We start from the raw sequence: 57671 nt of genomic DNA on the forward strand, positions 1-57671 counted from the left end.
GTACCGCAGGGCATACGGGAACAGGATAAACATAGCTTGTGGACACTGTGTAAGACATTGCAGTACCGTAAGGTATTTGTCAATGCAGTAGTGGAAGAAACAAGAATCCCCCTGCTTTAGCTGGTTGCTCATAAAAAAGTGAATCCGACCTATGGCTGCAATCAAAGGTCGGATTCTTTTTTTATGTTAGGGCTGGAATATCCATGGCTCCCTCTGACGCGGGAGGCTTGGATGCGGTGCAAAATCGCACATTACCGCACTACACCGAATGGTGTATAGAAGTGCGCCCTTACTGTTTGACAAATTGGAATTGATTTTCCTTTTTATTTCTTAGTATCAATCCAAATGAAAACTCTCTCGTCAGTTCTTTCAGTAACAACACCTCCGTTTGCTATTGCCACAGCTTGAGATGCTATGTTATCTAAAAGAATGGTTACTAACACTTTATCTATTCCCATTTCTTTCGCTTCATTAAGCAATAATCTCAGCAGTTCTTTTCCATATCCTTTTCCACGAAACGCTGGTGCAATTCCGTACCCGATATTTCCTCCTGCTTTTCTCAGTGCCTCAGTCAAAAAATGTCTGGCAGAACCAAATCCAACCGGAATACCATCAGCATATAGCCAAAAAGTTGTAGAAGGCACTTTCCAACCATCTACAATCCCTTCTTGCTCAGAATCCCTCTGTTTTACAATCAGCCATTCTTTATACTCATCAAATGTTAATCCGTTGGCTTTGTTAATTAATCCATTTTCTTCAGCAGGGATCTCTTGCAGCATTGTGTAAATATCTAAGCCATTATCAACTGACAATCTTTTTAATTCCAACATTATTTTCAATTCTCCTTAATCAAATAAACTCAAGTTTATCAGTCTGTTTAATCATATCATATGGCTTCAATGTACGGCAAGAACAATCCCGGCAGACATTACTGCCGGGACTGATGCTGTTTTATGGACATCTACATTTAGCTGTGGGGAGTGTCAAAAAATGATATGGGTGTCAAAACACTCGTTTTATAGTAACTCATTAACTAACGTACCTTGAAAATTTCATATAAGACAACAAATATTTCATATTAGTAGTGTTTTCCATTAACATACATTCAGATTCTTTGTTGCTTTTTTAGCTGTTTGCTGAAAGTAAGGCGCACTGATCCAGACTGTCCAGATATGCTGACAGTTTCTTAAAATTCAATGCCGCAAGTTTAATTCCGAACCGAAGCTTTGTGGCTAAAAGTCCTCTGACCGGCATTGCCCTGTCTGCTTGATATAGCTGCAGCTTTTCGGGGCATTTCCGGCAGGACAGCTGATAACCCTGGTCCCTTCTTCTGTGAATAAGAAATTATTCATTCTTAGCAAAAGACATGGGATCACCTCACAAATAATCTGAGATCATTATACCATTTCCTGACATAAATTTATTGTTTTATATGAAATTTTCAAGGTTCGCACGGGTGTACCTTTTTTTACAAAAATGATTAGTCAATATTTCTAAATTTAAAGGTTAATTCTTCTATATCTTCCAATATACTATCCATGATATCTTCTAGATAAGTAAAAACGCGCGTGAAAATCTAAAATAATTTTGGAGAGTTATTGCAATGAGAGACAAATAATAGAGGTATTGTAAAATCTCAAATGTTTGGCCTTATAGTAGGACTTTCTAAGAATATAGGGAGGAATAACATGAAAAGGAAGAAAATTTTAGCTCTGCTTATGGTAGCAGCACTCTGCGTTGGAACAGTGGCAGGATGTGGCTCCAAGGATACGGAAAGCAGTAAGAATGAAAACAGCGAGAGCAGTACTGGGGACAGTAAGGATGATTTGTCACCTATAACTTTCAAGTACTACAATGCAGACGGAAAAAATGGTAACTGGGAAAATCCTGTTGCTCAGGCGATTACTGAAGCCACAGGTGTGACTTTGGATATTTCCTATCCGGTATCCAGTACAGGCGATCCTGACGAGGATATATCTTTGATGATTGCTGAGGACAAATATCCAGATATGATTTATGCTAAGCAAAGTGTAAACAGTCTGTATGAGGCAGGTGCACTTATTGATATGACAGATCTGATCGAGGAATATGGTCCAAATATTAAAAAAATGTACGGCGATGAGTTTGAAAAGCTGAAATGGGGTTCTGGAGATGAAGGAATATATCAGCTTTCTTATGCTGGTGTAGGATACCAGATTTTGGCAACCGGAGGAAACTGCCAGATACAGTACGCAGCTCTTAAGGAAAATAATTATGAATATCCTAAGACTCTGGAGGAGTATGAAGCCCTGATCAAGCAGTACCTGGCAGCACATCCTAAAACCGATGATGGTCTGGATACCATTGGTATTTCCATGAGTGCTGCTGACTGGCACTGGCTCATTACACTCAGTAATCCCGCTGGATTTATTGCTGATGGTGCACCGGATAACGGTTCCTGGCTTGTTGATGATAACTATAACTGCATTTACAAGCATGTGAGTGATAAAGAAAAAGAATATTTCAGATGGCTGAGTCGTATGTATGATGAGGGAATTCTGGATCCAAACTTTGCAACACAGACAGATGACGATTACATTGCAAAGCTTGCCAGCGGACGTGTTGTAGCTATTACTGATGCACTTTGGCATTATGGACAGGCGGAAGCAACATTGAAAGCAGAAGGAAAACTGGATAAAACATATTGTCCGCTTCCTGTGACAATTGATGCTGAGACGAAGGCACCCACACTGATGTATCAGGGTCTTCAGGTTGGATACGGACTGGCAATCACAAAGGACTGTGAGGATCCGGTTCGTGCAATTAAATTCCTTGATTATCTCTGCTCCGATGAGGGTGCAGTACTTTACAAATGGGGTGTTGAAGGAGAAAACTATTTTGTAGATGAGAATGGAATGAGATATCGTACGGAAGAAGAGATTGCAAAAGCAAGTTCTGATCCGGATTACGGAAAAAATACTGGTATTGGCAATTATACGGGATTTCCGATTTATGGAGACGGTGCAGTGGATGAAAATGGTAATCCTTACACACCTGTTACGAGAGAATCTGTAATTGCAGAGTATAACGAGGAGCAGAAGGCAGCTTGTGAAGCATGGAATGTAGAGATGCTGACCGATATCTTCCCGCAGCCAGATGAATTCGAAACACCGCCGTATTCCCCACTTTGGGCATATGCGACACCGCAGGAGATTACGAACAATGTGGAAATTCTGAATGAGATTGCATGGCCGGGACTGATTAAGTGCGTAACAGAAAGTGTAGATAATTTTGATGCAAACTGGGATAAGCTGATTGCGGATTATGAGGCTAATGGATTGGAAGAAACAGAACAGATGATGACAGATTTCCTGGCAGAAAAAATTTCATAAACAAAAATATGGAAACTGATAAAGGGACCTGATTCGTAAGGAGTCAGGTTCTTTTCATAAATGGATAAGAGGGGAATAGAAATGAAAGGCAGGGAAAAAATATGAAAAGTAATACGATATATCCGCCGATGTCCGAACGTGAGATCAGCGGTGCTGCAATATCGAGAGAAGCGGCGACGCAGGGAATGGTACTTTTAAAAAACATAAATGGGGTTCTTCCGTTAAAGGGCAGGGGAAAGATTGCCTTGTTTGGAAACGGAGCTGCCAGAACAATCCGCGGCGGAACGGGATCGGGAGATCCTTTTAACGGCGGTCTTTCCGGCGGTGGTGATCAGGATGTGGATCAGTCTCTGCGTTATCATATTAATATTCTGAATGCTATGGAAACAGAAGGTTTTGAGATTGTGAACCGGGAACAGCAGATGGCGTGGGCCAGATGCTATGATCTGGCCAAAAGAGAGATGAAGGACCAGGTCATGAGTGTTTTTGCGTTTCCGGAGGAACCGCTGACAACAGAAAAACTGGAAGAATATGCAAAAGAAACAGAAACTGCTATTTGTGTCATTTCGAGAAATTCCGGTGAGGGAAATGATCGTTTCATGAAAAAAGAAGTATCCATTGGGGATAAAAAGTATGAAATTGGAGATTACAGGCTTTCTGCAGTGGAGATGGATAATCTTAAAAAGCTGCGGTCAGCTTTTTCCTCATTGATACTGGTGCTGAATGTTCCGGGCTCCATATCGGTGCAGGATCTGGAGGCAGCTTGTGCGGATGCTATTCTTCTCATGGGGCAGGCAGGACAGGAGGGAGGAGCCGCCGTTACCGATATTCTCACAGGTAAGGCAACACCGTCAGGAAAACTGACCGCAACCTGGGCAAAAAAATATGAAGATTATCCTACGGCAGGCAATTTCCTTCAGGATTTTAATAAAGCAGTATATACGGAAGGAATTTATGTAGGTTATCGTTACTTTGATACATTTAATGTTGATCCGGGTTATCCTTTTGGTTATGGACTCTCCTATACGACATTTGCACTGGGAAATCTGGAGGCATCGCTGGATGAGGATACACTGGTTCTTGGCGTAACAGTAGAAAATACAGGAGCGTTTGCCGGACGTGAAGTTGTGCAGGTATATGTTTCTGCACCGGTATCGGAGATGGATATGCCGGAACAGGAGCTGAAAGGTTTCCAAAAAACGATGTTACTGGCACCGGGCGAAAAGGAAGATGTCAAAATCCGCATACCGCTGCGTAATCTTGCATCTTATAGTGAAAATGCAGGAGGTTATATTCTGTCAAAAGGAGATTATGGAGTGCGTATCGGTACTTCTTCCAGAGATACAAAACCGGTGTGCAAGATTCGGCTGGAACAAACTGCTTTGACAGAACAGGTATTGGTGGAGCTTCCGTTAACGGAAACTTTGGAGGAAAAGAAGGGGTTAACTGACCGAAAGGATGAAACTATATGGAAGGATGTACCGGTTCTTCTGGCTGTGCAGATACCGGAAACGCTGGATTCGCGTTCAGCCTATAGCGATGAAAAGGTGGTTACATATGCGACAGATACCAGCTATCAGCCGGTTATGCCTTACGAAACAGTACGGTACGTGGAAAAGAAAGAATGGAAGCTGAATGATGTGGCTTCGGGCAGAGTGTCAATGGAAGAATTTGCCGCACAGCTTGATGCTGCGCAATTGGCGGATCTTTGCTGTGGTACAGGCTGGGGTGTGCAGGATGAGAACAATCCTGTGATTGGAGCCAGTTCGGAATCTGTACCTGGAGCGGCAGGGGAAACAACACACGCACTGGAAAGTTATGGTGTTTCTTCTATTGTATTGGCAGACGGTCCGGGCGGTGTGCGTATCACACAGCAGTTTGAGGCAACCGATCTGGAATCGGGGGAAAAGAGGCAGGTATACCATTACTGTACGGCATGGCCGGTGGGTACGCTTCTTGCTCAGTCTTTTGATCCGGAAATTTTGGAACAGGTAGGATGCGGAATGGCAGCAGATATGCAGGCAATGCGGATTGATTTGCTTCTGGGACCAGGAATGAATATTCAGCGTGATCCTATGTGCGGACGAAATTTTGAATATTTTTCTGAAGATCCTCTCATATCTGGAAAGATGGCGTCAGCAATGGTACGCGGCCTTCAGAGCCTGCCAGGAGGAGGTGGATGCATTAAGCATTATGCAGCTAATAATCAGGAGACGAATCGAAATGCTGTGGATTCTGTGATTGGTCAGCGGGCACTGAGGGAAATTTATCTGGAACCCTATAAAATTGCTATTCAGGAATCTCAGCCGTTGTCTATCATGAGTTCCTACAATCTGATCAACGGTGTTCCTACAGCAGATAGTTATGACTTATGTACGGATCTTGCCCGCGGAGAATGGGGATTTGAAGGTCTGATCATGACTGATTGGAACGGAGGCAGCAGTACACCCTGGAAATCCATGCATGCCGGAAATGATTTGATTATGCCGGGAGGAAAAGGAAGGGCCATGAATATTCTTCAGGCTGTGAGAACAGTTATGCCGGAGTTTGATGAACGTGGGCAGGTAATTATGGTGCAGGAAGTACCATTTGCACCGGTTTTTGCAGCCCGCTGGAATTCCTTTACGGTTGATCCGGAAGGACCGGATACAGTCATGGCACCTCTGGGTGAAGGACATACTGCCGAGATGAAGGATGGAGAGATTTTGGTTGATGGGGAAAAAGTCTACATGCAGGCAAATGATATGAAAACATTTTTCAATGATCCGGCAAGCTTTGTGCCAAAGATATGCCCGGCCAATGAGGAAGTTGCTTTTATTTTAGATGATGGCAGAGCAATCGGGTACAAAGGACATTTAGATAAGAAACCTCGTCTGTGTCTCGGAGATGTGCAAAGATGTGCAGTCCATAATCTTCGGATCATTCTGAAATGTATGGGATTATAGTAGATGGGTATCAACAATTATTGTATAATGAGGTGAAAAAGTTTAGAAAATGAGAGGATGACTGAAGTCGGAAAAGAGATTGGATATGAAAATACGGAAAACTTTTTTCGTGCGTTTAAAAAGCATTATCATATGACTCCCTCTCAGTATCGGGCTGCAATACAGGAAGAGACCAATATGCAAACTGTATGTGGAGATAGAGATGTAATAAAACGGTAACAAAAAAATGACAAAATGGTAATGAAATAAGATATACATAAAATTACTAAAGAAAGGTGGAATACAAAATGGGAGATTGTTTTTACTGTAGTAAGGCAGAACCGGTAGTTCAGACTAAGGCGGGTAAGATACGGGGATTTAAGATGAATTCTACATACACTTTCCATGGCATCAAGTATGCTGATGCTGATCGCTTTCAAATGCCCAGAGAGGTAAAACCATGGAAAGGTATTAAAAATGCTCTGGCCTACGGTTATGTGTGTCCTATGCTGATGCAGGATCATCCGTTGATGGAGGTTATGATCCCACATCGTTACTGGCCAATGGATGAGAATTGTCAGTATCTGAATATTTGGACACAGAGTCTGGATCCGGAAGCAAAAAAACCGGTTATGGTATGGTTGCACGGAGGTGGATTCTTTGCAGGCTCATCCATTGAACAGGTGGCGTATGAGGGAGATCATCTGAGTGAGTACGGAGATGTGGTTGTCGTGTCATTGAACCATCGTCTGAATATTTTGGGATATCTTGATTTATCTGCTTATGGGGAAAAATACTACAATTCTGCTAATGTGGGAAATGCAGATATGGTCGCAGCCCTTCATTGGATTCAGGACAATATTGCTAGTTTTGGCGGAGATCCAGGTAATGTAACCCTGTTTGGTCAGTCCGGTGGTGGAATGAAAGTTTATTCCCTGATGAATACACCGGCTGCAGAAGGTTTATTCCATAAGGGGATTATCCAGAGCGGCGTAATAGAAGAAGGTAAAAAAGAGGCAGAGGATGACGGTACCGCAATTGTGGAGGCCCTTCTGACGGAATTGAAGTTGGAATCCGTTGAGGATTTGGAAACGATTCCTTACTATTTCCTTGCGGAAGCATATAATAAGGTGTCACCCAAGCTGCAGGAGAAAGGACTCTACGTGGGCGGAGAGCCGAGAGCAAATTCATGGTATGCCGGTGATCCGCGCAGAGTAGGATTTACCGATGGAGCAAAAAAGATTCCGGTGATAGTGGGTAGCGTTTTTGGAGAATTTGATTTCAAGCCGGTTCTGGAGAATAGGGATGAACTGACCCGTGAGGAAACGATGAAACTTCTGGAAAAATGCTTTCAGGAGGATGCAGAAGAGATTGCAGCAGAATTCGAAAAAGCATATCCGAATAATCGCCTTGTAGATGTTCTGTCGCTGGATTATATTTTCCGTTATGCATCGAAAGATTTCATTGCGAAGAAGTCAGTACATAAGGAAGCTCCCGTATATTCCTACATGTTTAATTATGAATTCCCATATGAGGGAGGAAAACTGGCATGGCATTGCTCTGAAATCCCGTTTGTTTTCCATAATATTGACCGAATTCCTATCTGCAATGTGCCGGGAGAAACAGACCGCCTGCAGGAGAGAATATGTGGTGCCTGGATAAACTTTGCGAGATACGGAAATCCTTCCGTTCCTTCTCTTCCGCAGTGGCCGGTATGTGAGCCAGGTAAAGAGGCAATTATGATTTTTGACAATATCTGCGAAGTTAAAGATAATTATGACCACAGGCTGATGGAGCTTCTTGTTAAACATGCTCCGGCATTTACTGTACCATTAGATGAGGATGCAGAAAATGTATTTATGCACTGATGCGGAAAGGATGGAATGCATATGGCAAAGCTGACTACATATCAGGTGACGGAGATTGCAAAAGACACCTGGGTTATCAATGAGGCTGGTATGACAGCCATGTTTTTGTTAAAAGGTACGGAACGTGCATTACTCATCGATACGGGTGTCGGAATGACAGACCTGAAAAAGCTGATTTCCTGGCTGACTCCGCTTCCCTATGATGTAGTGCTGACACATGGACATCCGGATCATATCGGAGGAGCTGCTCAGTTTGAAGAGGTATATATTCACGAAAAAGATGAGGATAGTCTTAAACCGATAAATTATGATAGAATCGCAGATTATGTGGAACTTTTGGGAAATATGGGAGCTTACGATGTGTATGACTGTAGCCCTGCGGATATCCGGCGGATACAAAAGATGCCAAAATGTCTTCCTTTGAAGGAGGGGATGGTGTTTGAGCTGGGGGGACGCAGTATCGAGGTAATTGAGACACCGGGTCATACATCGGGAGGCTGTTGTTTCCTTGATCGGAAAGAGCGAATCCTGTTTTCTGGAGATGCCTGCAATGGTAATCTGCTCTGCAGAGACAGTATTAATACACTATTGGGAGCTCTGGATAAAATCAAGTCCTATGAAAGTGAATTTGACCGCAATTTTAATGGCCATGTGGGATATGCGGGAATGCCTTTCGTTGGTTCCATGGATCATAGCATCATGAATACAGCGATACGCATCTGTGAGAATATCCTTTCAGGAACTGCGAAAATCGAGGATGGCGGTAAGAATGCGTTTGACGGAGATTGCAAGGTTGCGACAGACGGAAGAATCCGTATTGTATTTTCCCCAGACAGACTGATAGATGAAGGTGAAATTCCAGTAAGATAAACACAACAGACTCCGCTGGGGTTAACTTAAGCCTGAAAGCCTTGAAATCAAGACCTTTGGGCTTTTTATAAGTGTGCCATCAAGGCAGAATCTCCGGTTCTGGTGGCTTACAGTACCATAGAAATGATGAGGTAATAAGAATGAAAAAATATTTTTTATATTTTCTTGGTTTGAATTTAATAGCTTTTGCTGTTGTATTAAATGTTCGCTTTGATTTAGGAGTTGCTGCTTTTAGTTCTGTGATGTATTCAATATCACAAATCTATAACATTTCTTTAGGAACAGCTTCTATTATCTGTTACTTAATATTTGTTATTATTCAATGTATTTTATCCAAAAAGATCACAGTTACTTTTATTTTAGAAATTCCGTTATCGTTTGCTTTTGGTTGGTTGACTGATTTATATGATTTTATAATTCCTACATTATCGTTAAGTTTATACTTAAGGGTTATTTGTTTTATTATGACGATGTTCATTACTGCAATGGGCGTATTTTTAAGCGTGAAAACAAATCTTATTTTAACACCAACTGATGGTATTGTAAAAACTATTTCAGAAGTCTTCTCTTTTCCTTTTTCAATAGTGAAAAATACTTTTGATATTACACTTGTGTTTGTCACTATTATTTTATGTTTAATTAATCATACCCATTTTTATGGTCTTGGTATAGGAACCATACTGACAGCCTTATTTATAGGAAGAATTATTAATATTTATGAAAAAAAGATACAGTTATCTTTTTAAAGGTGGCAATTGGGTATTACGATGCTAAACTGTTGCTGGAAGCATCGAAGGAGACACGGATCCATATGCAGATGGTCTTTGCCTTGTTAATGGGGCTTAGCCAACCTTGATCATAGCGCACAATAAAACACTTGCAGCACAGCTGTATGGTGAGTTTAAGGAATTCTTCCCGGAAAACGCAGTGGAATACTTTGTCTCCTAGTATCTTGATATTAATTTGCATACCATATATTGATTTGGAAAAGTAAAATAATACTATATAAAGCATAATAAACGATGCGTTAAAAGTAAATGGACATGATGGATTGGCTATAACGGTGAATAAAATTCGTCGAAGAAAGTAGTAAAATTGATACATGGAAAATACTGATTGAGAAACGAAGGTAAACTGGTTATAATAAAATCAAGAAGAAAGATTTGTGAATCGAGAAACTTATAGTATTATCAGCAGAAAATGAGGTGATGATGTATGCCAAAGATTATGCAGGATTTAATTAAACAGTATGTGGAAGAGGTCAAGAAGATTTATGGTTCCCATGTACGTCAGATAATCCTTTATGGTTCTTATGCAAGGGGTGACTTCCGTCCGGATTCTGATGTGGACATTATGATTCTGGTAGATATGTCAGATCTGGAATTAAAGGCATATGCACAACAGCTCTCGTACATGACCTATGACTTTAATATGGATCATGACACGGATATTAAGCCTATTGCAAAAAGTGAAGCACATTTTAACAAGTGGATTGTGAACTATCCATTTTATTCCAATATTCATAAAGAAGGGGTAGTTTTGTATGGAGCAGCATAATCAGGAAATCGGTACTAGACGGGATCTGGTGTTATATCGTCTGGAAACAGCCCGAAATGATCTGAAATCAGCAAGAGCATTATTTTCTATTGAAGATTATAAAGGAGCCAATAACAGGGCATACTATTCTATTTTTCATGCAATTAATGCAGTACATGCTGTAAGCGGTAAAGCATATAAAAGGCATAAGGATGCTGTGGCTAACTTCAATAAGGATTATGTGAAAACATCAGTGTTTCCAAGAGAAATGGGAAGGAAAATCGGACAGGCAGAAGAGATTCGCCATGCCAGCGATTATGATGATTTTTATATTGCAAGTAAAGAAGAATCAGAACGGCAGATTTCAGTTGCAGATGAATTTATAATTCTGGCAGAAAAATATTGTATGGAACAGCTTGAAAAACAAAAGGAAAATTGAAATGAACGAGGATGCCCCTCAGGGTTTGAAACCCTGAGGGATATTTTATGTAAAAGTATATTATTCTAATAAGCGCAACGGATGCTCCCCATACCACAATGGAAATATTATAGCTGAGGAGATTCCGCCGGAATTGCTTTCTTATATGGAAGAAGTATTACCGGAAAAGAAGGAGCTGGATACGGAAATTGTTCTGGATACAATGATAAATGTAAATGAATTTTTGAAGAACTAATGTTCGCATCATATATACAATTTTAAATTTCCATGATATAATATCTCTTACATTTGAGTGTTAATTCGTCCACGTTAGTTTTACTACTTTTTATCAGTCTATAAAATATCGGGTGGTGAACAGAATTCGTCGAGAGGCATATTCGGCTAAAATCAGAGAATGTGCTTCGACGAATTTCTGACTGATAGACGAACTTTTTTGATATAAAAACCAGGAGGTGCTTTTTTGCAGAATTCACAACAAATATTCAAATTACACTCCGAATACCAGCCTACAGGCGACCAGCCCCAGGCAATCGAAAAACTGGTCAAAGGCTTTCAAGAAGGTAATCAATGCGAGACTTTGCTGGGCGTTACAGGTTCCGGCAAGACCTTTACCATGGCAAATGTTATTGCACAGTTAAATAAGCCAACCTTGATCATAGCGCACAATAAAACACTTGCAGCACAGCTGTACGGTGAGTTTAAGGAATTCTTCCCTGAGAATGCAGTAGAATATTTTGTCTCCTACTACGACTACTACCAGCCGGAGGCTTACGTGCCGTCTTCGGATACGTATATTGCGAAGGACTCTGCGCGGAACGATGAGATTGATAAGCTGCGGCTTTCCGCGACTTCTGCACTGAGTGAGCGGAACGATGTCATTGTGGTTTCCAGTGTTTCGTGTATCTATGGAATCGGAAGCCCGAAGGACTACATGGAGATGATTATTTCGCTCCGCCCGGGAATGGAAAAGGACCGGGACGATGTGATCCGGCAGTTGATTGATATTCAGTATGACCGGAATGATATGGATTTCCACCGCGGTACGTTCCGCGTGCGCGGTGATGTATTGGAGATTTTTCCGGCGGAGGAGACGGACAAGGCGGTGCGCGTCGAGTTCTTCGGGGATGAGATTGACCGTCTGGTGCAGATCGATACGCTGACGGGTGAAATCTTATGTGAACTGAACCACATCGCAATCTTTCCTGCCTCCCACTACGTTGTGCCGATGGACACGATCCTGAAAGCAACAGGCGAGATTGAAAAGGATATGGAAGAGCAGGTGAAGTTCTTCAAGCACGAGGGAAAACTGATCGAGGCCCAGCGCATCGAGGAGCGGACCAATTTCGATATTGAGATGCTCAAAGAAACCGGCATCTGTTCCGGCATCGAAAACTATTCGCGTTACCTCTCCGGATTAAAGCCAGGCGAGCCGCCCTACACACTGATGGACTATTTCGGAGATGATTTCCTCATCATTGTGGATGAGTCGCATAAGACTGTTCCGCAGATCCGCAGCATGTATGCCGGCGACCAGTCGCGGAAATCGACGCTGGTGGACTATGGATTCCGTTTGCCGTCCGCAAAAGACAACCGCCCGTTGAACTTCGGCGAGTTCGAGGACCGGATCGATCAGATCCTCTTCGTATCTGCCACGCCGGGCGACTACGAGGCAGACCACGAGCTGCTGCGCGCCGAACAGATCATCCGCCCGACCGGCCTTCTCGACCCGGATGTCGAGGTACGCCCGGTGGAGGGACAGATCGACGATCTGATTTCGGAAGTAAAGAAAGAAACTGAAAAACACAACAAAGTTCTCGTGACGACGCTGACGAAGCGTATGGCAGAGGATCTGACCGACTATATGAAAGAGGCCGGCATCCGCGTGCGTTACCTGCACTCCGATATCGACACCCTGGAACGGACCGAGATCATCCGTGATATGCGTCTCGATGTCTTCGATGTGCTCGTCGGCATCAACCTTCTGCGTGAGGGTCTCGACATCCCGGAAATCACACTCGTGGCGATCCTGGATGCCGATAAAGAAGGTTTTCTGCGTTCCGAAACCTCCCTGATCCAGACCATCGGCCGTGCCGCGCGAAACAGCGAGGGCCATGTTATCATGTACGCCGATGTGATGACCGATTCCATGCGCCTCGCGATCGACGAGACGAAGCGCCGCCGTGCCCTGCAGGAAGCCTACAACAAAGAGCACGGCATCACTCCGACCACCATCAAAAAAGCCGTCCGCGATCTCATCAGCATTTCGAAAGAAGTGGCAAAGACAGAAGAAAAGATGGAAAAAGACCCGGAGTCCATGAGCCGCGAAGAACTGGAAAAACTGATCGGCCAGGTACAGAAACAGATGAAAGCCGCTGCCGCCGAACTCAACTTCGAAATGGCCGCCGAGCTGCGTGACAAAATGATCACACTGAAGAAGAGCCTGGATGACATGGAAGAATAAAAAATCAGAAATAAAAAAGAAGAAAAGAGCATGAAAAAAAGCGTGCCGGAAAAGCGACAGAAAACTTTCCGGCACGCTTTTTTTGCGTCCGATTTTGCTTCCTTCTTGTTCAGAATTGACGCAAAATAAGAATACCATTATAATATAAAATACGACCAAACGGTCGTATCAAAACGCAAAACACAAAAATAAAAAAGACAACAATAAAAAAATTAATCGCCGAATTTTCTCTTTTTACTGGAGACACTCAGCAGATAGTCGACCGAGCAGTCATAGAACCGTGCAAGCCGGATCACATAGTCGATCGGGATGTCGCGGATTCCTTTTTCGTAGCGGGAATAGACGTCGCGGTTGCATTCGAGCAGGGCAGAAATCTCTTTGATGGTGAGATCCTGATCGATCCGCATATCTTCAATTCTCTGGTATTTCATACGTTGTACCATCCTTTCAGATTCAAACCCATACTACCAAACGGTTGGATGGACAAAGTTAAATCAGATCATATGGTCGCAAATTGAAGAATGGGGCGGGAGAGAGAAACGGCGGGTGAAGACAGCCTGTGCAGAAAACAGAAAAATATGTACGGCAGAAATGGGGGAACGAATGGGAAAAGCAGAAAGAATAGAAATAGAAGATTTTGTCCAGAATATAGTGGAACGGATGGAGACGCCGGAAGCGTTTGAAAAAATGATCAGCCGGGAGGAAGAATGCGAAGCGCAGGGGCAGGAGAGCCGTCTGAGGGATGTGCTGAAGAAAGAATGGCCGGTGGACGAAAAGGGAGAGCGCATCTATCAGATCACTAATATATATGAAGAAAAAGCAGAAGAACTCCTCATTGTAGAACTGTATACCGGCATCCACCTGGAAAACGGAGTCCCGTGCGGGCATTTTACGCTGTATCTCTGCGGGGAGCCGGACGGATGGAAACTCAGCGAAACGCGGATGATGGAATATCTGCAGAATCTGTAAACGAAAAAGCAAAACAGGGAGGACAGGGAAAAGAAAAACTGTCCTCCTGCTTTTGCTGCGGCGGAGACACCGGAAAGTCAGGATCCATACGGCCGCTTCTCATCGCTGATGCCGACCAGATAATCCAGACTGACCTGATACAGCTCCGCCAGACGGATGGCAATGGAGATCGGCAGCTGCCGGACGCCTTTTTCATATCGGGTATACACATCGCGGTTGCAGCCGAGATAGTCGGCAACCTGGCGGATCGTCAGATCGTGGTCCGTGCGCAGATCCTCCAGTCTCTGATATTTCATGATTCATCACCTCTGAGAAAAATGCTACTAAATGGTCGTATCAAAATGGCAGAATCCTACCATACGGCTATAGCGCCTTTGAAACAGTAGAATGCAATAAAAAAGAAAAGTCAGATTCCTTTTCAGAAAGAAAACGGTTTATACTTTTTTCACAATTTCTTCATAGAAAAACCGGGAAAAGGTGTTGACAAACAAAAGGCAGCGTGCTATCTTAAGAGCATAGATGTTAGCACTCCACTGAAACGAGTGCTAACAGGACTATACAACAGGAAGGAGCTTATCTTAGTGGATACAGAATTGGATGAAAGAAAAAGAAAAATATTAAAAGCGATCATCCAGACGTATCTGGAAACGGGCGAGCCGGTCGGCTCAAGAACGATTTCCAAATACACGGATTTGAATTTAAGCTCCGCCACAATCCGGAATGAAATGTCCGATCTGGAAGAGATGGGTTACATCTTACAGCCCCACACTTCCGCAGGACGCATTCCTTCCGATAAAGGCTACCGCCTCTATGTAGATGAGCTGATGCGGGAAAAAGAACAGGAAGTTGCAGACATCAAAAACATGGTCATTGAAAAAACAGACCGAATGGAAAAAGTTCTGCAGCAGGTTGTCAAAGTCCTCGCTTCATCTACCAACTATGCAACGTTGATTACAGGACCGGAATATCACAGAAATAAAGTGAAATTCATCCAGCTCTCAAAAGTCAATGAAGAGCAGCTCCTGGCCGTCATCGTCGTAGAAGGCAACCTGGTGAAAAACCAGATGATCGACCTCGACGAGACCATCAACGATGAACAGATATTAAAGCTGAACCTGCTTCTGAACACACAGCTCAATGGCCTGACCATTGAAGAAATCAATCTTGGCATGATCAAGAAGATGAAAGAGCAGGCAGGCATCCACTCCGGCATCATCAGCAAAGTGGTCGATACCGTAGCGGAAGCCATCGCAGTCAGTGAAGAAGATGTGCCGGTGTACACCAGCGGCGCAACCAACATTTTCAAGTACCCTGAGCTTTCCGACAGCAGCAAAGCCAGCCAGCTGATCTCCACATTCGAGGAACGGCAGAAACTGGTCGATATGATCAAAGGAGCTGCCGAGGAGCAGGACGGAGAGGAAAATACCGGTATTCAGGTATACATCGGAAATGAATCTTCGATGGAACCATTACGGGACTGCAGCGTGGTCACCACCACATACGATATGGGAAACGGTATGCGCGGAACAATCGGTATCGTGGGACCAAAGCGGATGGATTACGAAAATGTGGTAGATAACCTGAAAACATTAAAAGTTCAACTGGACGCCGTCTTCAAAAAGCCGGACACAGGTGAGTAGAAAGGTGGAATGATCAGTGAGCGAAGAAAATAGAAAGAAAGAGGAAACCATGGAAGAACCTACACGCGAGATGGAAAAAGAAACCGGAGCAGAGACCGATCTGCCGGAAACCGAACCGGCTGCGGAGCAGGAAGAAGCAAAGAAAGCAGCAGAGGCAAAAGAAGCGGAAGCTGCAGAAGAAACTGCTGAGGATGGCAAAGAACGAAAGTTCTTCAAAAAGAAAAAAGATAAAAAAGATGAGAAAATCGAAGAGCTGACTGACCGCCTGACCCGTCAGATGGCAGAGTTCGATAACTTCCGCAAACGCACCGAAAAAGAAAAAGCAAATATGTATGCCATTGGAGCAAAAGACATCATCGAGAAGATTCTTCCGGTTGTTGACAGCTTCGAGCGCGGACTTGCAACGGTGGAAAACCCGGAGGAAGATCCGTTCGCAGACGGCATGAATAAAGTATACAAACAGTTTACCACAGCACTCGATGAACTCGGTGTAACCGTGATCGAGGCCGTTGGAAAGGAATTCGATCCGAATCTGCACAACGCAGTGATGCATGTGGAGGATGAGGAAGCCGGCGAGAACATCGTCGTAGAAGAGTTCATGAAGGGCTACATGTACAAAGGTTCCGTAGTCCGTCACAGTATGGTCAAGGTGGCTAACTAAGCCTTGAAGATAAATAAATAGAAATTAAACCATTTTTTAGCATAATTCATTGAGGAGGAAACAACAATGGGCAAAATTATTGGTATTGACTTAGGAACAACAAACAGCTGTGTAGCCGTTATGGAAGGTGGAAAACCAACCGTTATCGCAAACGCAGAGGGTGAAAGAACAACTCCATCTATCGTAGCATTCACAAAAACAGGTGACCGTCTGGTCGGCGAGCCGGCAAAACGTCAGGCTGTAACAAACGCAGACAGAACCATCCGTTCCATCAAACGTGAGATGGGTACTGATTATAAAGTAGACATCGAAGGAAAGAAATACTCTCCGCAGGAGATCTCCGCTATGATCCTTCAGAAACTGAAAGGTGATGCAGAGAACTACCTTGGTGAGAAAGTAACAGAAGCAGTTATCACAGTTCCGGCTTACTTCAATGACGCACAGCGTCAGGCAACCAAAGATGCCGGTAAAATCGCAGGTCTTGATGTAAAACGTATCATCAACGAGCCTACCGCAGCAGCTCTGGCATACGGACTGGATAACGAGAAAGAGCAGAAGATCATGGTATACGACCTTGGAGGCGGTACCTTCGATGTTTCCATCATCGAGATCGGTGACGGTGTTATCGAAGTTCTTTCCACAGCAGGAAACAACCGTCTGGGCGGCGATGACTTCGACCAGAAAGTAACAGATTACATCCTTGCTGAGTTCAAGAAACAGGAAGGCGTAGATCTTTCCAATGATAAAATGGCTCTGCAGAGAATCAGAGAAGCAGCAGAGAAAGCAAAGAAAGAGCTTTCCAGCGCAACTACAACCAACATCAACCTGCCGTTCATCACTGCAACCGCAGATGGCCCGAAACATCTCGATATGAACCTGACAAAGGCTAAATTCGATGAGCTGACCCACGACCTGGTAGAGAAAACCGCAGAGCCGGTACAGAGAGCACTCTCTGATGCAGGTCTGCAGGCATCCGAGCTTTCCAAAGTCCTTCTGGTAGGCGGATCTACCCGTATCCCGGCTGTACAGGATAAAGTAAGACAGCTGACCGGACACGAGCCGAGCAAGAGCCTGAACCCGGATGAGTGCGTAGCACTTGGTGCTTCCGTACAGGGCGGTAAACTTGCAGGAGATGCCGGCGCAGGCGACATCCTTCTTCTGGATGTAACTCCGCTGTCTCTGTCCATCGAGACGATGGGAGGTATTGCAACTCGTCTGATCGAGCGTAACACCACAATCCCGACCAAGAAAAGCCAGATCTTCTCCACCGCAGCTGATAACCAGACAGCAGTAGATATCAACGTAGTACAGGGTGAGCGTCAGTTCGCGAAAGACAACAAATCCCTCGGCCAGTTCCGTCTGGATGGAATTCCGCCAGCAAGAAGAGGCGTTCCGCAGATCGAGGTTACCTTTGATATCGATGCCAACGGTATCGTAAATGTATCTGCAAAAGACCTGGGAACAGGAAAAGAGCAGCACATCACCATCACCGCAGGCTCTAATATGTCCGACAGCGAGATCGACAAAGCAGTCAAAGAAGCTGCTGAGTTCGAAGCTCAGGATAAGAAACGCAAAGAAGCAATCGACGCAAGAAACGATGCAGACTCTATGGTATTCCAGACCGAGAAAGCAATCGAGGAAGTCGGCGACAAGCTGGATGCAAACGATAAGACAGCAGTAGAAGCTGACCTGAACGCACTGAAAGACCTCATTGCAAAATGCAATCCGGAAGAGATGACAGATGCACAGGTAGCTGACCTGAAAGCAGCTCAGGAAAAACTGATGACAAGCGCTCAGAAACTGTTCGCAAAGCTGTATGAGCAGCAGGGCGGCGCAGCAGGCGCTGGTGCCGGAACAGCTGGTGCAGGCCCGGATATGGGAAATGCAGGAGCAGCAGGCGGCCATGACGACGATGTCGTAGACGCTGACTACAAAGAGGTTTAATTTTCAGCATGTCACACTCCGTGAAAATACCGACTGTGAGTTGAAACAATAAGTAAATAAACGCAAAAAGCCCTGTGAGGCGAATGTTTGCAGGGGACGGAAAATACATTCCGCCCCCTGTATTTATGCTGGTATTGCTTTCGGAAAAGAGCTATACTGGAGCGTGCGGAAAAACATTTCTGCAAAGATGAAATTTGTGGAACAGAAATGAAAAGGTGAACATAAATGGCAGAAAAAAGAGATTATTACGAGGTCCTCGGCGTAGACCGCGGAGCGGACGATGCAACATTAAAAAAAGCATACCGTAAACTGGCCAAGAAATACCATCCGGATATGAACCCGGGCGACAAAGAGGCCGAGGCAAAATTTAAAGAGGCGACAGAAGCCTATGGCGTGCTGAGTGATCCGGACAAACGGCGTCAGTACGATCAGTTTGGCCACGCTGCATTTGAAAACGGCGGTGGCGGCGCAGGAGCCGGCGGATTCGGCGGCTTCGACTTTGGCGGCGGAGATATGGGTGATATCTTCGGCGATATTTTCGGCGACCTGTTCGGTGGCGGCGGAAGCAGAAGAAGAGCAAACAATGGACCGATGAAGGGAGCAAACCTCCGCGCTGTTGTCCACATTACGTTTGAGGAAGCTGTTTTCGGATGCCAGAAAGAGCTCGAGATCAACCTGAAGGATACCTGTACAACGTGCCACGGAACCGGCGCAAAACCAGGAACTTCACCGGAAACATGCTCCAAATGTAACGGTACCGGTCAGATTACGTACACACAGCAGACCATGTTCGGTTCTGTGAGAAACGTGACAACGTGTCCGGATTGTAACGGAACCGGAAAGATCATTCGCGATAAATGTACCGCATGCCACGGCACGGGCTATACATCCAGCAGAAAACGCATTCAGGTCAACATTCCGGCCGGAATCGACGATGGACAGAGCATCCGGATCCGTGAAAAAGGTGAGCCGGGTGTAAACGGCGGACCGAGAGGAGATCTGCTTGTCGAGGTTCAGGTAACCCGTCATCCGATCTTCCAGAGACAGGATATGAACATTTTCTCCACTGCACCGATTACGTTTGCCCAGGCAGCACTCGGCGGCGATGTGAAGATCAGCACCGTTGACGGAGACGTTCTCTACACTGTAAAACCGGGAACCCAGACCGATACGAAGATCCGTCTGAAGGGAAAAGGTGTTCCGTCCCTTCGCAACAGCAATGTGCGCGGTGATCACTACGTAACACTCGTAGTCCAGACTCCGACGAAACTGAATGAGAAAGCAAAAGAAGCCCTCCGCGCCTTCGACGAAGCCTGCGGAAACCGCCCGGCAGCAGAAGCAAAAGCAGCCGATGGTGAGAATACCGCAGAACAGCCGAAGAAGAAAAAAGGGTTTATGGATAAGGTGAAGGAAGCGTTTGAGGATATTGATAAATAAAAAATCTATCTGTTTTTGTTCTCATTCGGACAAAATTTCTCACAGACTTGAGCATGTAGAATATGAAAAGTCTTTTCCAACACGCTCTAATATGAAAGAAATAGAAAATATGAGATAAATGAAAAGAAGAACCTGCAGGAGAAACAGGTTCTTCTTTTTTGACAAAATTTAAAAATACAGAATATTCAGAAAATTGCAAATATTGATCTAAATCAAGAGAATGATGAGATGTGAAAAACTGTTCATGATATAATTAACAAAATTGCATAGGAATAAAAAAGATTGATGTTATGTAATGTAAAATAAAAAGGCAGAAAGGAAATAGAGCGGTTGGAAAATGAAAATATAGAAAAACAGGAGTTCTTCAAAACTTATTTAGGTATCAAAAATAAAAATGTGCTGAGCAGTCTGGAACAAATGGCGTATGTCTGGAAGGTGAAAGATAAGGAAGTTATCATTCGAGAAGGGGAACCGCTGCCATGCGTTCCTTTTCTGATATCGGGCATTGTAAAAGGGTATTGTGAAAGCAAGGGAGATGGAAAAGAGCATGTTTCCTGCTTTGGTTATTTAAAAGGAGACATTGTTGTAGGAATTTCCAATTTATCCGTAAATGTGAAATCACTTTTGACGATAGAATCAATCAGTTCGTGTACCATGCTGTGCGTCCCGATACCAGAATTGTTGAAGTTGATTGAGCAATCGCCGGAAATGATGCGTTTATATAACCGTGCACTCAGCCTTGCATATAAAAAGCTAATTGAACATGAGGATATTGTTGCAAACCACAGGGCAAAGGAACGATATCAATATTTTGTTGATACCTATCGGGATCTGGTAGACGTTGTGAGTAAGAAAGATATCGCTTCCTATCTGCATTTATCGCCGGAGAGTCTGAGCCGTGTCCTGAAAAGCTATAAGGAAGAAAAATAGAAAAACGAATCGAAAAGTGATGCGCGCTGAGCGGAAAAATTTAATCAAATCAAGGAAATCCCTGTTTTCATTGAGAAAAGCAATAAGCAGTGAGGCGGGGAATTGCGTGAATCAGGAGGGGAAAGCCCCTTATAAGAGAGAAGACGGCAGATCTAAAAAAAGCAGATTATAAAGTACAAAAAAGAAATGGAAGGGGAAGAAAAATGGCATTTTTAGATGGAGTAAAAGGAAAAATTTCAAAAGCAGGATATTCAACTATGCAAAAAGCAAAGGATTTGTCGGAGATTACGAAACTGAATATGGCGGTTTCTGAATCGGAGACGAAAATCAATGAAATCTACAGTGAAATAGGATATAAAGTTTACTGTGCATATCGGGAAAATCCGCTGGAAGAAGTCAAAGAGGAAATTGGCCAGATCCGGGAGCTGGAAGAGGCTATGGAAGCATGCAAACTGCAGATCCAGGCAATCAATGCAATGAACAGCTGCCCGCGCTGCGGTGCAAAAATCAAACCGGAAATGATGTTCTGCAGCAGCTGTGGAATGAAACTGCAGAGTGAAGAACAGGAAACGGTGGAAGAAGAACAGGAACGGCCGGCTTTTTGCAGTGAATGCGGAGCACCGCTGGAACCGGATATGAAATTCTGTACGGTTTGTGGACATAAAGTTGACGAGTAAAATCGAGAGCGTGTTTGAAAAAGCAAAGCACAGAAGAGAAGATCAAATCAGACAGCAAAAAGATAAATGATCCAAAATAGGGAGGTGGATTTTGGATCATTTATTGCAAAGAAAAAAGATTTGTGGATAAAAAGGGACAGGAGAGGAAAACAAGTATGAAAAAATGCCCGGTATGTGGAAAAGAGTGGTCAGATGCGACAAGATTTTGCGGAAGCTGTGGAGCAAAACTGGAGGATGGAAATATTGTAGTGCCAGATATAGTGCCGGATGATGGGAAAGAGGAGCAGAGAAAAAAAACAGAGCCGGTCAAACCGAGTGTGAAAAAAACGATAGAACCTGTCAGACCGAAAACGAGGGAAACAGCAGAAAATAAAAAGATAGCAGAAGAAAAAGAAGAAGAAAAAAACACAGCTGAACGTAAAAGAGCAGAATACAATAAATCGGACGCCGTGCTGCCGGTAAAACGCAGAAAAAAAGGATGGAAAATTGCGACAGCACTTGGCCTGACTGCAATAGTGGCAGTCGGAGCAGTAGTTTTCTGTGTGAAGTCCGGGGAAAATATGGAACACCCATTTGTAGAATTATATGGGGACAGTTATGAAATTCTCACGAAAGAAAAACTGGGACATACCATAACCATTACAGACAATGGGCTGGACTGGCTGGGCGATGCCGTAATGCAGCTTTCACCGGATCGAAAATATCTCTATTATATGGAAAACTATGATATTTCGACGGGAACGTCCAGACTCTACCGGTGTGAATATCAGAAGTTGTCCAAAAAAGAAGAAAAAAATGAGAAATACAAAACAAAAGTTGCGGCAAATGTCAGAGTTTTTTATCCGCTGGAAAACGGAAAACTCCTTTATATCGACAAGGATTCCGAGCTGTTTTGTTATGACGGGGAAGTATCTGTGAAGATTGCAGATTCACTGCAGGGATATTATCAGCTCAAAGACGGAACGGGACTCGTTTATACGAAGGGAAACGCTGACGAAGGATTTGATGTCTGTGGCGTAAGCTATAACAATCCAACGGAAGAAGTATTTCTGGCGGATGGGATGACCGATGTTATGCTGGCAGATGATCAGGAGCATATTTTGTGCAGACGATATGACGGTCAGTCAGAGGATGATCAGCTTGTTTTTCTAACATCTTTTGAGGAAGAGACAAAAGAGCTGGGAACACCAGTCAGTGATATGTATGCATGGGAAAATGGCGCGGTTTATTACTTTGCTTCCGGCGAGAATACAGAATGTGAACTGGAAGACTTCGTGATTGACAGCAGAGGAAACACGGAACAGTGGCAGGAATTACAAAAAGAAGCGGAATCATATCATCCTGTTCCAACGGAGTGTCAAAGTCTTTATGAATATAAAGATGGTGAAATAAAACAGATTACAGCCAATGACATTAATAATGCCGGACTTTATAGGGGAAATAGCGTACTATACCTGGATGTAAAGAAAATGGAGCCGGTAGATTTAGCAGAAGTGAAGGATGCAGATTATATGATTGACCTTTTAGATCAGAGAATATATGAGCAGGGAATGTATGTTAAACCAACGAGCAGGAAGAATTCCATTCACATCATAGGAGAAGTTGCGAAAAAAATTGAAGACATAGATGAGGAAGGAGAAAACTTCTGGATCTATGCAAACGAAACAGATCTGTTCCTGGAAAGCGGATCTGATTTCTGGCACGCCGCAATCAAAAATGATGAAGTCAGCGATCTGGAAGAGATGCCGGAAGGCTATGTAAAATCTGTTACGCCAACAGAGATTTATTATACAAGCAATTTCTACACGGAAGGGGACAATGCGTACTACGATGTCAACGTGATAGAAAATGGAAAAAGCAGATGCCTTGCAAAAGAAGTGCTGGAAGACTATGTCAAGATTTACGAAGATGGAACAGTCATGGCTTACACGGATCGGAATTCCGATGGAGAATATGAACTTTCCATTTTTGATAAAAAAGGAAATAAGACAAAAATTGCAGATGGAGTCACGAAGGCGATTCGGGAAGAGGATGGAGATATTGTGTATGACAGCCGGCATGATCTGATGCTTTATCAAAAGGAAGAAAGTGAGCGGATTGGAATCGGTATAGTAGATTTCTGGTATGCGGATGAAATGAAAACGGAACAGAATTTCCGGCTGGACTGGTGAGAAGAGATCCCTATTACCTATTGTGGAAAGCAGAGTAGCAGTGTCCTTACAGAGTAAGAGAGTGCAAAAAATCTGGAAAATTATATTAGGACTCTATTCAGAAGTAAAGATACGATGAGAGAAAAAGGAGTAGAGAATATATGAAAAAAGCAGGAAGCCGAATTTTGATCATTACTTTTGGAATTATGGCGGCTATAGCAATTTTATATCCATGGAAGTTTGTTCCGGAATATGGAATACTCCAGATGACGGAATCAGGGGAAAAAGCTGGAAAAACAGCGGAAAGCCAGGAGTCCGATGAGGAATATATGCAGGTGGCAGATCGTGCAGTCGAAGCATTATTTACAGGAGATACCGATACGCTTCTGAGCCTGTTGCCGGAGCGGTATTTTGGCCAATATGGGGAAACGTTACAGTGGATCATAGAAAATGCAGTGGAAGAGGAATTTCAGAAACTGCAAGATGAAGTTGGGGATATACAAATTACCCATTGGCCAGTCAGATCAGAAAAACAGTCCGAAGGCAACATGGAAAAAATAAAAAGTCATTATGGAGAAGAAGGAGATACGGTCACCGATGCAAGAAATGTGTTTGTGGAAGTGAGTGCATCTGGCATAGAACCGGAAGAAATGGAGATAGCGGTTGTTGAAATTGACGGAAAATGGTATCTCGACTTTGAGGGTTGGGACGATGGATCGGAAGAAAACTATGACGACGAAGACGACGACGAAGAAGAAGAAGAAGAAGATGATGATGATGATACATGGTCGGATGATGAAGACGATATAAGTTCAAATGCGGAGACGTCTCATACATTGGAAAATATGAAATTTTCTGATGCAAGAGAATTTCAGGATGGACTTGCCTTTGTAAGAATTCACGGAAAGGGGGAATCTTACAAAGGCTTTCTGGATAAAAAGGGAAAGTTAAAGTTTTATATACCTTTTGATGAAGATGCAATTGATGCAGATATTTATCGGTACGATGTGAATTTTAATAATGGTTATAACTGGTTCGTCTATGACAATATTTTTTATGTGATTGACACGGATGGAATGATAAAAAGCCAGTATGATGCAGACAAAGTGGCAGATTACGGCGGTGGTTATACCTGGCTGGAGGAGGAAGAAAATGTATCCTGGGATGATGCCGGGTTTTGGAAATATACACTGTATAGTCCGGAAGGGGGTGAAGTGTGTGATTATACAGTCAGCAATCAGGACCTGGAAAATCTGAGCTTTAAAAGATCCTACATGGGTGATGGAAAATTTCTGTATAAAAAAATGGACGGTACGAAAGAAGTCTGTGTTCTGGTTGAGCCGGAACTGGGAAAAGAAACAGAGTTAAACGTTTCGTTTGACAAAGCAGAAGAACATGGAATGCGGGACGGACTTATCATAGAAACGGGCGCAATGGACGATGGATATTGGGCAGGGGATGAAAATCCGTTTCATATTACAGTGATCGGGAATGGAGAAGAAAAAGAAATTGAAATCCCGAGTCAGTATCTTGGCCCGTTTGGCGGATATCCGACTCTGCTCGACTGGACAAAAAAATATGCACTTTTTACGGTAAGACAGGACGACCAGGACATTTATTTTTTGTGTGATCTGGAGACAGGCGATATCAAAAAATATACAGGAAAGTATGCGCCGTATTTTAAATATTATTCCACTACAACAAGCTGCATCGAGGATAATGTTCTTGCACTTTCCATGTATGGGGAAGATAATCAGTTTTATGTCTGCCTGATCAATGCGGATACCATGAAAGAAATTGCCGATCCGATTGCCGGAGAATCTTTTTCCATGGAAGATAAGACATTACTGATCGATCAGAAAGAATTGTATGATTTAAGCGGGAATCTGTTATATACCGTTGAGGATGGAAAAAAAGGAGAACTGGTCAGTGATGGAATCCTGCAGGTAACATACAGCGAGGAAGAAAAAGAGACTGTGGATGGTGAGTCGGAATATGTCGAGGTAGATAAGACAGATTATTACGATCTGAAAGGCAAAAAGTTATTTTCGGAAATGGATACAGCAGATAGCAAAATGGTGCTGGAACCATCAGAAGAAGTATAAAAATAGAGCAGAACAGGAGAATTTTCAGATGAAAACAAAAGCAAAATACGTCATTGTAATTCTGTTTTTATGTACGATACCACTATATTTCTGCAGAATGATCGGCTGGAAAGATGATGCCATCCGGCTTTACGATGTGATTCTCTATGGAATGGAAAGCCAGGAAGGAGACTCTTTTGTCGGAGGGATGATCTGGAAACTGATGCAGGAAAGTGTCTTTGAAAATATCAACGCATGGTTGATTGGAACAGCGGCAGTAACGCTTGTGGGATCAGTTCTGGTTACGCTGTTAAATGGAAAAAAGACCTATGTTCTGGCAATTGTATTATCCATCGTGACAAACGGAGGTCTTGCGTGGTCAATGCAACGACTCAGCTGGGGATGGAAAAACAAGGTTGATTATAACGGCCAGATGACAGGAATGCCGCTTCGCATGGAATTTGTGTGGGTGTGGATAGCACTTCATGTTCTGATTCTTATATTTGCACTGTGGGGAATGGTTTCTAAAGAGAAAAGTGCTTCAAAGAAAAGTATTTCAAGAAAAATCAAGCCGGAAGAAACCGTATCAAAGAACCCGGCAGCTTCGAAGATGCGGTCAGCGTGTCCCTCCTGCGGAAGAATTCCGAAAGAAGGAGAAAAGTTTTGTACGCGCTGCGGATCAAAACTGCAATAAGAGGAGCAGAAAATGAAAAAGGAAATCAAATGTCCCAGGTGCAGACGCAGGATTCAGAAAGAAGATGCCTATTGCCAGTACTGTGGCTGCCATGTGGCGGAAGAAAAAAAGAAGAAGAGAAAAAAGAAAATTCGAAGATTTCTGGTACTTGTCATTGTGATTGTGCTGTTTTTAGGTATCCTGCTTGCCATTGCAGTTGGATCACAGAAGAAGCAAATACAGGGATGGAAAGAAAGACAACTGGAAGAATGGAAACAAAAACAGGAAAAAGTGCAGGCAGATGAAGGTGACCAAAGCCAAAAACAGAACAAGAATCAGAATGGAGAACAGTCGCAGGATAGTCAGGATGTGAAAGAGCCAGGCACAATGAAAAAATGTGTCAATGGGGATACGGTTTATCAGCCGTCGGTAAGTACCGTTTCTTATGATGAAGATACCGGCCTGTTGTACTACGAAAATCTGCTGATTGTTTATCTGATAGAAAACAGCAGCCAGGAAGAGCGGGAAGCACTTGCAGCAAAGGTAGATGGAACGCTGGTTGGAAATATGAGCGGAAGCATGAACGTGATTGAAATCCTGGTGGAGGACACCGCGTATGCGGATCTGGAACAGAAGGCTGAAATTCTGATGGAAGAAGAAAATGTGCTCTACAGTTCGACGGAAATTCCGATGATGATGGAAAATACTGCAGATGAGAATCCATGGGAGGCAGGAGAACAGGATAAAAAGAATAATGACCATAATGAAAGCAAACCAGATGGAAATGACTGGTGGGCAGAGGCAATTGGAGCATTTTCTGCATGGGACTATGTTGATTCCCACGAGCAGGATCTTGCCAATGTGGCGGTCGGCATTATGGATGATGGAGTTGATGCGGAACACGAAGAATTTCAGAAAAACGGCGAAAGTAAAATTCACTGGCTGGAAGATTACAAAGAAAATCTGGCATTTGACCATGGCACACATGTGACGGGATTGATCGGTGCGGAAAATAATCAGGCCGGAATCCGTGGTGTGGCAGATCGGACGGATTTGTATTTTGTGAGCTGGTGGAAAGAAGATCTCTTCAGTACAGGAGAATATGTAAATGTAACAAAACAGATGATTGAAACGATGCTAAGTGAACATACGGCCTGCGTGGTGAATAATTCATGGGCAACTGTGATACAATCCAGAGAGCAGTATTTAAAAGATACGCTAATCGGGGAAAGACCGGTATGGGAAGAAAAAATAGCGGAGTTTCTCATAGAAAAAGGGAAGATTGATCAGAAATATGAGTTGTACGAAAGTTATCAAAAGGAATTAGAAACGAGCGCAAAATGCACTTCCAGTCAGATGACAGTGATGCTTTTTGAATTGCTTTTAAATCAACAGGAAAGATTTTTAATTGTCCAGAGTGCAGGCAATGGGTATGATAACGGTGGTGTGGGATTTGATGTTCAAAAGACAGGAGATTATTGCGGAATTAATGAGGAGGTTTATAACAGACTGGATGGAGAAACGCATAGATTAAGCAGAAGCGGATACTCCTATGAGAAAATTCGAAATCATATCCTGATTGTAGGTGCAGTGCAGGAAACAGAAAAGGGATATCAAATGACAGAATTTTCAAATTATGGTTCCAATATAGATATTGTTGCACCTGGATATGATGTTTACAGCACGATTACAGAAAAAGATGATTCCTATACCGAAGAAAATCCAGGCCATAAAAATCTTAGAACAGTGAAAAACGGGATTAAATATGGAAATCTGCCTGGAACATCCATGGCGGCCCCACTGGTTTCCGGTTCTGCGGCTGTTCTGTGGTCTGTGGCTCCGGAACTTTCGGCGGAGGAGGTAAAAGAGACACTGATCTCCACAGCCGGAACCGCAAGATCAACCTGTCAGGAGGACAAGCGGGAAGAGTATCCGATGCTGAATCTGAAAGCTGCTCTGGAAAAGGTGGCAAAAAAAGATGCAACACATGTAATACTGGAAACCTTTTATAATAACGGAGAAAAAACGCATGACCTGTTTGCTTCAGAAGAAAATCGGGATCAGGAGTATGCTGTGATTACCGGATTGGATCAGGATGAAAATGTAGTATGGACCATTGAGACAGAAAAATCTCCGGCAGCGGAGATAACAGCCAATACAGAAATTGGAATTTATGAAGACAGGTATTATTATGCGCATTGTGGAGTTATTTATGCCGTACGCCTCCGGGACGGAAAAGAAATCTGGCACAGTGCATCATCACATGGTTCCATGACAGGAACGGATTTCGGACCGGACGGAACACTTTATTACTGCTCTTTCTATGGACCGGATTTTGGCGCAATTGATAAAGACGGAAATGAATTGTATGAAGTAGAAAGTTTCTATCCGGGATACTATTGGGCATATGAAGTACATTACGAAGGTGATCATGTTGATGTGAAAATGGACGGTACACCGTCCGGAGAAGAAACGGTGATCCGTGTCAATCTTTCTGACTATTCTTATTCTGTGGTACAGGAGTAGAAAACATGATTCCAGGCATAAACCCAAGGATAGACTGAAACATGAGTCTAGGCATAAGCACGGGATAGGACAAAACATAAGATAAAGTATAATGGGATGCCGCAGTTCGGGAAAAAAATCCGGATTGCGGCATTTTTTTGCTGTCATGCACACGAACAAAAGATCCAAGGGGAGCTTTTTAGTGAAAAAAGAGTGAATTTGCACACAGGAAGTCCGAAATTTGATATAATATGAGAAATTTGAGGGAGATAAAAATTTTTTAACCGAATCATCGCGAACTACAGATATCCATTCGATGAACAGGAAAGGGACAGGGGACTTTATTTATGAAATTTCGACCATGTATTGATATCCACAATGGAAAAGTAAAACAGATTGTTGGGGGATCCTTAAAAGATCAGGGAAACCAGGCAAATGAAAATTTTGTTTCGGAGCAGGATGCGTCTTACTATGCGCAGTTATATAAAGAAAAAGGGATCACCGGAGGTCATGTGATTCTTCTGAACAAAAAAGATTCCGAATATTATCCGGAAACAAAGCGGCAGGCGCTGCTGGCACTTTCTACGTATCCGGGCGGACTGCAGGTTGGCGGCGGTATCGACGCGGAAAATGCCTGCGAATTTCTGACGGCCGGTGCAAGCCATGTGATCGTGACATCGTATGTGTTCCGGGATGGCCATGTATTCTATGAAAATCTCGAAAAACTGGTAACGACTGTTGGAAAACAGCGGCTGACCATGGACTTAAGCTGCCGGAAACGAAACGGGAAATATTATATTGTAACGGACCGCTGGCAAAAGTTTACAGAGGAAGAAGTAACGGAACCGCTCCTGCATCATCTGACGGAATACTGTGATGAATTTCTGATCCACGCGGTAGATGTCGAAGGAAAAGCATCCGGTATCGAGACAGAACTGGTGGAATTACTTGCGAAAATGAAAGATTTCCCTGTTACATATGCCGGCGGCGTCGGAAACTTTGCGGATCTGGAACTGCTGAAAAAGGTTGGGAACGATTATGTGGATGTGACGATCGGAAGCGCACTGGATCTGTTTGGCGGAAACATGAAATTTGAAGACGTACTGGAAATGTGCAGAAGGTAAGGAAAAAGATAACAAGCAAAGAAAATAACATGACAGGATAAAGTGTGTTTGATTTCCTCATATAGATGCGAGAAAAAATGGACGGAAAGAAAGAATCACAAAAATTGCAGGAAAAAACTCTAAAATATTCATGAATTTTCTAAATACTATTGCAAATAAAGACAACTATTGCTATAATTAGAGTTACTTACAGGGGAAGTGAAAAACCTGTAAAATTTGAGAGCAAAGGGGTTGGGCATAATGAAAATTACCATCAGCGGAAAAAATATTGACGTGACAGAGGGATTAAAAGCCGCGGTCAATGAAAAACTTGGCAAACTGGAGAAATATTTTACGCCTGACACAAATGTCATTGTAACCTTAAGCGTAGAGAAAGAAAGACAGAAAATTGAGGTTACCATTCCGGTAAAAGGAAATATCATCCGTTCCGAGCAGGTAAGCAACGATATGTACGTATCCATCGATCTGGTAGAGGAAGTCATCGAACGCCAGCTTCGCAAATACAAAAACAAAATTGCCGACAAACAGCAGGAAGCAGGAAACTTCCAGAAAGAATATCTGGAGCATGACTATCTGGAGGACGAAGACATCCAGATCATCCGTACGAAAAAATTCGGCATGAAACCAATGTATCCGGAAGATGCCTGCGTACAGATGGAACTTCTTGGACACACCTTCTTTGTATTCCGCAATGCAGAGACCGACGAAGTAAACGTCGTTTACAAGAGAAAGAACAACACCTACGGTCTGATCGAGCCGGAGTGCTGAAAAGTAAATAAAGAATGAACAGTCACCCTGTTTCCAGCTTAGAAAAGCTGTGAAACAGGGTGATTTTTTCGCGGAAAGGGCCGGAAAGTCCGGGAAAAGCCGTAAAAACAGCGGGAAACCGGGGAACGGCACCAAATGTTTACGAAAAATTCATTGTTATCTTGTGCCAGAAGTGGTAGAATAGTACCATATGTTAATATGGCAATTAATAGAGAAAGCAGGAGCAAACATTCTATGAAATTCACAGAAAAACTTTTTGGTACGCACAGTGAGCGCGAGCTGAAACGAATCTATCCAATCGTAGACAAAATCGAAGCTCTCCGCCCGACCATGCAGGCGCTGACCGATGAAGAGCTGCGTGCCAAGACAAAGGAATATAAAGACCGCTACAACGGAGGCGAATCCCTGGATTCCATTCTCCCGGAAGCATTCGCAACCGTCCGCGAGGCAGCAAAACGTTCCCTCGGTATGGAACACCACCGCGTACAGCTGATCGGTGGTATTATCCTCCATCAGGGCCGTATCGCCGAGATGAAAACCGGTGAAGGAAAAACCCTCGTTTCCACCCTTCCGGCTTACCTGAATGCACTGACCGGACGCGGTGTCCACATCGTTACCGTCAACGATTACCTGGCAAACCGAGATGCTGAGTGGATGGGAAAAGTCCACAGATTCCTCGGTTTGACCGTCGGTGTCGTTCTGAACGATATGAAGAACGATGAGCGCCGCCAGCAGTATGCATGCGACATCACCTACATCACCAACAACGAACTTGGTTTCGATTACCTGCGTGACAACATGGTGATCTACAAAGAGCAGCTCGTACAGAGAGAGCTTGCTTACTGTATCATCGACGAGGTCGACTCCGTCCTGATCGACGAGGCAAGAACACCTCTGATTATTTCCGGACAGAGCAGCAAATCCACCAAGCTGTACGAGACCGCAGATATTCTGGCACACCAGATGCAGCGCGGCGAGGCAAGCGGCGAGATGACCAAGATGACCGCGATCATGGGCGAGGAGATCGAGGAGACCGGAGACTTCATCGTCAACGAGAAGGACAAATTCGTTACCCTGACCGATGACGGTGTGAAGAAAGTCGAGAACTTCTTCCATATCGAGAATCTCTCCGATCCGGAGAACCTGGAGATCCAGCACAACGTGATCCTGGCGCTGCGTGCCAATTATCTGATGCACCGCGACAAGGACTACGTAGTCAAAGACGACGAGGTTCTGATCGTCGATGAGTTCACCGGCCGTATCATGCCGGGCCGCCGTTATTCCGATGGTCTGCATCAGGCAATCGAGGCAAAAGAGCACGTAAAAGTAAGAAGAGAGAGCAAGACTCTGGCAACCATCACGTTCCAGAACTTCTTTAACAAATACGAGAAAAAAGCCGGCATGACCGGTACTGCCCTCACCGAGGAGCAGGAGTTCCGTGACATCTACGGCATGGACGTTATCGAGATCCCGACCAACCGCCCGGTCATCCGTGTGGATATGGACGATGCCGTATACATGACGAAAAAAGAGAAATTCCACGCAGTCGTAGAGGAAGTCAAAGAGGCACATGCCGTGAACCAGCCGGTTCTGGTTGGTACCATCACCATTGAGACTTCCGAGCTGATCAGCAAAATGCTTCGCCGCGAGGGAATTCCGCATCAGGTCTTAAATGCGAAGTTCCATGAGCTCGAGGCAGAAATCGTAGCCCATGCCGGTGAGGCAGGAGCCGTTACCATCGCGACCAACATGGCCGGCCGTGGTACCGATATCAAGCTGGATGATGTGGCAAAAGCTGCCGGCGGCTTAAAGATCATCGGCACCGAGCGTCATGAGTCCCGCCGTATCGACAATCAGCTCCGCGGTCGTTCCGGCCGTCAGGGAGACCCGGGTGAGTCCCGTTTCTACATTTCCCTGGAAGACGATCTGATGAGACTCTTCGGTTCCGAAAAACTGATGGGCATTTTCAAATCCCTCGGCGTACCGGAAAATGAGCAGATCGAGCACAAGATGCTTTCTTCCGCCATCGAAAAAGCGCAGAAGAAGATCGAGGGCAACAACTACGGAATCCGTAAAAACCTGCTCGACTATGACCAGGTCAACAACGAGCAGCGTGAGATCATTTACAAAGAGAGACGCCGCGTTCTGGACGGCGAGAGCATGAGAGACACCATCTTCAAGATGATTGCCGACACCATCGACAATACTGTGGATCTCTGCATCGGCGAGAACACCGAGCAGTCCGAGTGGGATCTGACCGAGTTAAATGAGATGCTGCTCTCCATCATGCCGGTGAAGGCAGTGACAAAAGAGCGCGTAGAGAAGATTTCCAAAAACGAGCTGAAACAGCAGTTAAAAGAGGAAGCTGTTAAACTCTACGAGGAGAAAGAAGCAGAATTCCCGGAGGAGGAGCAGATTCGTGAGCTTGAGCGTGTCGTTCTTCTGAAGGTTATCGACCAGAAGTGGATGGATCATATCGATGATATGGATCAGCTCCGCGAGGGTATCGGCCTGCAGGCATACGGCCAGAGAGACCCGAAGGTTGAGTACAAGATGGCAGCTTACGACATGTTTAACGAAATGCTCGAGTCCATCCAGCAGGATACCGTCCGTCTCCTGTTCCATGTACGTGTTGAGCAGAAAGTAGAACGTGAGCAGGTAGCCAAAGTGACCGGAACCAACAAAGACGAGTCCGGCCCGAGAAAACCGGTACAGCGCGCAGAACGTAAGATCTATCCAAACGATCCATGCCCGTGCGGAAGCGGCAAGAAGTACAAACAGTGCTGCGGAAGAAAACCGGTTTGATAAAAGCAGAACAGCAGTGAGACGGATGAGCACGATCCGTTTGACAAAGCACGCAGCTTCCCTACCAGAAGCTGCGTGTCATACAAAATATAAAACAGAAAGCAGGTGAAGCTTGTGGTAGTTGAATTAGACCAGTTCAAAATGGAACTTGGCACATACGATAAACCATTAGTGGAAGTGAGGGATTCACTTTGACCTCGCTAACAAAGAGCAGAGGATCGAAGAATTAGAGCGTAAAATGGAGGAACCCAATTTCTGGGACAACCCCGAAGAAGCGCAGGAGCAGATGAAACAGCTGAGCAGCATGAAAGAGGACAGAGATACGTATCAGAAACTGGTATCCGCCAAAGAAGATATGGAAACTCTGATCGAGATGGGACAGGAGGAGGATGACGATTCCGTTGTTCCGGAAATCGCGGAAATGATGGAAGAGTTCAAGGCATCCTTCGATGCCATCCGCATCAAAACCCTGCTGTCCGGCGAATTTGACAAGGACAATGCGATCATCAAACTGAACGCAGGTGCAGGCGGAACCGAGGCGTGCGACTGGTGCGGCATGCTGTACCGTATGTACACCAGATGGGCAGAACGCAAAGGCTTTACGATCGAGGAACTCGACTTTCTGGACGGTGATGAGGCCGGTGTGAAGTCCGTGACATTCCAGGTCAACGGCGAAAACGCTTACGGTTATCTGAAATCCGAAAAAGGCGTTCACCGTCTCGTCCGTATTTCTCCGTTCAACGCGGCAGGAAAACGCCAGACATCGTTCGTATCGTGCGATGTTATGCCGGATATCGACAAAGAGATCGATGTTGAGGTTCGTGATGAGGATATCCGTATCGATACGTACCGTTCCAGCGGTGCCGGCGGACAGCACATCAACAAGACGTCATCGGCGATCCGAATCACGCATATGCCGACCGGCATCGTGGTTACGTGCCAGAATGAGCGTTCCCAGTTCCAGAACAAGGACAAGGCAATGCAGATGCTGAAAGCAAAATTGTATATGCTGAAACTCCAGGAGCAGGCAGATAAGCTGAGCGACATCCGCGGCGAAGTAACCGAGATCGGCTGGGGCAACCAGATCCGTTCTTACGTTATGCAGCCATACACCATGGTCAAAGACCACCGTACCAACGCAGAGACCGGAAACGTCGATGCAGTCATGGACGGCGGAATTGATCTGTTTATCAACGCATATCTGAAGTGGATTGCCCTCGGAACCGGAGCGAAAGAGGAAGAAGCATAATTCGGCTGTGGGCAGAGCACAGTGACAAGTAAAATAAGGAGCATTTTCACCAACAGAGGACGGAAATGCTCCTTTCTGTTTTGAAGCCAAAGGCAAACAGGAGGTAAAAGTATGGGTATTATCAGAGCAGCAGTCAATGCAGTACACGGCAGTCTCGCCGATCAGTGGCTGGAGACCGTGGAACCGTATGAGATGGGGGAACATACGGTATTTACAGAGGGAATTCTGGTAAGAAAAGGCCAGAATAAAAAGGGAAGCCAGACGATTTCAAACGGTTCTGTGATCCATGTCTATGACAATCAGTTCATGATGCTGGTGGACGGCGGAAAGATTATTGATTACACCGCAGAGCCGGGCTACTTTACCGTAGATCAGTCATCGTCTCCGTCGATGTTCAGCGGATCGCTTGACGCGGCAGTAAAAGATACGTTTGAGCGCCTGAAATTCGGCGGCCAGACCCCGCATGAGCAGAGAGTTTTCTATATTAATCTGCAGGAAATCAAGGGAATCAAATTCGGAACGAGAAATCCGGTCAACTATTTCGACCAGTTCTACAATGCCGAGCTGTTCCTTCGGGCACACGGTTCCTATTCCATCCGCATCGTCGATCCGCTCCGCTTCTACGCAGAGGCTGTGCCGAGAAACGCATCCCGCGTGGAGATTGAGGATATCAACGAGCAGTATATGAACGAATTTTTAGAGGGCCTGCAGTCCTCGATCAATCAGATGGCAGCCGACGGCATCCGCATTTCGTTCGCAGCATCCAAGAGCGCCGAGCTGTCCCGCTACATGGCAGATGCGATGGATGAGAGCTGGCGGGCAATGCGCGGCATGGAGATCCAGTCCGTGGCAATCGCAAGCCTTTCCTACGATGAAGCTTCCCAGAAACTGATCCAGATGCGCAACGAAGGTGCGATGATGTCTGATCCATCGATCCGTGAGGGTTATGTACAGGGAGCGATGGCACGCAGTATGGAGAAAGCAGCAGCCAACCCAAACGGAGCCATGAACGGCTTTATGGGTGTTCAGATGGGCATGAATGCCTTCGGTTCCTCGTTTGCATCGGCGTCCGCTTCGAATCAGCAGCAGATGCAGCAGCAGGCGGCAGCCAAGGCACAACAGGAAGCTGCAAAAGGCGTATGGAAATGCTCCTGCGGAACGGAAAACACCGGCAATTTCTGCTCAAACTGCGGAAGTGCAAAGCCGATGGTGTGGATCTGCGGCAAGTGCGGAACGGAGAACAGCGGGAAGTTTTGTTCGAACTGCGGCAGCCCGAAACCGGAAGCGGCAGGAAAATGGGTCTGCGCATGCGGGACCGAGAATACCGGCAAGTTCTGCTCGAACTGCGGAAAACCAAGACAGTAAAAGAAAACAGATAACCATCCAATACAACAGCGGCTCCGGGGAAGGAGGGATAGAATATGGAGGTTATTACATACAAATGCCCGAACTGCGGAGGCGATCTGACCTTCGATCCGGCAAGCGGAAAGTATAAATGCGAGTACTGCCTGTCCTCGTTTACACAGGAAGAAGCCGAAAAGGCGAACCCGAAAGTAGCGGAAGCGCTGAACGGGGAGGACGATGCTGCCGGTGCACAGGAAGCATCCGATGCACAGAAGGAAAGCAGTACGGAGGAAACAAAAGGGGAAACAGAGCAGGGCGAAGCAGTTGTTTACACCTGCCCGAACTGCGGCGCCGAGATTGTGACCGATGCGACGACGGCAGCGACATACTGTTTCTACTGCCACAACCCGGTGGTGCTTTCCGGCCGGCTCTCGGGAGAATATATGCCGGATTTCGTGCTACCGTTTAAGATCAGCAAGGAGCAGGCAATCGAGAAATTTTTGTCATTTGCGCGGAAGAAACGCTTTATTCCGAAGGACTTTTTCGAGAAAAACCAGGTACAGAAGATGACGGGTGTCTATTTCCCGTACTGGATTTACGGCGGAGACTTTGAGACGGATTACATGGCACGCGGCCGGAAGGTGAGAGTCTGGCAGACCGGTGATGTGGAGTACAAAGAGACCAGCATCTACGATGTCCGCCGGGAGGGCGAGGTCCGCGTGGGTGGTCTGTCGCGCAATGCACTGAACAAGGCCGACCGCGATCTGATCGAATGCGTGCAGCCCTATCGTCTGGAGGAGATGCAGCCGTTTTCTATGGGCTATCTTTCCGGATTTCAGGCGGAAAAACGTGATATCGAACAGGCGCAGATCGCACCGGAACTGAAAAAAGAACTGGAGACGATGGCGCGCGGCGCAATGCGGAACGAGGCGAACGAGTATCTCTCCCTCGAGCAGGAGAAAATGAAGCTTTCTCCAAAGCAGGAGGACTGGCGTTACGTACTGTTTCCGGTCTGGACACTGACGTATCCGGGAAAAGACGGAAAGGTTTATTACTACGCGATGAACGGCCAGACCGGCACGATCAACGGTGATTTTCCGTTTGAGCGGAAAAAAGCGCTGCTGACGTCGGTTGTGAGTGCACTTTTCGTACTGATCTTTATGCTGGTGGGAGGGTATTTCTCATGAGAAGAATGAAAAAAGCGAGACAATATCTGCTCGGCATTTTTGCAGCCCTTCTGCTGTGCGGGATTTTTTCTGTGAATACCGTAAAAGCGGACACCCAGTATGTCTACGACAACGCATCGCTTCTTTCGGATGAGGAGGAGCAGGATCTCGAGCGTTCCTGTGCGGAGTTCGAGAGCAATACGGACATTCATATGGTGATCCTGACCGAGTACAGCAGCGGCTCCGAGGACTGCCAGGCGATTGCGGATGATTTCTATGATAAAAAGTATCCGAAGGAGCCGAACGGCGTCTGCTTCCTCATCGACATGGGACAGCGCCAGATTGTGATTTCAACGTCGGGCATTATGCAGTATTATATGTCGGACGCGGAAATCGATGACATTCTGCAGGCAGCGCAGAGCTATGCAAAAGAGGGCGACTATGCGGGGACGTTTGCAAAAATGATTACGATAACGCAGGAGTGCTTCGACCGCGGTGTTTCCGAGGCGGACTACCTGATTACAGAAGACGGCTCGATCATTCATTACCGTAAAATCAACAGTACCGAGGCAATGATTGCTATCCTTTTAGCTGCTTTGACAGGATTTTGTGTTTATTTTGGAATCTGGAAGAGTTACAGACGAAAGAAAAACCGCGGTGCAAAGGGCTATGCAGATCTGAAACGCGTAAAAATCAGAGACCGCAGGGATGCACTGATTGACCGCCATGTGTCGATGCACAAGATCCCGAGGGACGACGGAAACCACGGAGGAGGCGGTTCCGGCGGCGGAGGAGGCGGTGGCGGCGGAAGCCACGTTCACACATCCGCCAGCGGAAACAGCCACGGCGGCGGAAGTATCGGATTCTAAAAAGTCCTTGCGCATTGTGCCGGAATATGGTACGATCTTTCCTGTGAAAACAAATGTATTTCCTGGAAAGAACATAGAAACAGAGGATTGCCATGAGAGAAGAGAAAACAAAGTATTATGTAATCAAAGAAAAGGCGGTTCCGGAGGTCCTTTTGAAGGTCATCGAGGCCAAACGGTTGATGGATATGCAGGAGCTTACCGTGCAGCAGGCAACGGAAAAAGCGGGAATCAGCAGAAGCTCTTTCTATAAATACAAAGATGATATTCTTCCTTTTCATGACAATGCAAAAGGAAAAACGATTACGTTTATTCTGCAGATGGACGATGAGCCGGGACTGCTTTCCGATGTGCTGAAGATTATCGCCGAGTTTCACGGAAACATTCTGACCATTCATCAGACGATTCCGTTAAACGGCGTGGCGTCACTGACAATCAGCGTGGATATCGCGGAAGACCGGGGAGACGCCTCGGAGATGATCAACGAGATTGAGTCCAGACAGGGAGTTCATTATTTTAAAATCTTAGGACAGGAGTCCTGAAAAAGAAAAAGCAAGAGAGGGACAAAAGAGATGATTCAGATTGCAGTATTAGGATATGGCACCGTTGGTTCCGGCGTGGTGGAAGTCATCAACACGAACCATGACAGCATCAACAAGAGAGCAGAGAACGAGATTAATATCAAATACGTTCTGGATTTAAGAGATTTCCCGGGAGATCCAGTGGAAAAAGTGCTGGTACATGATTACGAAGTGATCGCAAACGATCCGGAGGTTGATGTTGTTGTCGAGGTCATGGGCGGCGTAGAGCCGGCTTACACCTTCACAAAACGTGCGCTGGAGGCTGGAAAGAGCGTCTGCACATCCAACAAAGAGCTGGTGGCAAGACACGGTACCGAGCTTCTTGCAATTGCAAAAGAGCACGGCGCAAACTATCTGTTTGAGGCAAGCTGCGGCGGCGGTATCCCGATCATCCGTCCGTTAAACTCCTCCCTGACTGCAGATGAGATCGATGAAGTAACGGGTATCTTAAACGGTACGACAAACTACATCTTAAGCAAAATGGCAAGCGACGGTTCCGATTTCGCAGATGTATTAAAAGAGGCACAGCGCCTCGGCTACGCAGAGCGCAACCCGGAAGCAGATGTAGAAGGCTACGATGCGTGCCGTAAAATTGCGATTCTTTCTTCTCTTGCTTATGGAAAAGAAGTCAATTACGAAGAGGTTTACACCGAGGGAATCACAAAGATCACCGCAGAGGATATCAAATATGCGACCTCGATGGGAACCGCAATCAAACTGCTCGCAACAAGCCGCAAGGTGGGTGATCAGTATTACGCCATGGTAAGCCCGGTGATGATTGACGCGAAAAACCCGCTGTACAGCGTAAACGGTGTCTTCAACGCCATCTTCATCCACGGAAATGTACTGGGTGATGCGATGTTCTACGGAAGCGGAGCAGGAAAGCTTCCGACCGCAAGTGCCGTTGTAGCCGATGTCGTAGACTGCGCAAAGAACAAAGGCAGAAACATCATGATGAGCTGGAGCGAGGAAAAACTGGACCTGCTGCAGATCGATGATGTAAAGAGCCGCTTCTTCGTCCGCGTGTCCGGCCACGCCGCAGAGCGCCAGAGTGAGATCGAGGAGCTGTTCGGAAAAGTAGAAATCGTAGCAGTTCCAAGTCTGTCCGAGGAGTTCGCATTTATTACCGGCGAAATCACAGAGCAGGAGTACAGAGAAAAAGCAGAGAAACTCGACGGAATCCAGAGCAGAATCCGCGCGAGAATTTAAGATCTCGAAATAGACATAACTAAAAAGACGTTTCACAGCCGTAAAGCAAGGGGTGTGAAACGTCTTTTTAGTTATCTTAAAATTTATTTTTAAAGATCTGTGCCGGATCCAAAGGAATCCGTATCATATCCCACCGGTTCCGATGCCGGATACAGGACATCTTTCCGTTCCTGATAGAACGCAGCCATCGTGATCTGCATATAGGGCATTACCCACAAAAAGCCGATGGCACAGGAACAGGATGCGAGAATCTCAAGCCCTAAGAAACTTAAGAGAAGCAGAATGTAGCGGAAAAAGTTCTTCTTCATCATCGCAAAGCTCTGACGGATCGCCTGGATCGGGCCGATGCCGGGAGCGTCGTTCATCACAAAGGTGGAAAGGGAAAACGGAACCAGCACCAGCGTGGAAACGAGAGAGCCGATCAGCTTGTAAACGTAAACGTTCATCAGAGAAGAAAGCTCGGCTTCGATGGAAAGTGCTGTTCCAAGCGTCAGTTCCGCACTCGGGGAGGAAAGATACTGGAAGCCTGGAATGCTGGAAATCAGGGCGATCACGGAGCTGATGCCGTTGATGATAAGGAACATCAGCACGTACTGGTCCGGGTGGTGATAGAAAGCGTAGAGCATATCACCGACGGAAATCGGTTCCCCGCGCAGCGTTGAGAGGCAGATCTTTAAGTAGCCCGCCTGAAAGAGGCTGAGGAGCAGGGAAAACAGGAACAGCGTCAGATTCAGGAAAATGATATCGTACAGCGTTGTGCCTGAAAAAATCAGCGTCGGGATGAGGGAGCAGGAGAAGGTGAGAAACAGGTTGATCGCGGTTGCGCCCACCAGCGTGCCGCATCGGCCTGCCATGGCCTCACGGGCCTGCTTTTTCAGTTCTGAAAATTTCTGTTTTTGTCCGTTCATGAAAAATCCTTTCTGGTACCTAGATGGTATTTCCGTCGGTGGTTGTTCCGTTATCCGGTGTCATCTGGTATTCCTGCATGTACTGATTGTAATACCGCTCAAGCAGGTTGGTGCTGCCGCCGCTGACCATGTTGAAAAGCAGGAAAGCATACATGATGCAGATACCGACAATTATGCCGATGGTACAGCCCGCAAGACCGGCTTTTGCCGTGCCGCTCATGCGTCCTGCGCCGCGGCTTAAAAGGGCGAAGATCACGCCGAGCGAGCCGAAAAACAGGGACCCCATGTTAAGCATGAACAAAAAGGAGCAGATCGCCATGACCATCGAAGCGGCTGCAAGGGCCTGCGAACCCGTCCTGCGCGGCGGCTGTACGGGAGGCTGCTGCTGGTAATGCTGATACGGTCCGGGACGCTGGCCCTCAGGCACGCCGTACGGATGGGAGGACTGATAGGAATCTCCGGACTCATTGGTGTTTGGATCGTAATTTTCTGGTGTCATAAAATGTCCTTTCTTCTGCAAAAAAGCGCGGTTTCACACGCAGTCTGTCAAAAAAGCTATAGTAAAGATTTTATCATGTAAGGTTGACAAAAACAAGACCTATTGATAAGGTAATAGAGTGGCTGTTCCGCCAAGGGTCCCGCTTTTTATGCGGGAAAAACAGAGAAGGAACAGCGTGTTTTGGAAGAGACAACAGGAGGAATTTACCTATGGATATGAATCAGGTATTGGCAGTCGAGCTGAACGTCAAACCGTGGCAGGTAGAAGCTGCAGTGAAACTGATTGACGAGGGAAACACGATCCCTTTTATTTCACGATATCGAAAAGAAGCAACAGGTTCCTTAAACGATGAGATACTGCGAAATCTGTACGACCGTCTGATGTACCTGCGCAGTTTAAATGACCGCAAGGCCGTTGTCCTTGCGAGCATCGAGGAGCAGGGCAAGCTGACCGCAGAACTGAAAAAATCCATCGAAGAGGCCGCAACTCTCGTGGTCGTAGAGGATTTATACCGCCCGTACCGTCCGAAACGCCGGACGCGTGCGACGATCGCAAAAGAAAAAGGACTGGAGCCGCTGGCGAATATCATTCTTCTGCAGATGACAAAAGAGCCGCTCGAAAAAGAGGCAGAGGCTTTTGTTTCAGAAGAAAAGGAAGTCAAAACGGCAAAAGACGCCATTGCTGGTGCCTGCGACATCATCGCTGAGAGCATTTCCGATGAGGCCGATTACCGTATGGAGATCCGCCGCAGAACCGAGGCGAAGGGCCTGATCGTCTCGACAGCAAAGGATGAGAAAGCAGAGTCCGTTTACGAGAATTACTATGAGTTTTCCGAGCCGGTATCGAAAATTGCCGGACACCGTGTGCTGGCGCTGAACCGCGGTGAGAAAGAAAAATTCCTGAACGTCAAAATTGAGGCGCCGACGGAAGAAATCCTGCGTTATCTCGAGAAAAAAATCATCACCAAAGAGAATCCGCAGACAAAGCCGGTTCTGCAGGCGACCATCGAGGATGCCTACAACCGTCTGATCGCTCCGGCCATCGAGCGTGAGGTCAGAAATCAGCTCACCGAAAAGGCAGAGGACGGTGCGATCAAGGTCTTTGGAAAGAATCTTGAGCAGCTTCTGATGCAGCCGCCGATCGCAGGCCAGGTTGTCCTTGGATGGGATCCGGCGTTCCGTACGGGATGCAAGCTGGCTGTTGTCGATGCGACTGGAAAAGTGCTCGATACCACCGTGGTTTATCCGACCGCGCCGACGAATGAGAAGAAGATTGCAGCAGCAAAAGCGACCGTAAAAGATCTGATCCACAAATACGGTGTCACCCTGATTTCTGTCGGAAACGGAACTGCAAGCCGTGAGTCCGAGCAGATCATCGTCGAGATCTTAAAAGAGATCCCGGAGAAGGTTGCGTATGTGATCACAAACGAGGCAGGAGCATCCGTTTACTCTGCAAGCAAGCTGGCAACCGAGGAATTCCCGAACTTTGATGTCGGACAGCGAAGCGCCGCTTCCATCGCACGCCGTGTGCAGGATCCGCTGGCAGAGCTTGTCAAAATCGATCCGAAATCGATCGGTGTCGGCCAGTATCAGCACGATATGAACCAGAAGAAGCTCGGCGAGGCGCTCGGCGGTGTCGTTGAGGACTGCGTGAATAAAGTCGGTGTCGATCTGAACACGGCATCCGCGTCGCTGCTGGAATACATTTCCGGTGTCAGCAAGGTGATTGCAAAAAACATCGTATCATACCGCGAGGAGAACGGCCGTTTCGAGAGCAGAAAAGAGCTCCTGAAAGTGGCAAAACTCGGACCGAAGGCGTTTGAGCAGTGCGCGGGCTTTATGCGCATCACCGGCGGCAAAAATCCGCTGGACGGCACAAGCGTTCATCCGGAGAGCTACGAGGCAGTCGAGAAGCTGTTTGCAAAGTTAAATATGAAGACAGAGCAGATCAGCGAGGGACCGACGGCGTTCTTCATCAAAGATTACAAGAAGATGGCAGAGGAGATCGGTGTCGGCGAGATTACGCTGCGCGATATCATCAAAGAGCTGCAGAAGCCTGGCCGTGACCCGCGTGACGAGATGCCGCGCCCGATCCTGCGCACCGACGTGCTCGATATGAAGGATCTGAAGGTCGGCATGATCTTAAAGGGAACCGTGCGCAACGTCATTGACTTCGGTGCATTCGTCGATATCGGCGTGCATCAGGACGGACTCGTCCACATTTCCCAGATGACGAAACGCTTCATCAAGCATCCGCTGGAGGCTGTGAGCGTCGGCGATATCGTGGAAGTGAAGGTCATCAGCCTTGATCTGGCGAAGAAGCGGATCGGACTGTCGATGCTGCTTGATAAATAAAGTGTGATATGTGGGCTGCCCGAAAGAAAACAGGGGCAGCCCGCGGTGTATCAAAGGGGGATTACCATGAATGAGGAAGAAGTGCTGGTCGGACGGATTCAGGATCTGGCAGAGCAGTGTTATCACAGGGATGTTCCGTCACACACGGAGTTTCTGACGCTGGCGGAGCAGGATCTGTTCTACCGTACGGTAAATAGAATCCCGGGCGTGCGTTACGTGCTGTCCGGCGGATACGAGGCGGCAGAACGGAAAGCGGCGCTGTTTCTGCCATCCTATGCAGAGGACGGTGATGCGTCGATGCTTCCGATTGCAGTCGTGCGCATCAGCCCGCTGAATGAAAAATTTGCGGATGCGCTGTCACACCGTGATTTCTTAGGATCACTGATGAATCTCGGCGTGGAGCGGTATAAGCTGGGAGACATTCTGATCGATGGAAACCAGGCGTATCTGATCTGTATGGCGGATATGGCGGACTACATCTGTGCGGAGCTGAAAAAAGTGCGCCATACGAGCGTGTACTGTGAAGTCGAGGCGGGACTGCCGGAGGAGCTGACGGAGCCGAAAACCGAGCGGAAAGAAGGCTCCGTCGCTTCCGTGCGGCTCGATGCGGTGCTGTCGCTGGCGTTCAGCAGTTCGCGGAGCAAAATGGTGCCGCTGATCGAGGGCAGCCAGGTGTTTATCAACGGAAAGCTGGTGACATCGCCGAGTGCGTCATTAAAAGAGGACGATCTCGTGACCGTGCGCCATATGGGAAAATTCCGCTATGTGGGCGTGCAGAACCAGACGAAAAAGGGAAGGCTGTACGTGGCTGTTGAACGATTTGTCTCATAATAGATATTTTGAGGGATTTTACAGGAAAAGACCATTGACAGTGTTTGTAAAAAGACGGTATTATAGAGGGTATGTAGAAGGTCCGCAGTTATGAGAATTTTCATGAAATTTTTCATACAGAAGCGGACTGCGAAGATTACGTATCAGGAAGGCAGGAAGAAAAAATGGGAAAAATTATACTGACCGGCGACCGACCGACCGGCAAGCTGCATGTAGGACATTACGTTGGTTCACTGCGCCGCCGCGTGGAGCTGCAGAACTCCGGTGAATTCGATAAAATTTACATCATGATTGCAGACGCACAGGCGCTGACCGACAATGCGGACAACCCGGAGAAGGTGCGCCAGAACATTCTGGAGGTAGCACTGGATTACCTTTCCTGCGGACTTGATCCGGAAAAGAGCACCATCTTTATCCAGTCTCAGATTCCGGAACTGTGTGAGCTTTCTTTCTATTATATGAATCTCGTTACGGTTTCCAGACTGCAGAGAAACCCAACCGTAAAATCGGAGATCCAGATGAGAAACTTTGAGGCGAGCATCCCGGTTGGATTCTTCACCTACCCGATCAGCCAGGCAGCCGATATCACTGCATTCAAGGCAACGACCGTTCCGGTTGGAGAGGATCAGATGCCGATGATCGAGCAGACACAGGAGATCGTCCACAAATTCAATACGGTTTATGGCGAGGCACTTGTGCAGCCGAAGATTATGCTGCCGGAGAATGATTCCTGCAGACGTCTGCCGGGTATCGATGGAAAAGCGAAGATGAGTAAATCGCTTGGAAACTGCATTTACCTGTCCGAGGAGCCGGATGAGATCAAGAAAAAAGTCATGAGCATGTACACCGACCCGGATCATATCAAGATCACCGACCCGGGCAAGATCGAGGGAAATACCGTATTTACCTATCTCGATGCATTCTGCCAGCCGGAGCACTTCGAGCGCTATCTGCCGGATTACGCAAATCTCGACGAGCTGAAAGCGCATTACCAGAGAGGCGGCCTTGGCGATGTCAAAGTGAAGAAGTTCCTGAACAATGTACTGCAGGAGACCTTAGAGCCGATCCGTAACCGCAGAAAAGAGCTGGAAAAAGACATTCCGGCGATCTACGAGATGCTGAAAAAAGGCAGCGAAGAGGCAGAAAAAGTTGCCGCTCAGACACTGGCGGATGTCAAAGCAGCCATGAAAATCAACTATTTTGATGATCTGGACCTGATCCGTTCCCAGGCAGAGCGTTACGGCAAATAATTACCAATAGAAGATAAATGGAAAAAGCGGACATTATGGTTCCGCTTTTTCTGTTGCAGGGCGGACGAAAGTTCGGAGTCCTGCGGTCGGAGAGGATAGCATATGGTCATACATGGATTTCAAAAGCTGACGCTGCTGGATTACCCGGGCAAGGTGGCGTGCACATTGTTTTCGGGCGGATGTAATTTCCGCTGCCCGTTCTGCCAGAACGGAAATCTCGTGCAGCATCCCGAATGGGAGCCGGTGATTCCGGAGGAGGAGATTTTTGCAGTGCTCGAAAAGCGGCGCGGCGTGCTGGACGGCGTCTGCGTGACGGGCGGTGAGCCGACGCTGGATCCGGATCTGGAGCGGTTCGTGACGAAAATTAAGGAACTGGGATATCTTGTGAAGCTCGATACGAATGGATACCGGCCGGAGATTTTGAAAAAGCTGGTGGAAGAGAAGAAAATCGATTACGTCGCCATGGACATCAAAAACGCGCCGTCCCGGTACGGCGAGACGGCGGGCGTGAAAAAGATCGATGTGATGCGGATCAATGAGTCGGTCGAGTTTTTAAAGAGCGGCGTGGTGGACTATGAGTTCCGGACAACGCTCTGCAAAGAGCTGCATGGAAGGGAAGAGATCGAAGCGATCGGAAAGTGGCTTTCCGGGGCAAAACGGTACTTCCTGCAGAATTACCGGGAATCGGATTATGTGATTGATCCGAGGTTCTCGGGGTATGCGAGGGAGCAGCTCGAGCGGTTCTGCGAGATCCTGCGCGGAAAGATTGAGACGGTGGAGATCCGCGGCGTGGATTAAAAAACGCTTTAAAGCGTGCGGTACCAGTAGCCGAAGCGGGCATCGGGCGCGAGCTCGGAGGGGCGCATCGCCTGCTTGAAGTGGAAAAAGCCGAAGAGGCTTGCCATGAACTGCTCATTCGGCGTGTAGACGCCGGGGACACCGAAATACCAGAGTTCCTGCTGGTCGCGGTTCCGGGCGAGGAGCAGATGGCGATAGGACGAGGAGCCATGGAGGACGAAGCGGTTCGCATCCACCGAAAGACCGGCGGCGCGGAGCTGTGGAAGATCGTCGAGTGAGAGGCGCAGGCAGTCGGTCAGATCATCATCTGGGAACGGGTGGAACTCCGGGAACTGGTCCTGAAGCTGGAGATAGAGAGCAGCGCGGGACGGCGGCACGGCTGCTGCGGCGGGAAAATCGGCGGAAGTCATATGTAGCGGCTGGGCGGCAGAATCCGGGATGGGCTGCGGCGGTTCCGGGTTGGCAGAGGGATAGCTTTCTGCGGTTTTCACAGATTCCGCGGATGCGGGATGGAGTGTGTTGGCGGATGATTGCGTGATCCTGTCTGCAGGAACGGTGTTTACCGTGTTAGTTGATGTGGATTCTGTGGAGACGGTGGATTCCGGGTTGGAATTTTGTGGATAAAGTTCGGAATTGCTGCTGAATTCTGTGGAAAGTTCATCGAACTGTGCTTTTGAAGCGTCTGATGATGGCAGGGACTGCGCAGGTACGGCGGGATCCAGAGGTTCGGGTGTTTCGGCAGTTTTCTCTTCGGTCGGTCTGGCACCATTGTCTGCGGATGTTTTGGGCTCCTGCGGGAGCGTGGGAGCGAAAAACTCCGGCTGAATCGGAAGATCGTCCCACTGGGTGGCGATGACACCGGTCTGGCGGCAGAGCAGGATCAGACCGCCAAGCTCGTCGAGCGTGACATCCGTCTGCCCAATGGAATTGGAGTGCGTGAAGAGCTTTCCGCTTGTGGAGGAGCGACCCGCGAGGAGATTTCCGAGCGGAATGCCGTACATCCGCCCTGACCGGCGGATAAATCCGTAGACCGTGACCGAGGTCTCCGGCGGAAGCGACGGCGATTTGATCTGGAAGTCCATGCGGCAGAAACCGTTCTGCGACTCCACGCGGACAAAGCCGCAGCATCCGCCCTTGCGGTTGTTCGGGTATTCGTATAGATAGGCAATGAAACGCCGGTAATCAGACATAAAAACCTCCTGCATAGAAGTAAAAAGAGTAGAAAAAGATACTGCGCTACAGTTCACGATATGCGGGAAGGACAGAAAATATACGCAGAGAAGAAAGGAAGTGCACAATGGAAGAAGAAACAAAGCTGGAAACGCCGGAGGAAAAAGCGCACCGGAAAGAACGGGAACGCTTCATGCGCCAGGCGATTACGCAGGCGAAGAAAGCGGAAAAGCTGATGGAAGTGCCGATCGGCTGTGTGATTGTGTACGAGGGAAAGGTGATTGCGCGGGGCTATAACCGCAGAAATACGGATAAAAACACGCTGTCCCACGCGGAACTGAATGCGATCCGGAAAGCCAGCAAAAAGCTCGGCGACTGGCGGCTGGAGGGCTGTACGTTGTATGTCACCCTGGAACCGTGCCAGATGTGCGCCGGTGCGATCGTACAGGCGAGAGTCAGCGAAGTCGTCATCGGCAGCATGAACCCGAAGGCGGGCTGCGCGGGATCGATCTTAAATATGCTGGAAATGCACGAGTTTAACCATCAAGTGAAGGTCGAGCGCGGCGTGCTGAAAGAAGAGTGCTCGGAGATGCTGAGTGCGTTTTTCCGGAGACTGCGGGTGGTGAAAAAGAAGAAAAAAGAAGAGAGGAAGAGGGCGGAAGAAGGGAAAGAATAAAAGAAGAGGCAGCATCGGGATGGGATGCTGCCTGAGGAAGATTATTTGTTTGAGTAAGTTGCACTTTCGAATATTTCCGTAAAAAATACAATCCCCGCATTTCCAGCAGAAACCATCGAAAAAATCATTGACGAATCCCGAAAAAAGCACTATAATATATGATGTATTTGACAAAATACGGAGAAGTACCCAAGAGGCTGAAGGGTCTGGCTTCGAACACCAGTAGGTCGGAAACGGCGCAAGGGTTCAAATCCCTTCTTCTCCGCTATGCAAAAAAGAGACAGCAAAAGATTGAAAAATCGAAAAAGCTGTCTCTTTTTCTGTGAGAAATTATGAAATAGATGCAAAACAAAAGAAACAAAGACAGAAAAAGCATCGTCAGTTCACGAAAAGGGACCGATGCACAACAAAGCAAAATAAAAAGGAGAGACAATACATGGCGCAGTTACCACAGGAATTTCTGACCCGCATGCAGGAAATGCTGGGCGATGAATTTGATGCATTTTTAACTTCCTACGACGCACCCCGCACAGCCGGGCTGCGTGTGAATACAAAAAAATGCCGGACCGAAGATTTCCCGCCGCTTGTTCCGGGAACGTGGAAGAAAATTCCGTGGATTCCAAACGGCTATTTCGTGCCGGACGGCATGCGCATGGGCCAGTCTCCGCTGTATGCAGCAGGCGTCTTCTATCTGCAGGAGCCAAGCGCCATGACCCCGGCGTCCCGCCTCCCGATCGAACCGGGTGAGCGTGTGCTCGATCTCTGCGCCGCACCGGGCGGCAAGGCAACCGAGCTGAATGCGCGCCTGAAAGGAACCGGCCTTCTTGTTGCCAATGACATCAGCAACGCCCGCGCCAAAGCACTGCTGCGCAATCTGGAGCTGTTCGGAAGCGAAAACGTGCTTGTCACCAATGAGACACCGGCAGGCCTTGCAGACGTCTTCCCGGGCTTCTTCGATAAAATCCTCGTGGATGCACCGTGCTCCGGCGAGGGCATGTTCCGGAAAGACGAGGCAGTCATCGGCACCTGGACCCCGGAGCGGCCGGATTTCTTTGCGGATCTGCAGCGCGAGATCACCTCGAATGCTGTCAAAATGCTGCGTCCGGGCGGCCTCATGATGTATTCGACGTGTACCTTCGCCCCGCAGGAGGACGAGGGAACCGTTTCTTTTCTTCTGGAAAACTTCCCGGAAATGGAACTGATCGAGATGGAAGGCTACGAAGGTTTTTCAAAAGGCAATCCAGTCTGGGGAAACGGCGATCCGGAGATCGAAAAGACCGTGCGCATCTGGCCGCACAAAATGAACGGCGAGGGCCATTACCTTGCCCTGTTCCGCAAAAAAGGCGAAGCCATTCCTTATGAGACAGAAGAAAAACCGATCGAAAAGAAAAACAAAAAACAGAAAAACCGGAAAAAAGACCGCGGAACGGAAGCACCGGGTCCGTCGAAAGCAGAAAAACAGATCCTTTCCGATTTCCTGTCCCGGATGACAGCACCGATCCCTGTGGAGGAACTGGAAGTCCGCGCCGGAAAAGTATACCATTCCCCGTCCCTGCCGGATGGCGTGCGGAATCTTCATTTCCTGCGGAACGGTCTGTATCTCGGTGAACTGAAAAAAGACCGTTTCGAGCCGTCACAGCCGTTTGCCGTGACACTCTCCGCGGACAAGTTCAAAGATTACATGAATTTAAAGGCAGATGACGAGCGTACCGAAAAATATCTCCACGGTGAGACAATTTCCGTAGAGCCGGGAGAGACCGCATCGCCGTCGGGCTGGAAGCTGGTCTGCGTCGATGGATTCGGCCTTGGATGGGGCAAACTGGTCAATGGAACCTTGAAAAATAAGTACCCTGTTGGATGGAGAAAGTAGAAAAATCATGCCAGTTTTTGCAGGAAAAACGTCGAAATATTACAAAGTTATTAACAGAAATTAAAAAAGACTTTCATTTCAGACATACTTGTGTTATAATGGCAAAGTACGGCGGGAAAAAAGACCCATTTTCCGCAGTAACTTGGAGTGACAATCAGCAACAGAACGTAATAAGTATGAGGTGTACGACATGAAAAAAAAGAAATTATTCAGCCTGGTTTTGGCCACAGTGCTTACGGCAGCAACCGTTCTGCCATGCTATGGTGCCAGTACAAAGGAGAAAATTTCAAATGCTCAGGCAGAACAGGCTGCCGCACAGTCTCAGCTTGACAGCATACAGAGCAGGATTGACGAACTCAATTCCAAAAAGGGACAATCAGAAGAATATCTTTCCGAACTGAACCAGCAGCTGGACGATCTGCAGAACCGTCTGCAGGAGCTTCAGGATCAGTATGATGCGAAGCAGAACGAACTGGTACAGATTCAGGCAGATCTGGAAGATGCAAAAGCAAAAGAAGAAGAGCAGTACGAGGCGATGAAGCTCCGTATCCAGTATATGTATGAAAATTCCTCCGGAAACGGATACATGGCAATGCTCTTTTCTTCCAAAAGCATTTCAGAGCTGATCAGCCGGGCAGAATACATACAGAAAATTTCCGATTTCGACCGCGATCTTATGCAGGAGTATGAGGACACGGTAAACCAGGTAAAAGAAAAAGAAACACAGGTGCAGGAAGAGCAGGCAGCGATCGTAGAACTGCAGCAGCAGAGCAGCGATCAGCAGGAAGCCATCCAGGAGCTGTACGCAGCAGCTTATCAGGAACTCCGTACCTACTCAGCAGAGTTGGACGATGCAAAATCCAGCGAGAGTGCACTGGTAGATGAAATCAACAGCAAAGCAGATGCAATCAACGACCTGATCCGTCAGGCGAAAGAAGAGGAGATTGCAGCGCAGAAGAAAGCAGAAGAGGAAGCAGCCGCAGCAGCCGCCGCACAGCAGGCTGCCGCAGAAGCTGAGGCAGAGGCCGCCAGAAAACAGGCAGCCGAGGCAGAGGCCGCAAGAGTCGCAGCCGCAGAAGCAGCAAATGCCGCAGCGAAAGCAGATACCGATACAAGCAGCAGCTCCGGAAGCAGTTCTTCGGACAGCAGCGCATCCTCCACGACAACGGAGAGTCCATCCGCGTCAGATACTTCCAGCAGCTCCTCCAGCGGAACATACCTTGGAAGATTTAAACTGACAGGCTATTGCTCCTGTTCCATCTGTACCGGACAGTGGTCCGGCGGATCCACCGCGAGCGGAACCACACCGACCGCAGGAAGAACGATCGCCATGGGCGGTGTACCATTCGGAACGAAACTGATGATCAACGGCCAGGTTTACACGGTAGAAGACCGCGGAACCGCTTACGGCCACGTAGACATCTTCTGCAGCAGCCATTCCGAGGCGCTGAGCTTCGGCGTGCAGTATGCAGATGTATATCAGCTGAGCTGAGAAACAAAGATAAGAGATATGCCGGAACAGAACTTCCGGCATATCTCTTTTTTTGACTTTCTCAGAAACTGTCATTCTAAAAGAACACCAAAAAGGCCGCAAACCCGTGTAAAATGTACCTTTTGAAGCAATAATAAAAAAAATTAAAAAAATTTCAAAAAAGGTGTTGACATTCCTATAGACATCATATATAATAGCTATTGTTGACGGACGAGAGTTCAGAAAACAAAAAATCGAAGCGTGGCTCAGTTTGGTAGAGCGCTGCGTTCGGGACGCAGAGGTCGTGGGTTCGAATCCCGTCGCTTCGACTGGAATGAAAATGCCGAAAGCCTTGACAATCAAGAGCTTCGGCATTTTTTCGTATGTCAGAAAGAGAACAGGAAAACAGGGAAAAATATCTGGTCACGAATTTAGTCACGAATTTTTCAGACCGATAGGAAAAGAGTACACGAGGAGGAAATTTTTGTGAAAGCATTATTTTTTGATATTGATGGAACGTTACTGAGTGAGATTACAAAAGAAATTCCGCAGAGCGCGCTCGATGCATTGAAAAAGACAGCGGAAAAAGGAAATCTTACGTTTATTAATACCGGCCGCACCTGGTCGGAGCTGCCCGAGGAGCTGAAAAAGCTTCCATTTTCCGGATTTCTGTGCGGCTGCGGGACCTATCTGCGCCGGGACGGCGAAATCCTGATGCATCAGACGATTCCGAAAAAGCGCTGTGAGGAAATCCCGGTTATTTTAAAGGAGTGCAGGATCGGCATGATTCTGGAGGGAACGGATAATGTTTATTTTTCGTCGGAGGTATCCCGTTTTCGGGAGGTCGAGCAGACCCGTGCCTATTTCGCTGCTGTCGGAATCGGACTCGCGGAGACAGCGGAGACAAAAGGAATCATCTACGATAAATTTTGCATCGTAACCGATGCACAGTCTGATATAGAACGTATGTACCGTGAGTTTGAGCAGGAGTTTGATATCATGGACCGTCGCGGTGGTGTATACGAACTCGTTCCGCACGGCTGCAGCAAAGGAACAGCTGTGGACTATGCACTGAAACAGTTTCAGCTGGAGAAAGAAGATGCATACGTATTTGGCGACAGCAGCAACGACCTTACCATGTTCCGGTGCGGCGCACACACCATTGCGCTTGGAAAACATGATGAGATTCTGGATCCGTACACAGAGTACGTAACCGATACCGTCGAGCGGGACGGCGTGGCAAAGGCGATGGAGCATTACGGATTGATCTGACAGAAAAAAAGAAAGCGAAGGGGCGCATTTGAAAAGAAATTTTCAGGTGCGCCCCTTTGGTTGCAATTTTCTGAAAAAGGAAACAAGAAAAGCAGCGTCTGAAAAGGTATGTGCATTGCAAAGTAAAAAATTTCATGGTAATATAAAAATGAGTTTTTATGTATATTTGTAATGATACCAGGAGGTGAGCGTTCAGAAGTTCCATGGAAACAGAAAAAAATCAGATAAATAAAAAAAGCCTCAGATACCGTTTTACAGCAGGAACGATCGGAGTAAGTGTCTGGCAGCAGGAATGAATGCTCACTTGGCAAAGCCTATAAAAATTGAAAACATAAAGAGAATTTTGTATGAATATTGTGTGTAGTGGCTGCAACTTCTCAAATCCGTATATCTGTTTTTCACGTTTTGTAGGATATTATAACGTAAATGTAAAACTGGCAGGGACAGGTTCTCTGTATACAGATAAAAGCAGGATAATGAAGTATAAAACAGAGAGAGGATTTTTATAAAATGGAAAAGTATGAAGACAAAATATATTCTTTAGGTGAGGCTGTAACGGGACAGACACAGGCTATGTCACAGGCCGTACAGAAAACACTGGAAAATAATGGCGGGGTAGGTATAATGACAGGATCTTATGACCAAAACCTGTCTATTTTGTCTGTGAATAATCTGCTGTTGCATAGTACAGGATATACATTCGATACTTTCATGGAACAGACAAAAGGCTCATTGAGAAACTTCTTTTATGACGAGGAAGATATACTGGAGCGAGACCGTTTTTTGCAGCTTCACGGAACAGGGGAAGCACAGATCCTTGCAGCAGACGGTACAGTGAAAAATGTACGGCTTTGTAAAGAGGATGCGACAGATGAGGCGGGCAGACAGATCTGGGTTATGTCCGTACAGGTCAACTGGGATCATGTAAATTTGACACTGCTCAATGAGGCTATCTGTTCCGGCTTCTGGTATTTTGACTGTGACGAAAACAGTGAGATTGTGAATGCAAACTGGAGTCATGAATTCCGAAAAATGCTTGGCTATCATGACACTCTGGACTTTCCGAATAAACTGGAATCCTGGTCAGATCTTCTGCATCCACAGGATAAAGAAAGAGTAATGGTGCAGCTTCAGGCGGCAATTAAGGATAAGACGAACCAGATAAAATACCAGGTAGAGTATCGTATGAGAATGAAGGATAATCAATACCAGTGGTTTCGGGCATCGGCAGAAGTAATACGCCGTCTGGATGGTTCGGCCAGCAGGATTGCCGGGATTTTTATTAATATTGATGCGGAAAAAAAAGAGGCCATGCAGGCACAAAAATCTGCTGCTTTCCACCGGGCTTTTACGAAAGCAGACCTGTGTGAGTATTATGTAAATCTGGAAGCGAATACTTTTGATACCTTTAAGGTTGAACCGTCCCTGATGACAGTCTTTGAACAGAGTCATACATGGGATGAACTGATCCGTCATTTTGTGGATTCCTATGTTGTGGAGACAGATAAGAAGGCGGTATCCTCTTTTTACGACCGTGGTTATATTGCAGAAAGGCTGAAGGGTCTGGAAACCGAATTGGCTTTAGAGTGCCGTATCACTCTGAATGGAGAAGAACGATGGGTCCGCAATGTGGTCATACGTGGCGAAATAGAGGATTCAGAATATGCCATGATCTTTCTGCGTGATATCACAGAGACAAAGGTAGAGAGCGCACGGCATCTGCAGATGGCAGCGGATAATGCTTCCATGGAGCAGATAATTCAGAGTATTGTGCGTCTGGTTGACCGCTTTGTTGTCTGTGATTTGGAAAATGACAGATATGAATTCTATAACCTGAATGGACAGATGATATATAAACCTTTGGGATTCTATCATGATTTTCAGATGCAGGTTCTTGAAAAGTATAAGACACTGGAACCATTGGAAACTATGGACATCCTGATCGCACCGGAAAATATCCGGAAGAATCTGAAAAGTGAAAATGATATTTATAAGTTTGAGTACTGCAGCCTGGATGAAAAGACTTATAAGATCGCTTCTTATATTCCTTTGGAATGGAAGAATGGAAAGCTGGAAAAGGTATTGCTGGCATCCATGGATGTGACACAGGAGAAGAAAGCAGAGATTGAATCCCGTCAGGCACTGAAAGAGGCTTACCGGTCTGCAGAAAATGCAAACCGTGCGAAAACAGAATTCCTTTCCAATATGTCCCACGATATCCGGACACCGATGAATGCCATTGTCGGCCTGACAGCAATTGCAGGAGCAAATATTGAGAGCCAGGACAGAGTCATTGAATGTCTCAGCAAAATTACAAAATCAAGCCGTCATTTGCTAGGGCTGATTAATGAAGTGCTGGATATGGCACGTATTGAAAGTGGAAAAATGACGCTGGCACAGGAGGATTTCAATCTGCCAGATCTGGTGGATAATCTTATAACACTCACAAAACCGGTGATTGATGAACATAAACACAATTTAGATATACACATTAATCACATTGAACATGAGAGTGTCTGTGGTGACAGCCTGAGAATCCAGCAGGTATTTGTGAATCTGATGAGTAATGCGGTCAAGTATACACCGGATGGCGGGAATATTACTTTTTCCATAGAGGAAAAGCCAAATGGATTTTCGGAACTTGGATGCTATGAATTTACGATTGAGGATAATGGGATCGGTATGTCACCGGAATTCCAGAAAATCATGTTTGATCCTTTCAGCCGCGCAGATGACCATCGGACAACCAGAGTCCAGGGAACAGGTCTGGGAATGGCAATCAGCAGAAATATTGTGAACCTGATGAATGGTAATATTAAAGTGGAAAGCACCTTACATAAGGGAACTAAAATTACAGTAACAATTTATCTGGAACTTCAGGAAAAAGAAAAAGAACAGGACAGAAATCTGATGAATCTACCTGTTCTGGTTGTGGATGATGATAAGACATGTTGTGAAAGTACAGTTGCCACATTGAAGGAGATTGGAATTACAGGCGAATGGGTTCTCTCCGGCAGAGAAGCCGTTGAGCGCTGTTATGCACATCATGAGCTAAAAAATGATTACTTTGCTGTTATTTTAGATTGGAAAATGCCGGATATGGACGGAATTGAAACAGCCAGACAGATCCGGAAACGGATAGGGAAAGAGATTACCATTATTGTACTGACATCTTATGAATTCAGTGAGATCGAAGAAGAAGCAAAGGCTGCAGGCGTAGATGCTTTTATTGCAAAACCGCTGTTCCGTTCCCGTTTGACGGCTACATTGCGGCAGTTTACTTCTGGCAGAAAAGAAAAAACAGCAAGAAATTATCTGGATGAGCTGTCTGAAGCAGATTACACAGGAAAAAGAATTCTGCTGGTCGAGGATAATGAGTTAAACAGAGAAATTGCTGTTGAAATTCTGCAGATGACCGGGGCGGAAGTGGAAACGGCAGAAAATGGAAAAATTGCAGTTGAAAAAGTAGAAGCTTCTCCGAAAGGCTTGTATGACCTTATTTTTATGGATATCCAAATGCCTGTCATGAATGGTTATGAGGCAACCGCAGCAATCAGGAGCCTTCCGGGTGAACAGGGAAAACTACCGATTGTTGCCATGACAGCAAATGCTTTTGCAGAAGATGTACAGCTGGCAAAAAATACAGGCATGAATGGACATATCGCGAAACCGCTGGATATGAATAAGCTGAATGATGTTCTGGAAAACTGGCTGTAATTGTTTCCCAATTATTGAATTAATGATTTTATCAGGAAAGAATGAGGAAAATACGAGGATGAAAAAGGCAAAACAATGTCTGATAGCATTACTGTCAGGTGCGCTTTTAGCAATTACTGTTTTGTCTGGCTGTGGACAATCTCAAAAAGCAGTATCTAAAAATGACGATCACCTTACCGTGTATCTGTGGGAAAATCGTTTAATGAAAAATATTGTACCCTATATCCATGAGCAGTTTCCAGATCAGGATATTGAGTTTATTACCGGTAACAATGATACCGATTTATATAGCTATTTTGAGGAACATGGTGAACTGCCGGATATCATAACCGTACGTCGATTTTCTGGAAAAGATGCACAGGATCTGGAGCCATATCTAATGGATTTTGCTTCTTATGATGTGGTTTCCAGGTATTACTCTTATGCATTGCAATATTACAAAAATTCAAAAGATGAGATCCAGTGGCTTCCTATCTGCGGTATACCGCAGACGATTATTGCCAACAAGACATTGTTTGAACAGTATGGAATCAAGATACCGAAAAACTATAAGGAATATGCACAGGCATGCCAGCAATTTTATGATAATGGTATAAAACCGTAT

At 46.3% G+C, this 57671-nt stretch carries 45 protein-coding genes, 2 tRNA genes and 1 pseudogene (1 of these 48 running past the window's edge); 42 read left to right on the plus strand and 6 right to left on the minus strand.

The window, feature by feature from the left end; translation table 11 throughout:
* Positions 1–323: 323 nt before the first annotated feature.
* Positions 324–830 carry a GNAT family N-acetyltransferase gene (locus tag I2G42_RS12060; protein WP_055227707.1) on the minus strand — a complete coding sequence of 169 codons (507 nt, stop codon included), beginning with the start codon at positions 828–830 and terminating at the stop codon, positions 324–326.
* An 858-nt stretch (positions 831–1688) separates the two neighbouring features.
* On the opposite strand from I2G42_RS12060, the gene I2G42_RS12065 reads away from it, so the two are divergent.
* From I2G42_RS12065 to uvrB, 10 genes and pseudogenes are all read left to right on the plus strand, one after another.
* Positions 1689–3371 (plus strand): extracellular solute-binding protein, encoded by a 1683-nt coding sequence (locus I2G42_RS12065; RefSeq protein ID WP_055227705.1) that lies wholly within the window; start codon positions 1689–1691, stop codon positions 3369–3371.
* Between the two features lie 101 nt (positions 3372–3472).
* Positions 3473–6316, plus strand: a complete 2844-nt coding sequence (locus I2G42_RS12070; protein WP_055227703.1) for a beta-glucosidase — start codon at positions 3473–3475, stop codon at positions 6314–6316.
* 57 nt (positions 6317–6373) lie between these two features.
* On the plus strand, positions 6374–6535 hold the full coding sequence (locus I2G42_RS17030; RefSeq protein ID WP_082424921.1) for a helix-turn-helix domain-containing protein: 162 nt from the start codon (positions 6374–6376) through the stop codon (positions 6533–6535).
* Positions 6536–6603: 68 nt separating this feature from the next.
* A complete protein-coding gene (locus tag I2G42_RS12080) occupies positions 6604–8163 on the plus strand; it encodes a carboxylesterase/lipase family protein (RefSeq protein WP_055227701.1) in 1560 nt (519 codons plus the stop codon).
* A 21-nt stretch (positions 8164–8184) separates the two neighbouring features.
* Positions 8185–9033, plus strand: coding sequence for an MBL fold metallo-hydrolase (locus I2G42_RS12085; RefSeq protein ID WP_167622815.1), 849 nt, complete (start codon positions 8185–8187; stop codon positions 9031–9033).
* Positions 9034–9173: 140 nt separating this feature from the next.
* Positions 9174–9779, plus strand: coding sequence for a YczE/YyaS/YitT family protein (locus I2G42_RS12090; protein ID WP_117510997.1), 606 nt, complete (start codon positions 9174–9176; stop codon positions 9777–9779).
* A 100-nt stretch (positions 9780–9879) separates the two neighbouring features.
* Positions 9880–9978: pseudogene (locus I2G42_RS16870) on the plus strand (DEAD/DEAH box helicase family protein); the annotation flags it as partial.
* A 270-nt stretch (positions 9979–10248) separates the two neighbouring features.
* Positions 10249–10590: a nucleotidyltransferase domain-containing protein gene (locus I2G42_RS12095; protein WP_055220717.1), complete on the plus strand. Its 342-nt coding sequence runs from the start codon at positions 10249–10251 to the stop codon at positions 10588–10590.
* Positions 10577–11008: a HEPN domain-containing protein gene (locus I2G42_RS12100; protein WP_055228289.1), complete on the plus strand. Its 432-nt coding sequence runs from the start codon at positions 10577–10579 to the stop codon at positions 11006–11008. The genes I2G42_RS12095 and I2G42_RS12100 overlap by 14 nt, the downstream gene beginning before the upstream one ends.
* 460 nt (positions 11009–11468) lie before the next feature.
* Positions 11469–13469 (plus strand): excinuclease ABC subunit UvrB, encoded by a 2001-nt coding sequence (uvrB, locus tag I2G42_RS12105; protein ID WP_055228290.1) that lies wholly within the window; start codon positions 11469–11471, stop codon positions 13467–13469.
* Between the two features lie 212 nt (positions 13470–13681).
* Here uvrB and I2G42_RS12110 read toward each other — a convergent pair whose 3' ends face one another.
* The gene (locus I2G42_RS12110) at positions 13682–13900 is read right to left on the minus strand and encodes a helix-turn-helix domain-containing protein (RefSeq protein WP_055228291.1); all 219 of its coding nucleotides are present in this window, start codon (positions 13898–13900) and stop codon (positions 13682–13684) included.
* A 172-nt stretch (positions 13901–14072) separates the two neighbouring features.
* Here I2G42_RS12110 and I2G42_RS12115 point away from each other — a divergent pair, with 172 nt between their 5' ends.
* Positions 14073–14438, plus strand: coding sequence for a hypothetical protein (locus I2G42_RS12115; RefSeq protein WP_022461735.1), 366 nt, complete (start codon positions 14073–14075; stop codon positions 14436–14438).
* 77 nt (positions 14439–14515) lie between these two features.
* Here I2G42_RS12115 and I2G42_RS12120 read toward each other — a convergent pair whose 3' ends face one another.
* Positions 14516–14734 carry a helix-turn-helix domain-containing protein gene (locus tag I2G42_RS12120; RefSeq protein ID WP_055218403.1) on the minus strand — a complete coding sequence of 73 codons (219 nt, stop codon included), beginning with the start codon at positions 14732–14734 and terminating at the stop codon, positions 14516–14518.
* A gap of 285 nt (positions 14735–15019) precedes the next feature.
* On the opposite strand from I2G42_RS12120, the gene hrcA reads away from it, so the two are divergent.
* From hrcA to I2G42_RS12215, 19 genes are all read left to right on the plus strand, one after another.
* Positions 15020–16078, plus strand: a complete 1059-nt coding sequence (gene hrcA, locus I2G42_RS12125; protein ID WP_022461073.1) for a heat-inducible transcriptional repressor HrcA — start codon at positions 15020–15022, stop codon at positions 16076–16078.
* Positions 16079–16127: 49 nt separating this feature from the next.
* Entirely contained in the window at positions 16128–16739 is a 612-nt protein-coding gene (gene grpE / locus I2G42_RS12130) for a nucleotide exchange factor GrpE (RefSeq protein WP_022461072.1), read from the plus strand.
* A 66-nt stretch (positions 16740–16805) separates the two neighbouring features.
* A complete protein-coding gene (dnaK, locus tag I2G42_RS12135) occupies positions 16806–18683 on the plus strand; it encodes a molecular chaperone DnaK (RefSeq protein WP_055228293.1) in 1878 nt (625 codons plus the stop codon).
* Between the two features lie 225 nt (positions 18684–18908).
* Positions 18909–20120, plus strand: coding sequence for a molecular chaperone DnaJ (gene dnaJ, locus I2G42_RS12140; protein ID WP_055228294.1), 1212 nt, complete (start codon positions 18909–18911; stop codon positions 20118–20120).
* Between the two features lie 330 nt (positions 20121–20450).
* Positions 20451–21050 carry a Crp/Fnr family transcriptional regulator gene (locus I2G42_RS12145; RefSeq protein ID WP_055228295.1) on the plus strand — a complete coding sequence of 200 codons (600 nt, stop codon included), beginning with the start codon at positions 20451–20453 and terminating at the stop codon, positions 21048–21050.
* Positions 21051–21253: 203 nt separating this feature from the next.
* Positions 21254–21727, plus strand: a complete 474-nt coding sequence (locus tag I2G42_RS12150) for a zinc ribbon domain-containing protein (protein WP_055228296.1) — start codon at positions 21254–21256, stop codon at positions 21725–21727.
* A gap of 155 nt (positions 21728–21882) precedes the next feature.
* A complete protein-coding gene (locus I2G42_RS12155; protein WP_195531095.1) occupies positions 21883–23898 on the plus strand; it encodes a zinc ribbon domain-containing protein in 2016 nt (671 codons plus the stop codon).
* Between the two features lie 140 nt (positions 23899–24038).
* Entirely contained in the window at positions 24039–25982 is a 1944-nt protein-coding gene (locus tag I2G42_RS12160; protein WP_195531096.1) for a hypothetical protein, read from the plus strand.
* Between the two features lie 28 nt (positions 25983–26010).
* Complete coding sequence (locus tag I2G42_RS12165) at positions 26011–26655, plus strand: zinc ribbon domain-containing protein (RefSeq protein WP_195531097.1); 645 nt, start codon at positions 26011–26013, stop codon at positions 26653–26655.
* Positions 26656–26667: 12 nt separating this feature from the next.
* Positions 26668–29160, plus strand: coding sequence for a S8 family serine peptidase (locus I2G42_RS12170; RefSeq protein ID WP_195531098.1), 2493 nt, complete (start codon positions 26668–26670; stop codon positions 29158–29160).
* Between the two features lie 326 nt (positions 29161–29486).
* Positions 29487–30263, plus strand: coding sequence for a phosphoribosylformimino-5-aminoimidazole carboxamide ribotide isomerase (hisA, locus tag I2G42_RS12175; protein WP_118750460.1), 777 nt, complete (start codon positions 29487–29489; stop codon positions 30261–30263).
* A gap of 240 nt (positions 30264–30503) precedes the next feature.
* Entirely contained in the window at positions 30504–31031 is a 528-nt protein-coding gene (gene hpf / locus I2G42_RS12180) for a ribosome hibernation-promoting factor, HPF/YfiA family (RefSeq protein ID WP_055218411.1), read from the plus strand.
* A gap of 234 nt (positions 31032–31265) precedes the next feature.
* On the plus strand, positions 31266–33836 hold the full coding sequence (secA, locus tag I2G42_RS12185) for a preprotein translocase subunit SecA (RefSeq protein WP_055218413.1): 2571 nt from the start codon (positions 31266–31268) through the stop codon (positions 33834–33836).
* A 141-nt stretch (positions 33837–33977) separates the two neighbouring features.
* Positions 33978–35085, plus strand: a protein-coding gene (prfB, locus tag I2G42_RS12190) for a peptide chain release factor 2 (protein WP_117509617.1) whose coding sequence is annotated in 2 segments (ribosomal slippage) — positions 33978–34028 and positions 34030–35085 — 1107 coding nt in all. Because the reading frame shifts where the segments join, the coding sequence is not laid out codon by codon here.
* A gap of 111 nt (positions 35086–35196) precedes the next feature.
* The gene (locus I2G42_RS12195; RefSeq protein ID WP_055228302.1) at positions 35197–36450 is read left to right on the plus strand and encodes an SPFH domain-containing protein; all 1254 of its coding nucleotides are present in this window, start codon (positions 35197–35199) and stop codon (positions 36448–36450) included.
* A 56-nt stretch (positions 36451–36506) separates the two neighbouring features.
* Positions 36507–37616 (plus strand): TFIIB-type zinc ribbon-containing protein, encoded by a 1110-nt coding sequence (locus I2G42_RS12200; protein ID WP_195531099.1) that lies wholly within the window; start codon positions 36507–36509, stop codon positions 37614–37616.
* Entirely contained in the window at positions 37613–38464 is an 852-nt protein-coding gene (locus I2G42_RS12205; protein WP_055265108.1) for a TPM domain-containing protein, read from the plus strand. Before I2G42_RS12200 ends, I2G42_RS12205 begins: the two co-directional genes overlap by 4 nt.
* Positions 38465–38556: 92 nt before the next feature.
* The gene (locus I2G42_RS12210) at positions 38557–39003 is read left to right on the plus strand and encodes an ACT domain-containing protein (protein ID WP_022461318.1); all 447 of its coding nucleotides are present in this window, start codon (positions 38557–38559) and stop codon (positions 39001–39003) included.
* 30 nt (positions 39004–39033) lie between these two features.
* On the plus strand, positions 39034–40251 hold the full coding sequence (locus I2G42_RS12215; protein ID WP_055265106.1) for a homoserine dehydrogenase: 1218 nt from the start codon (positions 39034–39036) through the stop codon (positions 40249–40251).
* A gap of 89 nt (positions 40252–40340) precedes the next feature.
* On the opposite strand, the gene I2G42_RS12220 is transcribed toward I2G42_RS12215, so the two are convergent.
* Both I2G42_RS12220 and I2G42_RS12225 read right to left on the minus strand, forming a co-directional pair.
* Positions 40341–41159: a DUF975 family protein gene (locus tag I2G42_RS12220; RefSeq protein WP_055265104.1), complete on the minus strand. Its 819-nt coding sequence runs from the start codon at positions 41157–41159 to the stop codon at positions 40341–40343.
* A gap of 19 nt (positions 41160–41178) precedes the next feature.
* On the minus strand, positions 41179–41658 hold the full coding sequence (locus I2G42_RS12225; RefSeq protein ID WP_117801393.1) for a hypothetical protein: 480 nt from the start codon (positions 41656–41658) through the stop codon (positions 41179–41181).
* Between the two features lie 209 nt (positions 41659–41867).
* Here I2G42_RS12225 and I2G42_RS12230 point away from each other — a divergent pair, with 209 nt between their 5' ends.
* From I2G42_RS12230 to I2G42_RS12245, 4 genes are all read left to right on the plus strand, one after another.
* On the plus strand, positions 41868–44012 hold the full coding sequence (locus I2G42_RS12230) for a Tex family protein (RefSeq protein WP_195531100.1): 2145 nt from the start codon (positions 41868–41870) through the stop codon (positions 44010–44012).
* Positions 44013–44078: 66 nt separating this feature from the next.
* Positions 44079–44843 carry a YlmH family RNA-binding protein gene (locus I2G42_RS12235; protein WP_055218432.1) on the plus strand — a complete coding sequence of 255 codons (765 nt, stop codon included), beginning with the start codon at positions 44079–44081 and terminating at the stop codon, positions 44841–44843.
* Between the two features lie 164 nt (positions 44844–45007).
* On the plus strand, positions 45008–46093 hold the full coding sequence (trpS, locus tag I2G42_RS12240; protein WP_022461312.1) for a tryptophan--tRNA ligase: 1086 nt from the start codon (positions 45008–45010) through the stop codon (positions 46091–46093).
* A gap of 102 nt (positions 46094–46195) precedes the next feature.
* Positions 46196–46891, plus strand: coding sequence for an anaerobic ribonucleoside-triphosphate reductase activating protein (locus I2G42_RS12245; RefSeq protein ID WP_055228308.1), 696 nt, complete (start codon positions 46196–46198; stop codon positions 46889–46891).
* Positions 46892–46899: 8 nt separating this feature from the next.
* Here I2G42_RS12245 and I2G42_RS12250 read toward each other — a convergent pair whose 3' ends face one another.
* The gene (locus I2G42_RS12250; protein ID WP_195531101.1) at positions 46900–48189 is read right to left on the minus strand and encodes a DUF6128 domain-containing protein; all 1290 of its coding nucleotides are present in this window, start codon (positions 48187–48189) and stop codon (positions 46900–46902) included.
* Here I2G42_RS12250 and tadA point away from each other — a divergent pair.
* The 8 genes from tadA to I2G42_RS12290 all read left to right on the plus strand — a co-directional run.
* Positions 48189–48737 carry a tRNA adenosine(34) deaminase TadA gene (gene tadA, locus I2G42_RS12255; RefSeq protein ID WP_117509593.1) on the plus strand — a complete coding sequence of 183 codons (549 nt, stop codon included), beginning with the start codon at positions 48189–48191 and terminating at the stop codon, positions 48735–48737. The two genes, I2G42_RS12250 and tadA, sit on opposite strands and share 1 nt — an antisense overlap.
* Before the next feature lie 179 nt (positions 48738–48916).
* Positions 48917–49002, plus strand: a tRNA-Ser gene (locus I2G42_RS12260).
* A 171-nt stretch (positions 49003–49173) separates the two neighbouring features.
* The gene (locus tag I2G42_RS12265; protein WP_195531102.1) at positions 49174–50607 is read left to right on the plus strand and encodes an RsmF rRNA methyltransferase first C-terminal domain-containing protein; all 1434 of its coding nucleotides are present in this window, start codon (positions 49174–49176) and stop codon (positions 50605–50607) included.
* 190 nt (positions 50608–50797) lie between these two features.
* The gene (locus tag I2G42_RS12270; protein WP_195531103.1) at positions 50798–52099 is read left to right on the plus strand and encodes a PcsB-like coiled-coil domain-containing protein; all 1302 of its coding nucleotides are present in this window, start codon (positions 50798–50800) and stop codon (positions 52097–52099) included.
* 234 nt (positions 52100–52333) lie between these two features.
* A tRNA-Pro gene (locus I2G42_RS12275) sits at positions 52334–52407 on the plus strand.
* A 157-nt stretch (positions 52408–52564) separates the two neighbouring features.
* Positions 52565–53350, plus strand: a complete 786-nt coding sequence (locus I2G42_RS12280) for an HAD family hydrolase (RefSeq protein ID WP_330611335.1) — start codon at positions 52565–52567, stop codon at positions 53348–53350.
* Positions 53351–53860: 510 nt separating this feature from the next.
* Positions 53861–57067, plus strand: coding sequence for a response regulator (locus I2G42_RS12285; RefSeq protein WP_195531104.1), 3207 nt, complete (start codon positions 53861–53863; stop codon positions 57065–57067).
* Positions 57068–57125: 58 nt separating this feature from the next.
* Positions 57126–57671, plus strand: partial view of an ABC transporter substrate-binding protein gene (locus I2G42_RS12290; protein ID WP_195531105.1) — the start only. It continues 1299 nt past the right edge of the window; only the first 546 of its 1845 coding nucleotides appear in the window; its start codon is at positions 57126–57128; its stop codon lies beyond the right edge, outside the window.

Source organism: Fusicatenibacter saccharivorans (genome assembly GCF_015557635.1).
GTDB lineage: Bacteria > Bacillota > Clostridia > Lachnospirales > Lachnospiraceae > Fusicatenibacter > Fusicatenibacter saccharivorans.

Coding starts and splice junctions, on each gene's coding strand:
- grpE (WP_022461072.1), top strand. CDS start 16,128: ATGGAAGAACCTACACGCGAGATGGAAAAAGAAACCGGAGCAGAGACC.
- I2G42_RS12215 (WP_055265106.1), top strand. CDS start 39,034: ATGATTCAGATTGCAGTATTAGGATATGGCACCGTTGGTTCCGGCGTG.
- I2G42_RS12195 (WP_055228302.1), top strand. CDS start 35,197: ATGGGTATTATCAGAGCAGCAGTCAATGCAGTACACGGCAGTCTCGCC.
- I2G42_RS12160 (WP_195531096.1), top strand. CDS start 24,039: ATGAAAAAAGCAGGAAGCCGAATTTTGATCATTACTTTTGGAATTATG.
- I2G42_RS12270 (WP_195531103.1), top strand. CDS start 50,798: ATGAAAAAAAAGAAATTATTCAGCCTGGTTTTGGCCACAGTGCTTACG.
- I2G42_RS12285 (WP_195531104.1), top strand. CDS start 53,861: ATGGAAAAGTATGAAGACAAAATATATTCTTTAGGTGAGGCTGTAACG.
- I2G42_RS12220 (WP_055265104.1), bottom strand. CDS start 41,159: ATGAACGGACAAAAACAGAAATTTTCAGAACTGAAAAAGCAGGCCCGT.
- I2G42_RS17030 (WP_082424921.1), top strand. CDS start 6,374: ATGACTGAAGTCGGAAAAGAGATTGGATATGAAAATACGGAAAACTTT.
- hpf (WP_055218411.1), top strand. CDS start 30,504: ATGAAAATTACCATCAGCGGAAAAAATATTGACGTGACAGAGGGATTA.
- I2G42_RS12170 (WP_195531098.1), top strand. CDS start 26,668: ATGAAAAAGGAAATCAAATGTCCCAGGTGCAGACGCAGGATTCAGAAA.
- I2G42_RS12080 (WP_055227701.1), top strand. CDS start 6,604: ATGGGAGATTGTTTTTACTGTAGTAAGGCAGAACCGGTAGTTCAGACT.
- I2G42_RS12200 (WP_195531099.1), top strand. CDS start 36,507: ATGGAGGTTATTACATACAAATGCCCGAACTGCGGAGGCGATCTGACC.
- I2G42_RS12165 (WP_195531097.1), top strand. CDS start 26,011: ATGAAAACAAAAGCAAAATACGTCATTGTAATTCTGTTTTTATGTACG.
- secA (WP_055218413.1), top strand. CDS start 31,266: ATGAAATTCACAGAAAAACTTTTTGGTACGCACAGTGAGCGCGAGCTG.
- trpS (WP_022461312.1), top strand. CDS start 45,008: ATGGGAAAAATTATACTGACCGGCGACCGACCGACCGGCAAGCTGCAT.
- tadA (WP_117509593.1), top strand. CDS start 48,189: ATGGAAGAAGAAACAAAGCTGGAAACGCCGGAGGAAAAAGCGCACCGG.
- I2G42_RS12060 (WP_055227707.1), bottom strand. CDS start 830: ATGTTGGAATTAAAAAGATTGTCAGTTGATAATGGCTTAGATATTTAC.
- I2G42_RS12205 (WP_055265108.1), top strand. CDS start 37,613: ATGAGAAGAATGAAAAAAGCGAGACAATATCTGCTCGGCATTTTTGCA.
- I2G42_RS12245 (WP_055228308.1), top strand. CDS start 46,196: ATGGTCATACATGGATTTCAAAAGCTGACGCTGCTGGATTACCCGGGC.
- I2G42_RS12100 (WP_055228289.1), top strand. CDS start 10,577: ATGGAGCAGCATAATCAGGAAATCGGTACTAGACGGGATCTGGTGTTA.
- I2G42_RS12150 (WP_055228296.1), top strand. CDS start 21,254: ATGGCATTTTTAGATGGAGTAAAAGGAAAAATTTCAAAAGCAGGATAT.
- dnaJ (WP_055228294.1), top strand. CDS start 18,909: ATGGCAGAAAAAAGAGATTATTACGAGGTCCTCGGCGTAGACCGCGGA.
- I2G42_RS12095 (WP_055220717.1), top strand. CDS start 10,249: ATGCCAAAGATTATGCAGGATTTAATTAAACAGTATGTGGAAGAGGTC.
- I2G42_RS12070 (WP_055227703.1), top strand. CDS start 3,473: ATGAAAAGTAATACGATATATCCGCCGATGTCCGAACGTGAGATCAGC.
- I2G42_RS12120 (WP_055218403.1), bottom strand. CDS start 14,734: ATGAAATATCAGAGACTGGAGGATCTGCGCACGGACCACGATCTGACG.
- I2G42_RS12265 (WP_195531102.1), top strand. CDS start 49,174: ATGGCGCAGTTACCACAGGAATTTCTGACCCGCATGCAGGAAATGCTG.
- I2G42_RS12090 (WP_117510997.1), top strand. CDS start 9,174: ATGAAAAAATATTTTTTATATTTTCTTGGTTTGAATTTAATAGCTTTT.
- dnaK (WP_055228293.1), top strand. CDS start 16,806: ATGGGCAAAATTATTGGTATTGACTTAGGAACAACAAACAGCTGTGTA.
- I2G42_RS12085 (WP_167622815.1), top strand. CDS start 8,185: ATGGCAAAGCTGACTACATATCAGGTGACGGAGATTGCAAAAGACACC.
- I2G42_RS12210 (WP_022461318.1), top strand. CDS start 38,557: ATGAGAGAAGAGAAAACAAAGTATTATGTAATCAAAGAAAAGGCGGTT.
- I2G42_RS12235 (WP_055218432.1), top strand. CDS start 44,079: ATGAATGAGGAAGAAGTGCTGGTCGGACGGATTCAGGATCTGGCAGAG.
- I2G42_RS12065 (WP_055227705.1), top strand. CDS start 1,689: ATGAAAAGGAAGAAAATTTTAGCTCTGCTTATGGTAGCAGCACTCTGC.
- I2G42_RS12225 (WP_117801393.1), bottom strand. CDS start 41,658: ATGACACCAGAAAATTACGATCCAAACACCAATGAGTCCGGAGATTCC.
- I2G42_RS12115 (WP_022461735.1), top strand. CDS start 14,073: ATGGGAAAAGCAGAAAGAATAGAAATAGAAGATTTTGTCCAGAATATA.
- I2G42_RS12155 (WP_195531095.1), top strand. CDS start 21,883: ATGAAAAAATGCCCGGTATGTGGAAAAGAGTGGTCAGATGCGACAAGA.
- hisA (WP_118750460.1), top strand. CDS start 29,487: ATGAAATTTCGACCATGTATTGATATCCACAATGGAAAAGTAAAACAG.
- I2G42_RS12110 (WP_055228291.1), bottom strand. CDS start 13,900: ATGAAATACCAGAGAATTGAAGATATGCGGATCGATCAGGATCTCACC.
- I2G42_RS12230 (WP_195531100.1), top strand. CDS start 41,868: ATGGATATGAATCAGGTATTGGCAGTCGAGCTGAACGTCAAACCGTGG.